General features: G+C 71.2%; 46 protein-coding genes, 7 tRNA genes and 1 riboswitch (1 of these 54 running past the window's edge). Of the genes, 29 read left to right on the forward strand and 24 right to left on the reverse strand.

The window, feature by feature from the left end:
- Positions 1 to 78: 78 nt before the first annotated feature.
- Positions 79 to 153: transfer RNA gene (locus SSP24_RS29470), tRNA-Gly, on the reverse strand.
- A gap of 124 nt (positions 154 to 277) precedes the next feature.
- Positions 278 to 595 (reverse strand): histone-like nucleoid-structuring protein Lsr2, encoded by a 318-nt coding sequence (locus SSP24_RS29475; protein ID WP_141312900.1) that lies wholly within the window; start codon positions 593 to 595, stop codon positions 278 to 280.
- A 309-nt stretch (positions 596 to 904) separates the two neighbouring features.
- On the opposite strand from SSP24_RS29475, the gene purS reads away from it, so the two are divergent.
- The 7 genes from purS (at position 905) to purM (ending at position 8611) form a co-directional block, all read left to right on the forward strand.
- A complete protein-coding gene (gene purS / locus SSP24_RS29480; RefSeq protein ID WP_141312902.1) occupies positions 905 to 1168 on the forward strand; it encodes a phosphoribosylformylglycinamidine synthase subunit PurS in 264 nt (87 codons plus the stop codon).
- Positions 1165 to 1845 carry a phosphoribosylformylglycinamidine synthase subunit PurQ gene (gene purQ, locus SSP24_RS29485; protein WP_141312904.1) on the forward strand — a complete coding sequence of 227 codons (681 nt, stop codon included), beginning with the start codon at positions 1165 to 1167 and terminating at the stop codon, positions 1843 to 1845. The genes purS and purQ overlap by 4 nt, the downstream gene beginning before the upstream one ends.
- Positions 1842 to 4100, forward strand: coding sequence for a phosphoribosylformylglycinamidine synthase subunit PurL (purL, locus tag SSP24_RS29490; RefSeq protein ID WP_141312906.1), 2259 nt, complete (start codon positions 1842 to 1844; stop codon positions 4098 to 4100). Before purQ ends, purL begins: the two co-directional genes overlap by 4 nt.
- Positions 4101 to 4262: 162 nt before the next feature.
- On the forward strand, positions 4263 to 5060 hold the full coding sequence (locus tag SSP24_RS29495; protein WP_141312907.1) for a maleylpyruvate isomerase family mycothiol-dependent enzyme: 798 nt from the start codon (positions 4263 to 4265) through the stop codon (positions 5058 to 5060).
- 39 nt (positions 5061 to 5099) lie between these two features.
- Positions 5100 to 5912 carry an META domain-containing protein gene (locus SSP24_RS29500; RefSeq protein WP_141312909.1) on the forward strand — a complete coding sequence of 271 codons (813 nt, stop codon included), beginning with the start codon at positions 5100 to 5102 and terminating at the stop codon, positions 5910 to 5912.
- 61 nt (positions 5913 to 5973) lie between these two features.
- A complete protein-coding gene (purF, locus tag SSP24_RS29505) occupies positions 5974 to 7500 on the forward strand; it encodes an amidophosphoribosyltransferase (RefSeq protein WP_141312911.1) in 1527 nt (508 codons plus the stop codon).
- Positions 7501 to 7543: 43 nt separating this feature from the next.
- Positions 7544 to 8611: a phosphoribosylformylglycinamidine cyclo-ligase gene (gene purM / locus SSP24_RS29510; protein WP_141312913.1), complete on the forward strand. Its 1068-nt coding sequence runs from the start codon at positions 7544 to 7546 to the stop codon at positions 8609 to 8611.
- Between the two features lie 69 nt (positions 8612 to 8680).
- Here the strand turns inward: purM and SSP24_RS29515 are convergent, their stop codons facing one another.
- Positions 8681 to 8935 carry a DUF3073 domain-containing protein gene (locus SSP24_RS29515; protein WP_141312914.1) on the reverse strand — a complete coding sequence of 85 codons (255 nt, stop codon included), beginning with the start codon at positions 8933 to 8935 and terminating at the stop codon, positions 8681 to 8683.
- A 303-nt stretch (positions 8936 to 9238) separates the two neighbouring features.
- On the reverse strand, positions 9239 to 10339 hold the full coding sequence (locus SSP24_RS29520) for a Leu/Phe/Val dehydrogenase (RefSeq protein ID WP_141312916.1): 1101 nt from the start codon (positions 10337 to 10339) through the stop codon (positions 9239 to 9241).
- A 220-nt stretch (positions 10340 to 10559) separates the two neighbouring features.
- Here SSP24_RS29520 and SSP24_RS29525 point away from each other — a divergent pair, with 220 nt between their 5' ends.
- Positions 10560 to 11411, forward strand: coding sequence for a DUF8083 family protein (locus SSP24_RS29525; protein ID WP_141312918.1), 852 nt, complete (start codon positions 10560 to 10562; stop codon positions 11409 to 11411).
- A gap of 520 nt (positions 11412 to 11931) precedes the next feature.
- Entirely contained in the window at positions 11932 to 12138 is a 207-nt protein-coding gene (gene bldC / locus SSP24_RS29530; RefSeq protein WP_003949541.1) for a developmental transcriptional regulator BldC, read from the forward strand.
- 401 nt (positions 12139 to 12539) lie between these two features.
- Here bldC and SSP24_RS29535 read toward each other — a convergent pair whose 3' ends face one another.
- From SSP24_RS29535 to SSP24_RS29560, 6 genes are all read right to left on the reverse strand, one after another.
- Positions 12540 to 12725 carry a DUF6274 family protein gene (locus tag SSP24_RS29535; protein WP_141312920.1) on the reverse strand — a complete coding sequence of 62 codons (186 nt, stop codon included), beginning with the start codon at positions 12723 to 12725 and terminating at the stop codon, positions 12540 to 12542.
- 300 nt (positions 12726 to 13025) lie between these two features.
- Positions 13026 to 13100 (reverse strand) — tRNA-Asp (locus SSP24_RS29540).
- A gap of 93 nt (positions 13101 to 13193) precedes the next feature.
- Positions 13194 to 17123 carry an ATP-dependent RNA helicase HrpA gene (gene hrpA / locus SSP24_RS29545; RefSeq protein WP_141312922.1) on the reverse strand — a complete coding sequence of 1310 codons (3930 nt, stop codon included), beginning with the start codon at positions 17121 to 17123 and terminating at the stop codon, positions 13194 to 13196.
- A 222-nt stretch (positions 17124 to 17345) separates the two neighbouring features.
- Positions 17346 to 17422, reverse strand: a tRNA-Phe gene (locus SSP24_RS29550).
- Between the two features lie 22 nt (positions 17423 to 17444).
- Positions 17445 to 17519 (reverse strand) — tRNA-Asp (locus tag SSP24_RS29555).
- Positions 17520 to 17691: 172 nt separating this feature from the next.
- Positions 17692 to 22221, reverse strand: coding sequence for a CHAT domain-containing protein (locus tag SSP24_RS29560; protein WP_141312924.1), 4530 nt, complete (start codon positions 22219 to 22221; stop codon positions 17692 to 17694).
- An 85-nt stretch (positions 22222 to 22306) separates the two neighbouring features.
- Here SSP24_RS29560 and SSP24_RS29565 point away from each other — a divergent pair, with 85 nt between their 5' ends.
- Both SSP24_RS29565 and SSP24_RS29570 read left to right on the forward strand, forming a co-directional pair.
- On the forward strand, positions 22307 to 22687 hold the full coding sequence (locus SSP24_RS29565; protein WP_141312926.1) for a hypothetical protein: 381 nt from the start codon (positions 22307 to 22309) through the stop codon (positions 22685 to 22687).
- A 4-nt stretch (positions 22688 to 22691) separates the two neighbouring features.
- Positions 22692 to 23594 carry a hypothetical protein gene (locus tag SSP24_RS29570; RefSeq protein WP_141312928.1) on the forward strand — a complete coding sequence of 301 codons (903 nt, stop codon included), beginning with the start codon at positions 22692 to 22694 and terminating at the stop codon, positions 23592 to 23594.
- A gap of 61 nt (positions 23595 to 23655) precedes the next feature.
- Here the strand turns inward: SSP24_RS29570 and SSP24_RS29575 are convergent.
- Both SSP24_RS29575 and SSP24_RS29580 read right to left on the reverse strand, forming a co-directional pair.
- Positions 23656 to 23731 (reverse strand) — tRNA-Glu (locus tag SSP24_RS29575).
- Positions 23732 to 23811: 80 nt separating this feature from the next.
- Positions 23812 to 25374 carry a metallophosphoesterase family protein gene (locus SSP24_RS29580; protein WP_141312930.1) on the reverse strand — a complete coding sequence of 521 codons (1563 nt, stop codon included), beginning with the start codon at positions 25372 to 25374 and terminating at the stop codon, positions 23812 to 23814.
- Positions 25375 to 25481: 107 nt separating this feature from the next.
- On the opposite strand from SSP24_RS29580, the gene SSP24_RS29585 reads away from it, so the two are divergent.
- The gene (locus SSP24_RS29585) at positions 25482 to 25832 is read left to right on the forward strand and encodes a metallopeptidase family protein (RefSeq protein ID WP_141312932.1); all 351 of its coding nucleotides are present in this window, start codon (positions 25482 to 25484) and stop codon (positions 25830 to 25832) included.
- Positions 25833 to 25882: 50 nt separating this feature from the next.
- On the opposite strand, the gene SSP24_RS45155 is transcribed toward SSP24_RS29585, so the two are convergent.
- Entirely contained in the window at positions 25883 to 26248 is a 366-nt protein-coding gene (locus SSP24_RS45155; RefSeq protein ID WP_167529742.1) for a hypothetical protein, read from the reverse strand.
- Between the two features lie 1013 nt (positions 26249 to 27261).
- On the opposite strand from SSP24_RS45155, the gene SSP24_RS29600 reads away from it, so the two are divergent.
- The 13 genes from SSP24_RS29600 to SSP24_RS29660 all read left to right on the forward strand — a co-directional run bounded on the left by SSP24_RS29600 (position 27262) and on the right by SSP24_RS29660 (position 43533).
- Positions 27262 to 29361, forward strand: coding sequence for a DEAD/DEAH box helicase (locus SSP24_RS29600; protein ID WP_141312938.1), 2100 nt, complete (start codon positions 27262 to 27264; stop codon positions 29359 to 29361).
- Between the two features lie 209 nt (positions 29362 to 29570).
- On the forward strand, positions 29571 to 32645 hold the full coding sequence (locus SSP24_RS29605) for an FG-GAP-like repeat-containing protein (RefSeq protein WP_141312940.1): 3075 nt from the start codon (positions 29571 to 29573) through the stop codon (positions 32643 to 32645).
- A gap of 68 nt (positions 32646 to 32713) precedes the next feature.
- Positions 32714 to 34252, forward strand: a complete 1539-nt coding sequence (locus tag SSP24_RS29610) for an amino acid permease (RefSeq protein ID WP_141312942.1) — start codon at positions 32714 to 32716, stop codon at positions 34250 to 34252.
- A gap of 119 nt (positions 34253 to 34371) precedes the next feature.
- Positions 34372 to 34444 (forward strand) — tRNA-Lys (locus SSP24_RS29615).
- 489 nt (positions 34445 to 34933) lie between these two features.
- On the forward strand, positions 34934 to 35464 hold the full coding sequence (locus SSP24_RS29620) for an RNA polymerase sigma factor (RefSeq protein ID WP_229866097.1): 531 nt from the start codon (positions 34934 to 34936) through the stop codon (positions 35462 to 35464).
- A 110-nt stretch (positions 35465 to 35574) separates the two neighbouring features.
- On the forward strand, positions 35575 to 36240 hold the full coding sequence (locus SSP24_RS29625; protein WP_174864738.1) for a hypothetical protein: 666 nt from the start codon (positions 35575 to 35577) through the stop codon (positions 36238 to 36240).
- A 442-nt stretch (positions 36241 to 36682) separates the two neighbouring features.
- Positions 36683 to 38230, forward strand: coding sequence for an ABC1 kinase family protein (locus SSP24_RS29630; protein WP_141312946.1), 1548 nt, complete (start codon positions 36683 to 36685; stop codon positions 38228 to 38230).
- Positions 38231 to 38389: 159 nt separating this feature from the next.
- Positions 38390 to 39265 (forward strand): SAM-dependent methyltransferase, encoded by an 876-nt coding sequence (locus tag SSP24_RS29635; protein WP_141312948.1) that lies wholly within the window; start codon positions 38390 to 38392, stop codon positions 39263 to 39265.
- Between the two features lie 5 nt (positions 39266 to 39270).
- Complete coding sequence (locus tag SSP24_RS29640; RefSeq protein WP_141312950.1) at positions 39271 to 39738, forward strand: hypothetical protein; 468 nt, start codon at positions 39271 to 39273, stop codon at positions 39736 to 39738.
- Positions 39735 to 40769, forward strand: a complete 1035-nt coding sequence (locus SSP24_RS29645) for a DUF2156 domain-containing protein (protein WP_141312952.1) — start codon at positions 39735 to 39737, stop codon at positions 40767 to 40769. The genes SSP24_RS29640 and SSP24_RS29645 overlap by 4 nt, the downstream gene beginning before the upstream one ends.
- A 44-nt stretch (positions 40770 to 40813) precedes the next feature.
- On the forward strand, positions 40814 to 41809 hold the full coding sequence (locus SSP24_RS29650; protein WP_141312954.1) for a ferritin family protein: 996 nt from the start codon (positions 40814 to 40816) through the stop codon (positions 41807 to 41809).
- Between the two features lie 52 nt (positions 41810 to 41861).
- Positions 41862 to 42914 (forward strand): fatty acid desaturase family protein, encoded by a 1053-nt coding sequence (locus SSP24_RS29655; RefSeq protein ID WP_141312956.1) that lies wholly within the window; start codon positions 41862 to 41864, stop codon positions 42912 to 42914.
- A 49-nt stretch (positions 42915 to 42963) separates the two neighbouring features.
- Entirely contained in the window at positions 42964 to 43533 is a 570-nt protein-coding gene (locus SSP24_RS29660) for a hypothetical protein (RefSeq protein ID WP_141312958.1), read from the forward strand.
- A gap of 103 nt (positions 43534 to 43636) precedes the next feature.
- Here SSP24_RS29660 and SSP24_RS29665 read toward each other — a convergent pair whose 3' ends face one another.
- The 7 genes from SSP24_RS29665 to SSP24_RS29700 all read right to left on the reverse strand — a co-directional run bounded on the left by SSP24_RS29665 (position 43637) and on the right by SSP24_RS29700 (position 51544).
- The gene (locus SSP24_RS29665; RefSeq protein WP_141312960.1) at positions 43637 to 44506 is read right to left on the reverse strand and encodes an esterase/lipase family protein; all 870 of its coding nucleotides are present in this window, start codon (positions 44504 to 44506) and stop codon (positions 43637 to 43639) included.
- A gap of 95 nt (positions 44507 to 44601) precedes the next feature.
- Positions 44602 to 45882 (reverse strand): flavin reductase family protein, encoded by a 1281-nt coding sequence (locus SSP24_RS45340; RefSeq protein WP_373306790.1) that lies wholly within the window; start codon positions 45880 to 45882, stop codon positions 44602 to 44604.
- Complete coding sequence (locus SSP24_RS29675; protein ID WP_141312962.1) at positions 45875 to 46342, reverse strand: type II toxin-antitoxin system RatA family toxin; 468 nt, start codon at positions 46340 to 46342, stop codon at positions 45875 to 45877. Before SSP24_RS29675 ends, SSP24_RS45340 begins: the two co-directional genes overlap by 8 nt.
- Before the next feature lie 59 nt (positions 46343 to 46401).
- On the reverse strand, positions 46402 to 47670 hold the full coding sequence (locus tag SSP24_RS29680; RefSeq protein ID WP_141312964.1) for an aspartate aminotransferase family protein: 1269 nt from the start codon (positions 47668 to 47670) through the stop codon (positions 46402 to 46404).
- Positions 47667 to 48782 carry an SDR family oxidoreductase gene (locus SSP24_RS29685; RefSeq protein ID WP_141312966.1) on the reverse strand — a complete coding sequence of 372 codons (1116 nt, stop codon included), beginning with the start codon at positions 48780 to 48782 and terminating at the stop codon, positions 47667 to 47669. The genes SSP24_RS29680 and SSP24_RS29685 overlap by 4 nt, the downstream gene beginning before the upstream one ends.
- A gap of 79 nt (positions 48783 to 48861) precedes the next feature.
- Positions 48862 to 50160, reverse strand: a complete 1299-nt coding sequence (locus SSP24_RS29695; RefSeq protein WP_229866099.1) for an acyl-CoA dehydrogenase family protein — start codon at positions 50158 to 50160, stop codon at positions 48862 to 48864.
- A gap of 253 nt (positions 50161 to 50413) precedes the next feature.
- Positions 50414 to 51544: a dihydrofolate reductase family protein gene (locus SSP24_RS29700; RefSeq protein WP_141312967.1), complete on the reverse strand. Its 1131-nt coding sequence runs from the start codon at positions 51542 to 51544 to the stop codon at positions 50414 to 50416.
- Between the two features lie 84 nt (positions 51545 to 51628).
- Between SSP24_RS29700 and SSP24_RS29705 the strand changes: the two genes are divergently transcribed.
- Together SSP24_RS29705 and SSP24_RS29710 are read left to right on the forward strand one after the other, a co-directional pair.
- The gene (locus SSP24_RS29705; protein ID WP_141312968.1) at positions 51629 to 52141 is read left to right on the forward strand and encodes a MarR family winged helix-turn-helix transcriptional regulator; all 513 of its coding nucleotides are present in this window, start codon (positions 51629 to 51631) and stop codon (positions 52139 to 52141) included.
- A gap of 116 nt (positions 52142 to 52257) precedes the next feature.
- Entirely contained in the window at positions 52258 to 52884 is a 627-nt protein-coding gene (locus SSP24_RS29710; protein ID WP_141312970.1) for a GTP cyclohydrolase II, read from the forward strand.
- A gap of 24 nt (positions 52885 to 52908) precedes the next feature.
- Here the strand turns inward: SSP24_RS29710 and SSP24_RS29715 are convergent, their stop codons facing one another.
- Both SSP24_RS29715 and SSP24_RS29725 read right to left on the reverse strand, forming a co-directional pair.
- On the reverse strand, positions 52909 to 53427 hold the full coding sequence (locus SSP24_RS29715) for a cupin domain-containing protein (protein ID WP_141312972.1): 519 nt from the start codon (positions 53425 to 53427) through the stop codon (positions 52909 to 52911).
- A 322-nt stretch (positions 53428 to 53749) separates the two neighbouring features.
- Positions 53750 to 54010, reverse strand: coding sequence for a phosphopantetheine-binding protein (locus SSP24_RS29725; protein WP_141312974.1), 261 nt, complete (start codon positions 54008 to 54010; stop codon positions 53750 to 53752).
- A 199-nt stretch (positions 54011 to 54209) separates the two neighbouring features.
- Here SSP24_RS29725 and SSP24_RS29730 point away from each other — a divergent pair.
- Positions 54210 to 54283 (forward strand) — tRNA-Met (locus SSP24_RS29730).
- A 310-nt stretch (positions 54284 to 54593) separates the two neighbouring features.
- A riboswitch (cyclic di-AMP (ydaO/yuaA leader) is annotated at positions 54594 to 54772 on the forward strand.
- 12 nt (positions 54773 to 54784) lie between these two features.
- On the forward strand, positions 54785 to 55840 hold the full coding sequence (locus SSP24_RS29735; RefSeq protein WP_141312976.1) for a M23 family metallopeptidase: 1056 nt from the start codon (positions 54785 to 54787) through the stop codon (positions 55838 to 55840).
- Positions 55841 to 55930: 90 nt separating this feature from the next.
- Here SSP24_RS29735 and SSP24_RS29740 read toward each other — a convergent pair whose 3' ends face one another.
- Positions 55931 to 57241 carry a PrsW family intramembrane metalloprotease gene (locus SSP24_RS29740; protein WP_141312978.1) on the reverse strand — a complete coding sequence of 437 codons (1311 nt, stop codon included), beginning with the start codon at positions 57239 to 57241 and terminating at the stop codon, positions 55931 to 55933.
- Positions 57242 to 57306: 65 nt separating this feature from the next.
- Positions 57307 to 57671, reverse strand: partial view of a tRNA (guanosine(46)-N7)-methyltransferase TrmB gene (trmB, locus tag SSP24_RS29745; RefSeq protein ID WP_141312980.1) — the end only. The gene runs 466 nt beyond the window's last position; 365 of the gene's 831 nt are visible here — the last part of the coding sequence; its start codon lies off the right edge, out of view; its stop codon occupies positions 57307 to 57309.

Here is a 57671-nt window from a genome sequence, read left to right on the forward strand (position 1 = left end):
ATTGCTCCCGATCAGCTTTCACTGACCGGTGCGAGCACCAGCCTACCTGATCCACAAGAGTGGTTGGTACGACGATGCTGGAGCGGGTGACAGGAATCGCACACTGCGCCTTCCCCCTGGAAGGGGGATGTTCTACTACTGAACTACACCCGCATGACTCCGTGAGCTGGGCTTTTCCGGCCCCGCCCCTCGGCGTGCTCCAGACTCTAGCTGATCACCGGGGGTGCTGTGCAAGTCGGTTGCTCCGAGGGACGCATGAGCGACCGTCGACCGAGGCTCACTGGGCCGCGGCGAACGCCTCGTAGACCTTCTTGGGGATGCGGCCCCGCGCGGGCACATCCATCTTGTTGGCCTGCGCCCAGGCCCGTACGGCCGCCGGATCGGGGGCGACCTCCGTCTGCCGGTAGGCCTTGCCCGACTTCGACCGCTTGCGGCCGGCCTCCACGTACGGCGCGAGCGCCTTACGCAGTTTCTTGGCATTGGCTTCATTCAGGTCGATCTCGTACGACTTGCCGTCGAGTCCGAAGGCGATCGTTTCCGCCGCTTCCGAGCCGTCGATGTCGTCAAAGAGAGTGACCACGACCTTCTGCGCCACGAATATCGGTCCCTTCGTACGGCCGTCTATCCAGCTCAGCTGCGATGACGTGCCGAGTGTCGGCTATTGCCAATTCATTTGTACAGTGCCCGGCAAAGCATTGTGAAGCCCGACTAAATCTCTCCGCGTGTCCGGGGGCAATAGCTCCCGCGGGTGGATCTCGGATCTTTCCTGGAACTTTTCGTGAACACGCCCCGTCGATGCCTGACCGTGACCATCGATCCGTAGCTTCCTACAACTCTACCCGCGTAGAAATTTTGTGCGGGTAGTCTGAAGGAACCTGCTCAGCACCACACACCGGGAGTGCCAGTGGCACGCGTCGTAGTCGACGTCATGCTCAAGCCGGAGATCCTCGACCCCCAGGGCCAGGCGGTGCAGCGCGCACTGCCGCGCCTCGGTTTCGACGGCATCTCCGACGTACGTCAGGGAAAGCGATTCGAACTGGAAGTGGACGGACCGGTCGACGAGGCCGCGCTCACCCGCATCCATGAGCTCGCGGAATCCTTCCTCGCCAACACCGTGATCGAGGACTTCACCGTCAAGGTGGAGGAAGTCACGGAGGCCGCGAAGTGACCGCTCGTATTGGCGTCGTCACTTTCCCGGGCAGCCTCGACGACCGGGACACGCAGCGCGCGATCCGTATCGCCGGCGCCGAACCCGTCGCCCTGTGGCACAAGGACAAGGACCTCAAGCAGGTCGACGCCGTGGTGCTGTGCGGAGGCTTCTCCTACGGCGACTATCTGCGCGCCGGTGCCATCGCCCGCTTCTCGCCGGTGATGGAGCCGCTGATCGAGCAGGCGAAGGCCGGACTGCCGGTCCTCGGCATCTGCAACGGCTTCCAGATCCTCACCGAGGCCCATCTGCTGCCCGGCGCGATGCTCGGCAACGACCACCTGCACTTCATCTGCCGCGACCAAAAGCTCCGGGTGGAGAGCGCCAACACCGCCTTCACCAGCGACTTCGTCGCCGGTCAGGAGATCCACATCCCGCTGAAGAACATGGACGGGCGGTACGTCGCCGACGCGCGCACCCTGGACATGCTGGAGGCGGAGGGCCGGGTCGTCTTCCGCTACCTGGACTTCAACCCGAACGGCTCGCTGCGGGACATCGCCGGCATCACCAACGAGGCCGGCAACGTCGTAGGCCTGATGCCGCACCCGGAGCACGCCGTGGAGCCGCTGATCGGCACCGGCCGCACCGACGGCCTCCCCTTCTTCACCTCGATCCTCAAGAAGCTGGTCAACGCATGAGCAGGACGCCTCTGGACACGGTCGAGCACGCGGCCGCGACCCCCGACGTCGCGCTGCCCTGGGCCGAACTCGGCCTGAAGAAGGACGAGTACGAGCGGATCGTCGAGATCCTCGGCCGCCGGCCGACCGGCGCCGAGCTCGCCATGTACTCGGTCATGTGGTCCGAGCACTGCAGCTACAAGTCCTCCAAGGTCCACCTCCGCCAGTTCGGCGAGAAGGCACCCCAGTCCGACGCCCTGCTCGTCGGCATCGGCGAGAACGCCGGTGTCGTGGACGTCGGCCAGGGCTACGCGGTCACCTTCAAGGTCGAGTCGCACAACCACCCGTCGTACGTCGAGCCCTACCAGGGCGCGGCCACGGGTGTCGGCGGCATCGTCCGCGACATCATCGCGATGGGCGCCCGCCCGGTCGCGGTGGTCGACCCGCTACGCTTCGGCGCCCCCGACCACCCCGACACCAAGCGCGTCCTGCCCGGCGTCGTCGCCGGTATCGGCGGCTACGGCAACTGCCTGGGCCTGCCCAACATCGGCGGCGAGGTCGTCTTCGACGCCTGCTACCAGGGCAACCCGCTGGTCAACGCCGGTTGCGTGGGCGTGATGCGGCACGAGGACATCCACCTCGCGAAGGCGTCCGGCGCGGGCAACAAGGTCATCCTGTACGGCGCCCGGACCGGCGGCGACGGCATCGGCGGCGCGTCGATCCTCGCGTCGGAGACCTTCGACGACGCAAAGCCCTCGAAGCGCCCCGCCGTCCAAGTCGGCGACCCCTTCCAGGAGAAGCTCCTCATCGAGTGCACCCTGGAGGCGTTCGCCGAGAAGCTGGTCGTCGGCATCCAGGACCTGGGCGCGGCGGGCCTGTCCTGCGCGACGTCCGAGCTGGCCTCCAACGGCTCCGGCGGCATGACCGTCGTCCTCGACGACGTACCCCTGCGCGACTCCACTCTCTCCCCCGAGGAGATCCTGATGAGTGAGTCGCAGGAACGGATGTGCGCGGTCGTCGAGCCGGGCAAGGTCGACCGCTTCCTTCAGATCTGCGAGAAGTGGGACGTCATCGCCACGGTCATCGGTGAGGTGACCGACGGCGACCGCCTGGAGATCTTCTGGCACGGCGAGAAGATCGTCGACGTCGACCCGCGCACCGTCGCCCACGAGGGCCCGACGTACGAGCGCCCGTACGCCCGCCCGTCCTGGCAGGACGCCCTCCAGGCCGACGACGCGGGCAAGCTGCCGCGCCCGGAGACCGCCAAGGAGCTGAAGGAGCAGGTCCTGCAGCTGGTGGCGTCCCCGAACCAGGCGTCGAAGAAGTGGATCACCTCGCAGTACGACCACTTCGTGCAGGGCAACACCGTCCTCGCCCAGCCCGAGGACTCCGGCATGATCCGGATCGACGAGAAGACCGGCCTGGGCGTCGCCATCGCGACGGACGGCAACGGCCGGTACGCCAAGCTCGACCCGTACAAGGGCGCGCAGCTGGCCCTCGCGGAGGCCTACCGGAACGTGGCCACGACCGGCGCGAAGCCGCTCGCGGTCTCCGACTGCCTGAACTTCGGCTCGCCCGAGGACCCGGCGGTGATGTGGCAGTTCGCGGAGGCCGTGCGCGGTCTGGCGGACGCCTGCCAGCAGCTCGGCACGCCGGTGACCGGCGGCAACGTCTCGCTCTACAACCAGACGGGCGAGGCCGCGATCCACCCGACGCCGGTCGTCGCGGTCCTCGGCGTGATCGACGACGTGGCGCGCCGCACGCCGGTCGGCTTCCAGGAGGACGGGCAGCTGCTCTACCTCCTCGGCGACACCCGCGAGGAGTTCGGCGGCTCGGCCTGGTCCCAGGTCGTCCACGACCACCTCGGCGGCCTGCCGCCCGAGGTCGACCTGGAGCGCGAGCGCCTGCTGGCCGAGATCCTGATCTCCGCCTCCCGCGACGGCATGATCGACTCCGCGCACGACCTGTCGGACGGCGGCCTCATCCAGGCGGTCGTCGAGTCGGCCCTGCTCGGCGACAAGGGCGCCCGCCTGGTGGTCCCCGACGGCCTGGACGCGTTCACCTTCCTCTTCTCCGAGTCGGCCGGCCGCGCGATCGTCGCCGTCCCGCGCTCGGAGGAGGTCCGCTTCAACGACATGTGCGGTGCCCGCGGCCTCCCGGCCACCCGCATCGGCGTCGTCGACGGCGACTCGGTGGACGTACAGGGCGAGTTCGCACTCTCCCTGCAGGAACTGCGCGAGGCACACGAGGGCACGATTCCGGCTCTGCTCGCCTGAATCCCTTCGACACGACCGTGAAGGCCCCGCCCGCTGTCAGGGCGGGGCCTTCACGTCGACTCCCGCGTACCACCCGCGTTGTCCTCGGATACGACCGCTTGATGATCGCCGAGATGGAGAAGGCGGCGTCCAGCACCTTCCGTGCCGATTAGGCTCACCGCCATGCCCCCGGCCAAGAAGCGCGCCCGCAGCTATGACCCCGTCAAGACCCGCGCTGCCGTGCTGGCCCAGTTCGGCAATGTGCGACAGGCCGTCCGCGTCCTCACGCCCGAGCAGCTCGCCCTGCCCACCCGCCTGGGCGACTGGACCGTACGGGATCTCGTCGCGCACACCGGGATGGCCCTCGCGGCCGTGAGCAGGTTGCTCGGTGAGCCCGAGCCCGTGCGGCAGGACGCCCAGCTGCTCGACTGGCCCTCCGCCATCGCAGCCGACGCCCCCGCCATCGCCGACACCGCCCGCCACCTGGCCGACCAGCACCCCGACCTCGACGCGCACCTCGCCGACATCGAGCGGCGTTTCCTCGCCGACCTCGACGCCCACCCGGGCACCCGGCTGCTCCCCACCAGCGCCGGCGCGCTTCCCCTGGCCGACTACGTCGTCACCCGCACCGTCGAGCTGGTCGTCCACACCGACGACCTGAACGCCGCCGTGCCGGGGCTGGAGATCCCGTACGACCGGCAGGCCCTCGCCGCGGCGACCCGGCTGCTCGCCGACGCGCTCGCCGCCAAGGCCCCCGGCGGTTCGACCGAGGTGCGGATCCCGCCGTACGCCGTGGTGCAGTGCGTCGAGGGGCCGAGGCACACCCGGGGTACCCCGCCCAACGTCGTCGAGACCGACCCGCTGACCTGGCTGCGGCTCGCGACCGGCCGCCTTGCCTGGACGGACGCCGTCGCCCAGGCCAAGGTGAGCGCCAGCGGGGAGCGGGCCGATCTGGACAATCTCCTTCCACTCATGGCCTGAGGGGGGAACCAACCACCCCACCTGCCCCGTCGAATCGGCATGTACAGGCAGAAGCAGCGCATCACCCTCACCGCGGCCCTCGCGCTCGTCCCTCTCGCCGCCGCCTGCGGCAGCGAGCAGGCGGGCAGTACGACGGCCGACGTCAGCAAGCCCGTCACGGGCGTCCACTGGACCGTCGACAGCGTCACCGTCGACGGCACGCAGCACGCCGCCCCCACCGACGCGCACGTCACGATCGACGACAGCGGCAAGGCCCAGGGCAACTACGGCTGCAACCACTTCAGCGCGCAGGCCTCCTTCGACGGCGACCGCGTCCGGCTCGGCGACGCGACGGTGACCGAGATGGCCTGCGAGGAGAAGCCCATGGCGTTCGAGGAGAACCTCGCCCGCACCCTCGCCGACGGCCCGCTGAAGACCCAGGTCAGCGGCGACCGCCTGACCCTCACCACCGACGCGGGCGACACCGTCCGCCTGACGGAGGAGCAGCCGGCCCCGCTGTACGGGACGAAGTGGACGGTCACCACCCTCGGCAAGGGCGGCCCGGACGGCGTCGCCGAGCCCCTCCCCAAGGGCGCCGAGGGCAAGGCGCACCTCACCTTCGACAAGGCCACGGGCACCGTCGCAGGCCGCCTCACCTGCAACAAGTTCAACGCCGAGGCGACCGTCCGCGACGACCGCATCACCCTCGGCCCCGCGTCCACCACGCGCATGATGTGCGAAGCCTCACTCATGACAGCCGAAAGGCGTCTCCTGAGCCTCTTCGACGGCACCGTGAGCTACCGCCTGGAGCACCGCACCCTCACGCTGACCAGCGAAAACGGCGACACGGTGACCGCGACCGCCGAGCAGTGATCCCTTACCACCAGCCATCCCCAATTCGGACCAGTGGTCGACCTCGCCTACACTCGGTGGCGTGCCACGTGGTGACGGTCGACTCAATCACGATCTGCTTCCCGGCGAAAAAGGCCCCCAGGACGCGTGTGGCGTCTTCGGTGTCTGGGCTCCGGGCGAAGAGGTCGCAAAGCTCACGTACTTCGGGCTCTACGCCCTCCAGCATCGGGGCCAGGAATCCGCGGGAATCGCGGTCAGCAACGGCTCCCAGATCCTCGTCTTCAAGGACATGGGCCTGGTCTCGCAGGTCTTCGACGAGACCTCGCTCGGCTCCCTGCAGGGACACATCGCGGTCGGTCACGCCCGCTACTCCACCACCGGTGCCTCGGTGTGGGAGAACGCCCAGCCGACGTTCCGCGCCACCGCGCACGGTTCCATCGCGCTCGGCCACAACGGCAACCTGGTCAACACGGCCCAGCTCGCCGAGATGGTCGCCGACCTGCCCAAGCAGGACGGCCGTAGCACCCGGGTCGCCGCCACCAACGACACCGACCTGCTGACGGCCCTGCTGGCCGCCCAGGTCGACGCCGACGGCAAGCCGCTGACCGTCGAGGAAGCCGCCCCGGTCGTGCTGCCGCAGGTCAGGGGAGCTTTCAGCCTCGCCTTCATGGACGAGCACACCCTGTACGCCGCCCGCGACCCGCAGGGCATCCGCCCGCTGGTCCTGGGCCGCCTGGAGCGCGGCTGGGTCGTCGCCTCCGAGACCGCCGCCCTCGACATCGTCGGCGCCAGCTTCGTGCGCGAGGTGGAGCCGGGCGAGTTCCTCGCCATCGACGAGAACGGCCTGCGTACCTCCCGATTCGCGGACGCGAAGCCCAAGGGCTGTGTCTTCGAGTACGTGTACCTGGCCCGCCCCGACACCGACATCGCCGGCCGGAACGTCTACCTCTCCCGCGTCGAGATGGGCCGCCGCCTCGCCAAGGAGGCCCCCGTCGAGGCCGACCTGGTGATACCGACCCCGGAATCCGGCACCCCGGCCGCCATCGGCTACGCCGAGGCCTCCGGTATCCCGTTCGGTGCGGGTCTGGTGAAGAACGCCTACGTCGGCCGTACGTTCATCCAGCCCTCCCAGACCATCCGCCAGCTCGGCATCCGCCTGAAGCTGAACCCGCTGAAGGAAGTCATCAAGGGCAAGCGGCTGGTCGTCGTCGACGACTCGATCGTCCGCGGCAACACCCAGCGCGCCCTGGTACGCATGCTCCGCGAGGCGGGAGCGGCGGAGGTCCACATCCGGATTTCCTCTCCCCCGGTGAAGTGGCCCTGCTTCTTCGGCATCGACTTCGCCACCCGCGCCGAGCTCATCGCCAACGGCATGACCATCGACGAGATCGGCACCTCGCTCGGCGCCGACTCCCTGGCGTACATCTCCATCGACGGCATGATCGAGGCGACCACCATCGCCAAGCCGAACCTGTGCCGCGCCTGCTTCGACGGGGAGTACCCGATGGAGCTCCCGGACCCCGAGCTGCTGGGCAAGCAGCTCCTGGAGACCGAGCTGGCGGCCGGTCCCGCCGCCACGGCTGCCACGGACGCGATCCGCCGCCCGTAGGCGCCCGTCACACCTGCCGTACGACACGAAGGTTCTCATCGCCATGTCTGAGACAACTGGTGCCAGCTACGCAGCTGCGGGCGTCGACATCGAAGCGGGCGACCGCGCGGTCGAGCTGATGAAGGAGTGGGTGAAGAAGACGCAGCGCCCCGAGGTCCTCGGCGGCCTCGGCGGCTTCGCCGGCCTCTTCGACGCCTCCGCCCTCAAGCGCTACGAGCGTCCCCTGCTCGCCTCCGCCACGGACGGCGTCGGCACCAAGGTCGACATCGCCCGCCAGATGGGTGTGTACGACACCATCGGCCACGACCTGGTCGCGATGGTCATGGACGACATCGTGGTGTGCGGCGCCGAGCCGCTGTTCATGACCGACTACATCTGCGTCGGCAAGGTCCACCCCGAGCGGGTCGCCGCCATCGTCAAGGGCATCGCCGAGGGCTGTGTACTGGCCGGCTGCGCCCTGGTGGGCGGTGAGACCGCCGAGCACCCCGGGCTGCTGGGCGAGGACGACTTCGACGTCGCCGGCGCCGGTACGGGCGTGGTGGAGGCCGACCGGCTGCTCGGCGCGAATCGCATCCGAACGGGTGACGCGGTCATCGCCATGGCGTCCTCCGGTCTTCACTCGAACGGGTACTCGCTGGTCCGGCACGTCCTGCTGAACCAGGCGGGCCTGTCCCTCGACGCCCACATCGAGGACCTCGGCCGCACCCTCGGCGAGGAACTGCTGGAGCCGACGAAGATCTACTCGCTGGACTGCCTCGCGCTCACCCGCACCACCGAGGTGCACGCCTTCAGCCACATCACCGGTGGTGGACTCGCGGCCAACCTGGCCCGCGTCATCCCGGACGACCTGCACGCGATCGTCGACCGCTCCACCTGGACCCCGGCGCCGGTCTTCGACCTCGTCGGCAGGACGGGTGACGTCGAACGCCTGGAGCTGGAGAAGACCCTCAACATGGGCGTCGGCATGATCGCGATCGTCCCCGGGGAGTCCACCGAGGTGGCCCTGGCGACACTCGCTGACCGCGGGGTCGACGCATGGGTCGCCGGTGAGATCACCGACCGGGGCGAGCACACGACGGGCGCGGCCCTGGTGGGTGACTACAGCAGCTGACGCCCTGCGGGCAGCACAGAACCCGGTCGGTGACCGAGGTCACCGACCGGGTTGCTGTTCAGTGCAAGGTCAAGCGCCGCGACGGTGGCGCGAGGAGTCGTCGTCCTCGTCCTCGTCGTCGTCCTCATAGAGGTCGGCGTACCGTGCGTACAGGTCGTCGTCGTGCTCATCGTCCTCGAATCGGTCACCGTTCGTGTTCGGTGACGTGTTCGACGTCGATGCGCCCAGCTCCTCGGCCAGGCGTGAGAGGTCCGTCCCACCGCTGTTGTACTTCAGCTGGCGGGCGACCTTCGTCTGCTTGGCCTTGGCCCGGCCGCGCCCCATGGCTCGACCCCCTCAACGACGGGGCTCGACGGCCCCAGAGTCTTGACACGCGTTCATGATCCGGAACGGGCTCTCCGTGGAGAGACCGGTCCGTAGGGCTTCCACGGTACCTGAGCCCGCGCCCATACGGTACGTCGCCCGCAGCACGCGCGTGTGCCCAGAACCTTTGAGGCGCCCCGTCCTCGCTGGTCAGTGGCGATTTTAACCACTTATTGGCGGACGACCCGCCGGTCGAAGTGAGAGTTCTCTCCAACCGTCCACCGGCAGGTACCGCTCATACCCACGGATGAGCCACGCGGAACGTCACCATCCGCGCGCCGCGCGAGCCTCCGCCATCCGCTGCTCGGCGATCCGGTCGGCCGCGGCGGCCGGCGGAATCCCATCGTCCTTCGCACGTGCGAATATGGCCAGCGTGGTGTCGTAGATCTTGGCCGCCTTCGCCTTGCACCGGTCGAAGTCGAAACCGTGCAGTTCGTCGGCCACCTGGATGACGCCGCCGGCGTTCACCACGTAGTCGGGCGCGTAGAGGATCCCACGGTCGGCGAGGTCCTTCTCGACACCCGGATGGGCGAGCTGGTTGTTGGCCGCGCCGCACACCACCCGCGCGGTCAGCACCGGAACGGAGTAGTCGTTCAGCGCCCCGCCGAGCGCGCACGGCGCGTAGATGTCGAGGCCCTCGACGCGGATCAGCGCGTCGGTGTCGGCGACCGCCGTGACGCTCGGGTGCTGGTCGGTGACCCGGCGTACGGCTTCCTCGCGGACATCCGTGACGAACACCTCGGCGCCCTCCGCCATCAGGTGCTCCACCAGGTGGTGACCGACCTTGCCGACGCCGGCGATGCCGACCCGGCGGCCACGCAGCGACGGGTCGCCCCACAGGTGCTGGGCGGAGGCGCGCATGCCCTGGTAGACGCCGAAGGCGGTGAGCACGGAGGAGTCACCGGCGCCGCCGTTCTCGGGGGACCGCCCGGTGGTCCAGCGGCACTCGCGGGCCACGACGTCCATGTCGGCGACGTACGTACCGACGTCGCAGGCGGTGACGTACCGGCCGCCGAGCGAGGCCACGAACCGGCCGTAGGCCAGCAGCAGCTCCTCCGTCTTGATCCGCTCGGGGTCGCCGATGATCACGGCCTTGCCGCCGCCGTGGTCCAGCCCGGCCATGGCGTTCTTGTACGACATCCCGCGCGCGAGGTTGAGCGCGTCGGCGAGGGCCTCGGCCTCGTTGGCGTACGGGTAGAAGCGCGTGCCGCCGAGCGCGGGGCCGAGGGCGGTGGAGTGGATGGCGATCACGGCCTTCAGGCCGCTCGCGCGGTCCTGGCAGAGCACGACCTGCTCATGACCGCCCTGGTCCGAGTGGAACAGGGTGTGCAGTACATCAGCAGGTGCGCCGGTTACGTCGGTCACGGTGGTGACTCCTGAGGTAAGAAACGGCGATGGACGAGGCTCCGTGCGGGTGGCGGGGCCTGTGAGCATGAGATTAGAGCCTCCGGAGCCCCGCGGACGGGCAGTGCTCAGGATCACCTCCGCACGGAGTACGTCCGTGCGACGATTTGCATAGTTTTCCCGCGCGTTTGTGGGCGGGTTCCGCAGGTTTCCCCGGCAGGCGGCGGGGGAGGGAGCAGGCGTGCCCAAGGTGTCCTCGGTGATCGTTCCGTATGCGGCGTATCTGCGCGTGTACGAGCCGCTGGCCGCCTTCCCCGAGCGGGAGCGCGACCACTGGGCGCGCTACGCGCGCCGCCCGGACCGCCCTTCGTATCAGGACGAACTCCGCCGCTCCCTGGCCGACTTGCTGCCCACGCCGCCCGTGCCGGTGCCGGTGCACGAGAGCCGTGACGCCTTTGTGCTGGAGGCCCACGGGGTGGTCCACATCTGCCCCTGGCGGACCCGGCTGCGCGGCTGGCAGGCGCTCGGCGACCTCGCCGAGGAACTCCCGCCGCCGCTCCTGGACGCCGTGCTGCCCCCGCTGGTGCGCCACCAGGCGACCCAGGACTACGAGCGCTGGCTGGCCGGCAACCCCGACGCCCGCCCCTGGATCCGCACGGCGACCTGGCAGGTGCCGCTGAACTGGTTCGTCCTGGTCTCCGACGAGGAGCGGGAGTACGACAAGGGCTCCGGCGCCCCCGACGACGCCGCGCCGGTGCTGCGCTACCGCACGCCCATGGTGCAGGCCCGGCGCCGGGTGGCCCGCGCCCTGCGCACGCTCAGGAACGCGATGGACGAGGGGCCGCTGATCGACGGGCTGGTGGACGTCGGGCGGTGGCTGGAGGAGTTCCATCCGCGCTCGCAGGTGGAGCTGGACTACGGCGGGCTGGTGCACGCCCTGTCGGCCGGTGACCTGGAGGGCGACCACTCGGCGGCCGACGTGGCCGAGGGGATCGAGGCGCTGCGCATCGGCGACGGGGTCGCGGCGGGCGAGGCGTACGGGCGGCTGGTGGAGCGCTGGCGGTCGGTGCGGGACCTGCGTTCGGCGAACTGACGTACTGTTCTGTGACGTACCTTACGAACCTTACGGGGCGTCAACAACGGACCTAGAGCCCGATCTGGGCGTATGTGTCAAGTGTGTGACGCATGCGACATGCGTGATGGAGCGCACGTACACGTCTCTTGCGGTCCTTGCCCGTCCTCATGCCAAAATAGGACAAGGAGTCCGGGGAGGACTCCGTCCGTCCCTATGTGCTCAACTATGGGCGGATTCTCCGCATTGCACGCTTTGGGGGGTCTCGTGGCTCCTGATTGCCCTGTGACTGATCGTCACAGTGGCGTGACTGTCCGCTATGGCATGGTCCATCGGCATCCGTCGCTGATGAACACCTGGGAGGGCAATTCCATCGGTTTGGCCGACGCGGCTGGACAGATGGTGTAGTTGTAGTGCCGAGGACAAGCCGTTCGTCCTATAACCGACTCGACTCGCGTCCGCCATTTCGGGCAACGCGGGTCAAGGTGCAGAATTTAGAGGAAAGAACCGAGAAGGTTCGGTTCTCCCGAGGAGGCCGCTCATGACCGCTCGCACCCCTGATGCCGAGCCGCTGCTGACCCCGGCTGAGGTCGCCACGATGTTCCGCGTCGACCCGAAGACGGTCACGCGGTGGGCGAAGGCCGGCAAGCTCACTTCCATCCGCACGCTCGGCGGGCACCGCCGCTACCGCGAGGCCGAGGTCCGCGCTCTGCTCGCGGGCATCCCGCAGCAGCGCAGCGAGGCCTGAACAACTGAATAACCGGACAAACCGGCTGGTCCCCCAACTGGCCGAGGCGTCCGAAACCAAGCTCCACCGACGCGGGTTCTGCCCCAACAGGGCCCTCGCCCGAGCTCTACAGGCAACTGACAGGGTGCGTCGTCGATCGCGCTGGACTCCGCCGGGTCCAGCGCGATCTTTTTTGTGCGCAGGATGGCCGGGCTGTGGGCGGGCTTGTCGGAGTCTGGGGAGGGATGCCGGAGCTGCTGTGAGGGGCTCCCCGGGGTGGTGCAATTGCACATATTAAATTGACCGGTTGTAGGGGATGGGTAAGTACCGCCGTTTCAGAAACTCATGCGGTGACTCCCGTCACATGCCAGGGTGCTTGTTGCCTCTGGCGTATGTGCGGTAAGGGAGTTGGGGCCATGGGGTCACGGCTGGGGGTATGCGCCGGAGGGGGGACGCTCCTCCTTGACGCCCTCCTCGGGGGCGTCCAGGGCGAGCCGCAGCAGGCGATGGCAGACCGGGCAGTGCCGGGTGAGATGCCGGTAAGACGACGCGGCCGACAGATGCGCACGCAGCAACGCCCGCGTCTCATGCCTCGCCGATGCCGCCATACGCCACCTCCGGGGGCCCTCCGGGCGGGTTGCCCTGGTTTCTGAGTACCGACCGAATGTGACGCCGTCAAGGCGGCGTAGAGCGCACACGACAGAGCCCGGGGTGGATCGCATACGAAAGAGCCCGGGTTCCGAAGAACCCGGGCTCCTTACTGATGCGGTCCTGACGGGATTTGCTGTGTTCGATTGCGGCTGCGCCGCGGGCGCGGCCTCCGCCTTGACAGGCTGGCGCGCGGTGTGGGGTGTGGTCATGAGTGAGGCCCGCGTTCCCTGACGGGTGCGGGCCTCACTCGATCTGTGCGGTCCTGACGGGATTTGAACCCGCGGCCTCCACCTTGACAGGGTGGCGAGCACTCCAAACTGCTCCACAGGACCAGGTTTCGCGGCGCCATTCGTGCGTTGCGCTGCGAGAAGAGACTGTACAGGAGCGTGGGCGCCGGGTCGAACTCACTTAGTGTGCAGGAGCCGTTACGGGACAGCCGCGTCGATCGCCTTCACGATCCGCTTGTCCGACACCGGGTACGCCGTGCCCAGCGCGTGCGCGAAGTAGCTGACCCGGAGCTCCTCGATCATCCAGCGGATGTCCAGGACGGCGGCCGGGATCGGGCGGCCCTTGGGCATCTGCTCCAGCAGCCACGCGTACTCGTCCTGCATCTCGTGGACCTTCTCCATGCGCGTGGTGTCCCGCTGCACGCTCGTCGGCATCTGCTGCAGGCGCCGGTCCGCGGCCACCAGGTAGCGCATCAGATGCGGCACACGGCTCAGACCCGTCTCCGTGACGAAGCCCGGCTTCACAAGGGCGTCCAGCTGCTTGCGCACGTCCTGGAGGTTCGGCAGCAGCGCAGGGCTGCGTACGGCCTTCAGACGGCGCTCACAGGCCTGCCAGGCCGCGAGGACCTGCTGCACCTGGCCCACCGTACGCACCGTCGTGTCGACGATCTCGGCGCGCACCTTGTCGTAGAGCTTGCGGTACGACTCCTCGTCCCACGCCGGCCCCCCGAAGTCCGCGATCAGCTTGTCCGCCGCCGCCGTCGCACAGTCGTCGAACAGGGCCTGGATCGAGCCGTGCGGGTTGGCCGAGAGTGCGAGCTTCTGGGGGTTCGTGAGCTTCTCGGACGCGAACTTCGCCGGATTGACCGGGATGTTGCGCAGGATGAGGCGACGCGTGCCCTTCCACATGGCCTCCGCCTGCTCCGCCTCCGTGTCGAAGAGGCGCACGGAGACCGTGTCGCCGTCGTCGACGAGCGCCGGGTACGCCTTCACCGGCTGGCCGGCGCGGCGGGTCTCGAAGACGCGGGTGAGGGTGCCGATGGTCCAGTCGGTCAGGCCCTTGCGCTCGACGGACTCGCCACCCCTGCGCTCCGCGGTGGCGGCTGCGGCCTGCGAGAGGGCCTTGCGGGCCTTCGGCTTCAGCTGGAGTTTCAGCGCCTCCAGATCCTTGTCCTCGGCCAGCTTGCGGCGCCGCTCGTCGACGATCCGGAAGGTGATCCGCAGGTGGTCGGGGACCTTCGACCAGTCGAAGTCGTCGGCGGTGAAGGGCACGCCCACCATCCGCTTCAGCTCACGGGCCATGGTGGAGGTGAGGGGCTCCTGGAGGGGAACGGCCGTGTCCAGGAAGCGCTTCGCGAAGTTCGGCGCGGGTACGTAGTTGCGGCGAATCGGCTTCGGGAGGGAGCGGATGAGCTCCGTGACCAGTTCCTCCCGCAGACCCGGGATCTGCCAGTCGAAGCCCTCCTCCGTGACCTGGTTCAGGACCTGGAGCGGGATATGGACGGTCACGCCGTCGGCGTCCGCGCCCGGCTCGAACTGGTACGTCACCCTGAACTTGAGCGCACCCTGCCGCCACGAGTCCGGATAGTCCGCCTTCGTGACGGCCTCCGCCGACTCGCGGATCAGCATCTCCCGCTCGAAGTCGAGGAAGTCGGGCTGCTCTTGCCGCTTGCGCTTCCACCAGGAGTCGAAGTGGGCCCCGGAGACCACATGTTCGGGGACCCGCTGCTCGTAGAAGTCGAACAGGGTCTCGTCGTCGACCAGGATGTCCCGGCGCCGGGCCCGGTGCTCCAACTCCTCGACCTCGGTGAGGAGTTTGCGGTTGTCGGCGAAGAACTTGTGGTGCGTGCGCCAGTCACCCTCGACCAGCGCGTTGCGAATGAAAAGCTCCCGGGAGACTTCCGGGTCGATCCGGCCGTAGTTCACCTTCCGCTGGGCGACGATCGGCACGCCGTACAGCGTGACCTTCTCGTACGCCATCACCGCGGCCTGGTCCTTCTCCCAGTGCGGCTCGCTGTACGTCCGCTTGATCAGGTGCTCGGCGAGGGGTTCGACCCACTCGGGCTCGATCTTGGCGTTGACACGGGCCCACAGACGGGACGTCTCGACCAGCTCGGCGGACATCACGAAACGCGGCTGCTTCTTGAACAGCGCCGAGCCGGGGAAGATCGCGAACTTGGCGTTGCGCGCGCCCAGGTACTCGTTCTTGTTGCCGTCCTTCACATCCTTCATGCCGATGTGCGAGAGCAGACCGGCGAGGAGGGAGACATGGACGCGGTCCGTGGGGGCATCGTCCTCGTTGAGGTGGATGCCCATCTGCTTGGCGACCGTGCGCAGCTGGGAGTAGATGTCCTGCCATTCGCGGATGCGCAGGAAGTTCAGGTACTCCTGCTTGCACATCCGGCGGAAGGACGACGATCCGCGTTCGCGTTGCTGCTCGCGGATGTAGCGCCAGAGGTTCAGATAGGCGAGGAAGTCGCTGGTCTCGTCCTTGAAGCGGGCGTGCTGCTGGTCGGCCTGGGTCTGCTTGTCGGCGGGGCGTTCGCGCGGGTCCTGGATGGAGAGCGCGGCGGCTATCACCATCACCTCGCGGACACAGCCGTTCCGGTCGGCCTCCAGCACCATACGGGCCAGGCGCGGGTCGACCGGGAGCTGGGCGAGCTTGCGGCCGGTGTCCGTGAGGCGCCCCCGCGGATCCTTCTGAGCGGGGTCCAGCGCACCCAGCTCCTGGAGGAGTTGGACGCCGTCGCGGATGTTGCGGTGGTCCGGCGGATCGATGAAGGGGAACTTCTCGATGTCGCCCAGGCCGGCGGCGGTCATCTGCAGGATGACAGAGGCGAGGTTCGTACGGAGGATCTCCGCGTCCGTGAACTCCGGGCGGGCGAGGAAGTCGTCCTCGCTGTACAGGCGGATGCAGACACCGTCGCTGGTACGGCCGCAGCGGCCCTTGCGCTGATTGGCGCTGGCCTGCGAGATCGGCTCGATGGGCAGCCGCTGGACCTTGGTGCGGTGGCTGTACCTGGAAATCCGGGCGAAGCCGGGGTCGATGACGTACTTGATGCCCGGGACCGTGAGGGACGTCTCGGCGACGTTGGTCGCCAGAACGATCCTGCGTCCCGTGTGCGGCTGGAAGACGCGGTGCTGCTCGGCATGGGACAGGCGGGCGTACAGCGGGAGGATCTCCGTGAACCGGTACTGCTTCTTGGTGAGCGCGTCCGCGGTGTCCCGGATCTCCCGCTCACCGGAGAGGAAGACCAGGATGTCGCCCTTGCCCTCCTGCTGGAGCTCCTCCACGGCGTCGATGATCGCGGTGATCTGGTCGCGGTCGGCGTCGTCGGTGTCCTCCTCGAGGAGCGGCCGATAGCGGACCTCGACGGGGTAGGTGCGGCCGCTGACCTCGATGATCGGGGCGTCACCGAAGTGCCGGGAGAAGCGCTCGGGGTCGATGGTGGCCGAGGTGATGACGACCTTGAGGTCCGGGCGCTTGGGGAGGAGCTGGGCGAGGTAGCCGAGCAGGAAGTCGATGTTGAGGGAGCGCTCGTGGGCCTCGTCGATGATGATCGTGTCGTAGGCGCGCAGCTCGCGGTCGGTCTGGATCTCGGCGAGCAGGATGCCGTCGGTCATCAGCTTGATGAAGGTGGCGTCCGGATTCACCTGATCGGTGAAGCGGACCTTCCAGCCGACGGCCTCACCGAGGGGGGTGTCCAGCTCCTCCGCCACCCGCTCGGCGACAGTACGGGCGGCGATACGGCGCGGCTGGGTGTGCCCGATCATGCCGCGGACACCACGCCCGAGCTCCAGGCAGATCTTCGGGATCTGCGTCGTCTTACCCGACCCGGTCTCACCGGCGACGATCACGACCTGGTGATCGCGGATGGCGTCGGCGATCTCGTCCCTCTTCTGGCTGACAGGCAGCTGGGGCGGGTACGTGACCGCGGGTACATGGCCCCGGCGGTCGGCCATGCGGGCCTCGGCCTTCGCGATCTCCGCCTCGATCTCGGCGAGTACCGCGGCGCGAGCCTCCGGCTTACGGATCTTCCGCGCACCTTCGAGCCTGCGCCCGAGCCGGTGCGCGTCGCGCAGGGAGAGGTCGGTGAGGCGGGGGGCGAGGGCAGGCAGCGTAGACATACGGGTTCCAGGATCTCATCCTCGGGAAATCCGGCGCGAATGATTTCGTTGCGGCGGCGCGGGGGCTGAGACGGGGTGCCTGCGGCGGCCTGTGGTTGTCCGGTGGGGGTTGCTGTAGCGCCTACGGTGCGGGTTGTGGTCGGGGCCGTGGGCGGGTGCGGGTGTGTGGCGCTCTCTCGGGGATGCGAAAACCCCCGTCGATGATCTCGACGGGGGTTTCTGTGGTGGCTGGGGCCGGGGTCGAACCGGCGACCTTCCGCTTTTCAGGCGGACGCTCGTACCAACTGAGCTACCCAGCCACGGGGTTTGTGTGACCCCGAGCGGTCCTGACGGGATTTGAACCCGCGGCCTCCACCTTGACAGGGTGGCGAGCACTCCAAACTGCTCCACAGGACCAGGCTGTTGCGTACGACAGTGTCGCACACGGCGAGGTGGGTCTCCAAAACGAGTGGAAGAAAGCTGCCCGGGAATTGGTTTCCCCTTGGCTGACCTGCACTTTCTTGGTGCCCGATGTCGCTGGATCAGCATATCAGAGGGTGGATGGTGCCCCGTACCGGTTAATTCCGGCTCAGGGGCCCGTGTGGACGTAGGCCGCCCACCAGAGGGGATCCCTGTTCTCGTGGCGCAGGCGTTCGACTGCGGTGTGGAGGGCCTGGGCCGCTCGGTCGGGGGTGATGCGGTGGTCGGGGGAGGTCAGGCCTGCGTAGAAGGTGTCCGCCACTTTCAGGGCGCAGGCGTCGTCCACTGCCCACTGGGCGGCGACCACGTGGGTGAAGCCCGCCAGCTGGAGGGTGCCGGCGAGGTGGGCGGCCTCGTCGGGGACCGCTGCGGCGCCCCGTGCGGTTTCGCAGGCCGAGAGGTAGGCCAGCTGGGCGTCGGTCAGGCGGAGGCGGGAGATGTCCGTGATCGTGAGGGGGCCCGCCTGTTCGTGGTCGTGGAGGTAGAGGGCGCCGCCGGACGAGTCGGTGGGGTCCTGGGTGCCGTGGCCGGAGAAGTGCAGGTAGGGGTGGGTGGGGAGGGTGGTCAGGAGTTTCTCGCGGGTTGCTTCCTGGCCCGTGAGGACTGTGGTGTGGGGGATGCGGTGCGCTAGTTGTCGTACTTCGGCTGCTGCTTGCGGGAGGGGTGGTAGGCCGGGGGTGGCGGACTGGTCCACGGCCAGCATGCGGGGGGTGGGGGGAGGGGTGGGGTGGGATTGGGCGGCTGCCAGGGCTCGGAGGGTTGTCGTGTACGAGCAGATGTAGTGGTCGGGGAGGGAGGGGCCCTTTCCGTTTGTGTAGTGGCCTGCCGCGTGTAGGGGGAGGAGGGTGAGTAGGCCTGTGGGGCACCACCAGAGGCGGCGGGGGGTGGGGGTGTCGGTTGGTAGGGCGGTCAGGATCGGGGCCGCCACTGTGTCCCAGAGCCAGGCCAGGGTGCGGGTGAGGATGCGTTGGGCGCGCCAGGCGTCGGCCGGGGAGCGGCCGAGGGTGGACAAGGCGTCCAGGAGGGTCTCGGTGCGGTCGATCAGGCCGTCGTCCTCGGTGAGGTGGAGGTCGGGGAGGGGGACGGTGTGGACGTCGGTGCGGGTGACGATGAGGGCGTCGCAGCGGACGGTGCTGGTGTTGACGACGATCACGGGGCCGTGTGTGGCGGCGGACTGGAGGCGTTCGAGGGAGGGGAGGCGGAGGAAGTCCTCCAGGCCGGGCAGCTCGCGGACGCGGGTCACCAAGTCGTCCATTTCCTGGGCGAGTTCTCGGCGTTTTTCCGCCGCCGCTCGCTGGGTGCGGGCGTCCGGGGTTTCCGCGGCCGGTTGGTCCAGTAGGGCGCGGATCTCTCGTATGCGGTCGGCGAGGTGTGGGGCCTGTTCTCGCAGGTCGGTCATGTCGTCGCGCGCGTCCAGGGCCTGCGTGAGGAGGACGCCGCGGCCCTGTTCCAGCAGGCGTAGGGCTTCGTGGGGGCGGCAGGTGTTGAGGGCGACGGCGGCTGCTTCGCCGGCCACGCCCGCCGCGCGGCCGAGGGCGTCGACGCGGTCGCGGCGGTCGAGGCCGTGCCAGGCCAGCAGGGGGAGCTCGGCGATGGCGGCGCGGTAGGCGTCGAGGGCTTCTTGCCACTCGCCGGCGGTGGTGGCGGCCATGGCCCAGGCGCGGGCGGCGCGGAAGCGGACCGCGGCGGGGGCGGTGGCGATGGTGGTGGACTGGCGGAACAGGTCGAACGCGGTGGCCAGGTCGTCCGGGTCGCCCTCCAGGCGGGCGCGGGCGACCAGGGCCCGGCCGAGGGTGGACAGGCTCGACGCGCGTCCGGGGTGATCCTCGGGGGTGGCCCGTAGGGCTGTGCGGGCCGCGCTCGCCGCCTCGGCCACGGCGGCCGGTTCGTCGCGGTCGCGGGCCAGGAGCGCCGTGCAGAGGTTGGTGAGCAGGAGGGGGCGCTGCGGGTGCGCGGTGGGGCAGAGGCGGATGGCGTGCCGGATGCGGTCGATCGCCTCGTCGGCGTCGGCCGACCGGTCCCGGCCGTCGGAGCGGGCGCGTAGGGCGAGTGCCAGGTTGGACAGGTGGGTGGCGCGTTGTGGGTGGTCGTCGGGGACGCTGTCGGCCGCCGCGCGGGCCACGTCGACGGCCTCGTCGGCGTCGGCGGGCACGCCGGTGCGCCCGTACCGGGAGATGAGGGCGACGGCGAGGTTGCTGCGGTGCAGGGGCTCGTCGACGTGCCCGGGGGGCAGTGCGCGTACGGCGGTGCGGCACACCTCGATCGACTCGTCCAGGTCGTCGAGGGCGCCCGACCACTCGTAGCGGCGGCGCAGGGCGATGCTCAGGTTGGTCAGGTGGACGACGAGGGCGGTGGTGTCCGAGGGCGCTGTCGCCTCGACGGACTCCCGGCCGGCCCGCACCGCGTCGGCCAGGTCCTGCTGGGCGCCGTACGAGCCGTAGCGGGCCTGCAGGGTCGTCGCCAGGTTGGACAGGTAGATGGCGCGTTCCGGGTGGTCAGTGGGGAGGGCCGCGACCGCCTGGCGGCTCAGGTCGACGGCGCGGTCGAGGTCGGTGCGGCCGCCGAGCCGCTCGGCGCGGACCCGGAGGGCGGCTCCCAAGTTGGACAGTACCTTGGCGTGTTCCGCGGGGCCGCGGTGCCGGGCGCGCAGGGCTTCCTCCAGGCGCCGTACCGCCTCGTCGAGGGCGGTGAGGTCGTCGTTCTGCTGGTACACGGCTTGGAGGGTGCGGCCGAGGTTGAACAGCACTTGGCCCGCGCGCTCGTGACCGACGTCCGTGATCCGGTCGGCGGCGCGGCGGTTCCAGGCGAGTGCCTCGGCGAGGTCGTCGGGGGACTTGGTGCGGCTGTGGCGCAGCAGCAGCGAGCTGCCGAGGTGGGACTCGTCGACGACCCGGTCCGGATGGTCGGGGCTGTGCCGGATGGCCTCCTGGAAGATCTCGATAGCCCGGTCGAGGTCGGCCGGGTCCGCCGTGGTGTCGAAGCGGCGGGTGTGGGCGAGGCCCAGCTCGGACAGGCAGACGCTGATGGCGGTGGGGTGGTAGCCGTCGAGGAGGGTGCGGGCCCTGGTCAGGACGGTGAGCGCTTCCTCGGTGTCGGAGCGGGAGTTCGTGCGGGCCGACCGGGCGAGCAGGGCCTCGCCGAGGAGGGTGAGCGGCACGCCCTGTTCGTGGCTGCCGGCGGCGGCGTCGGCGCTGCGTCGGGCGGCGGTGATGGCGGCGTCGACGTCGGCGCGGTCGTCGGTCTGCCGGAACCGGGCGAGCTGCACCCGGGCCAGGTTGTAGAGGTGGTGGGTGCCGTTGTCGTCGTGGGAGGTGTGCCGCAGGAGCGTCACGGCCTCGTCGATGTCCGCCTGTCGCTGCCGCCGGTTGTATCTGAGCCGCAGGGCCAGGCTGAGGTTCGAGATGGTGTCGCCCCGGCCGGGGCTGGCGTCGGGTACGGCCGACACCGCCTGCCGTGCGGTGTCCACGGCGGCGTCGAGGTCGGCGTCGGCTCCGGTGTTCTGGGCCTTGGTCCGCAGGGTCTGGCTGAGGGCCAGCAGGAAGCCGTGGCGGCCCGGATGCGCGGGCGGGCAGTCCGCCACGGCCTGCCGTGCCGCTGTGAGGGCGGACTCCAGGTCCGCGGGCTGCCGGAAGCGGACGTACCGCTTCTCCAGGGCGCGTCCGAGGTTGGCCAGGTACATCGGCCGCTGTGGATCGTCCGGCAGTGCATGCCGTACGGCGGCCCGGCATTCCTCGGTCGCGGCGTCCAGGTCTGCGGTCGCCGCGTGGCGCTCGTAGCGCCCCAGCAGTGCGAGGCCCGCGTTGGAGTGGAACAGGGCGTGCGGTTCGGGTGCGACGCGCACCGCCTGCCGTCCGGTGTCGACGGCGGCCTCCAGGTCGGCCGGGTCCTGGCGGAGCGCGTAGCGCAGGATCAGGGTTCCGGACAGGTTGGTGTAGTACATCCCCCGGTTCGGGTCGTCGGGGGTGGCCCGGCGTACGGCCTTGAAGCCCATGTCGGCGGACTCCTCGACGTCCGCTGCGTTGCCGTGCAGCGTGTACCGGAAGCGCAGGCCCGCGCACAGGTTGGACAGCAGCATGGCGCGGCCGGGGTGGGATGCGGGCAGCACCTCCCCGAGCCGCTGCCACCGGGTGATCGCCTCCTCCAGCGCGGCCCCGTCCGACGCGCTCTGCCAGCGGCCGAGCAGCTCCAGGGCGCGCTCGGCGCTCTCCTCCACGTCCTCCGCCTCGAACGCCGGGAGCGTGGCGACCGTCGGCCGCAGCTCCTCCGGCACCTCGTCCGGCGTGAACCGGGCGACCACCGCGAACAGCATCAGCGTCAGCTGTACCTCAGGCCCGGCCTCCGCGCTGTCCGGGCCCATGACCAGGCATCGGGCGTAGTGCAGATGCGCGATCGCGGCCACGACCGACCGGTCGAGGACGTACAGCGGCCCGCCGCCATCCGCGTCCCTGGTCCGCAGCACGTACGTGCGCAGCTCGTCCGCCTCGGCAACCGCCTCCGGAGCCGTCACCGCCTCCCGGACGCCCTGGGCCCAGAAGGACTCCAGCCGCTGCCCGAGCCGTTCGACGAGCAGCTCCGCCCGCGCCCAGCCGATGTCCCCGCCGGTGTCGTCGCCGATGCCCTCGCCGGTGTCCTCCCGCATGGTCCGCCCCCGTCGGCCGCCGCTGTCGGTGTGCGTTCAGGGCATCATGATGGTCCATCAACTCTCTGGGGGAGGAGAGCCTTTCGTGGAGACGGCGGAGCTGCTCGGCGCGCTGTGCCGGGAACTTCCCGCGCTGCGCACGGTCGCCGCGGGGACCGGCGACAGTCAGGCGCTGGAGGAGACCCTGGCGGCGGCCCGGCGCGGTGAACCGGTCACCGACCGGCTGCGGGACCTGGGCCTGCTGGACCTGCTGGAGTCCTGGACGGCCCGCACGGTGCCCCCCGAGGCGCCTGGTGCGGGAGCCCCTGGCGGCCTGGTCGACCTGCCCGGCGTCGACCACTCCGGGCATGTCGCGCACGGCCGCTACCGCTGCCCGCTCGGCACCTGCCGCCGCGCCGAGCTGCCTCGCCCCGGCGACGATCTGCCGGTGTGCGCGCTGCACGACAGCCCGCTGCGGTTCGGCTGACGCGATGAACGCGGTACTGGTGGAGTTGGGGCGCAGGTACGTCGAGCGCTGGATGGCGCTGCTCGTGCTGCCGGGGCTGCTGTACGTGGCGGGCGCGGCGGCGGCGTACCGGCTGGGGCATGTGCACTGGGCGGACCTGGGCCGGCTCACCGGCCTGCTGGAGCCGGGCGGTCCGCTGATCGGCCGGGGCGTGTCGTCGGTGTGGCTGTTCGTGATCGTGGTGCTGCCGCTGCTGTCGGCCGCCGCCGGGCTGGCCGCCCGAGGGATGGCGGCGGTGCTGGAGCGGCTGTGGTTCGAGCCCTGGCCGCGCGGACTCGACCGGCTGGCGCGGCAGCGTACGGCTGCCCGTGCCGCGCGGTGGACGGCGGCTGACGAGGTGTACCGGGAGGAGCTGGACCGGGTCGGTGCACGGCCGTCGGCCGCCGACAGTGCCCGGCTGGACGTGCTCGCGGCCCGCCGCAACGCTGTCGCCCTGCGGCCGCCCGCCCATCCCGTCTGGGCCGGGGACCGGCTGGGCGCGGTCGACGCCCGGGTCTGGGGCTGGTACCGGCTGGACGTGGTCTTCGCCTGGCCCCGGCTGTGGCTGGTGCTGACCGACGCCGAGCAGAACGCCCTGCGCACCGCCCGCACGGAACTCGACGCGGCCGTCGCGCTGGCCGGCTGGGGTGTGCTGATCGTGCCGGTGGCCGTGTGGTGGTGGCCGGCGCTGCCGGTCGCGGCCGCCGTCTTCGTCACCGGCCTGCGCCGCACCCGCGCCGCCGTGGACACGCTGGCGCATCTCACCGAGGCCGCGTTCGACCTGCGGGGCGCGACGCTCGCCCGGGAGCTGGGCTTCGACGTACCGCCCGGGCGGCTGTCGCCGGCGGTGGGCATGCAGGTGACGGCGCATCTGCGCAAGCACGCGTGAGACAGCGGGGTTCATGCAAAAAACCCACTCCGGTGAGGAGTGGGTCTTTGTACGTCTTCGCTGGTGCCCCCAACGGGATTCGAACCCGTGCTACCGCCTTGAAAGGGCGGCGTCCTAGGCCGCTAGACGATGAGGGCTATCGGCCCGCCTGGGCGCTTCTCAGCGCGTCGGGGACGTGAGAAGCATATGGGATGGCGGGAGGGTTCGCCAAAACGGTTTACGGACTGGGCTCCCGGGACGGGGTGGGGGACGGCGACGGGGACCGGGTGGCTCCCGGCTGGTTCTCCTCCACCAGATGGCGGCTGACCTCCGCCGTCGTGAGGCCGAGACCGCCCAGGCGGATCGCGTCCCAGGCCTGGAGGCGGCGGGTGTCGCGGTCGAAGTAGAGGATCGACGCCTCGATCGGGTCGGGGTGTTCGCCCTCCACCGCGCGCAGTCCGCTGCCGCCGGTCGAGCCCTCGATGCGTAGCCGGGTGCCGTAGGGCAGCACCTCCATCTCCTGGTGGTGCAGATGGCCCGAGAGGACCAGGGGGACCTCGCCGTCCGTCTGCCGGGCGGCCTCGGGTTCGTGGGCGACGGCCACGTCCACCGGGGTGCCGACGGCGCGCTGGTCGCGCAGGGAGCTGGCGAGACGGGCGCCGGCCAGCTCCTGGGAGGCCTCGGCGCCGGGCGTGTTGGTGCGGTCGGGGGTGAACTGGGGGTCGCCGATGCCCGCGAAGCGCAGGCCCGCGACGGACACCGCGCGGCCGTCGTCGAGGACGTGCACGTTCTTCAGGCCTTCCAGGTAGCGCTGCGTGGTCCGGGAGTCGTGGTTGCCGCGCACCCAGACGTAGGGGGCGCCCAGGTCCTCGATCGGGTCGAGGAAGCCGTTCTCCGCCGACGTGCCGTGGTCCATGGTGTCGCCGGAGTCGACGATCACGTTCACCTTGTACTGCTCCACCAGTGAGGCGATGATCTTCCAGCTCGCCGGGTTGAGGTGGATGTCGGAGACGTGCAGGACGCGGATGGTGGTCGGGTCCGGGCGGTACGCGGGGAGCGTGGACGTGGCGTCGTACAGCTTCGTCACGTTTGTCACCAGCCGCGCCAACTCCTTCTGGTAGACGTCGAATTCGGTGACGATGCTGCGGGCGTCGCCGACCAGGGAGGGGGCGGAGGAGAGCAGGCCGGAGAACCTCGGCTCCAGGACCGACTTGGGGTTCCAGGTGGCGTACGCCGTCGCTCCCGAGGCCGCCAGGAGGGTGAGCGCGAGGCCGCCGGCCGCGAGGGCGCGGCGCGGGCGGCGGTAGACGGCGAGGCCGAGGGCGGTCGCGCCGGCGACGACGGCAACGCAGGAGCGCAACGCCAGGTCGAGGGCGCCGTGGCCGACGTCCCGGGCGACCTCCTCCTGGAGGCCGGAGAGGCGTTCGGGGTGGTCGACCAAGGCCTGGGAGCGGTCAGGGTCGAGCTGGTCGACGTTCACGTCCAGGCGGACCGGGGCGATGTGGCTGTCCAGGTGCAGGGCGCCCAGCGGGGAGACGTTGATCTTCGTGCCGCCGGTGACGGACGGGCGCAGGGTCATCGTCGTGTCCATCGGGCCGACCGGGACCCGGACATTTCCCACCACCAGCAGCCCCAGCCAGGCGCCCAGCAGGACGACGGCCAGGAGACCCAGGGCTCGGGTCCAGCGGTTGGCGGGTGGGGGAGCGAGTTCGAGTTCGGGGGTGTCGGTGGTGGGGCGGGGGCGGCGGATGCTTCGAAGACGGCTCATCGTGTTCCGGACGGCGGCTGGGACGCGGGCCATTGGTCCCGTATGCCCATATGCGCGGGTGGATATGCGGGCACCGAGTGGGTCGAACGGGGTGGTGGCAGGGGTCTCGTACAGGGGTGTCGTACCGGACAATGGGGCCTGTGCTGGAGATGACGCGCGAGGAGTTCGAGGAACTGGTCGCCGAGGCGCTGGACCGGATCCCGCCGGAGCTGACGCGGCTGATGGACAACGTCGCGGTGTTCGTCGAGGACGAACCGCCCGCCGACGATCCCGAGCTGCTCGGGCTGTACGAGGGGACGCCGCTGACCGATCGAGGGGAGTGGTACGCCGGGGTGCTGCCGGACCGGATCACCATCTACCGGGGGCCGACGCTGCGGATGTGCGAGACGCGTGAGGACGTCGTCGTGGAGACCGAGATCACGGTCGTGCACGAGATCGCCCATCACTTCGGAATCGACGACGCGCGGCTGCACGCGCTGGGATACGGGTAACGGGGCGCGTGTCCTCTTGTGGGCGGCGGGAGTTGGGCAAGTTGACTCCATCACCCCGCCTCGGAGGTGGCTCCCGTGCGCCCCTTGTACGTACCCGTTCGCCTGGCCGCCACCGTGGTGGCCGTCGCCGCTGCCGCCGGCTGTATGAGCGTGGGTGACGGCGACGGCGATCGGGCCAGGCCGTCGCACTCGGCGGGACCGCGGGGTGGCGAGGCGCCCGACGGAGGGAGCGCGCTGTCGGGCGGTGGTGTCGCGGGCGGCGGGGCAGCGGGCGGCGCGGAGCCGGCGCGCGGCAAGGACGGGAAGGGCGGTCGCTCGGCGTCGCCGGGTGAGACGCCCGAGCCGTCGGGGTCGGCGAAGGCGCCGGGGGCGAGTACGTCGGCCTCGGCACCGGCGAGGCCCGGCCCCACCGCCAAGCCGGGCGACCCACCGCCGCCCCCACCCGAGCCGACGCCCACCCGCACGACCCCGGACCCGGAACCGCCCCCACCGTCACCGGATCCGCCAACCTCTCCCGACCCGACGGCGGCGGAGCCGTCTTCGTCGGCACATGAGGAGACGGGACCGCAGTTGGCACATCGGGAGCCGGCGCCGGAGGCGGGGGCGCCGGTTTAGGGGTGGGGTTGGCTGGGGGTGCCGGGCTGGCTAGGGGGTGGCGGTGTCGGGCTGGGGCGGGGGCCGTCGGCTGGGTGCGGGTTGTCGGGCTGGGGCGGGGGCCGTCGGCTGGGTGCGGGCTGTCCGGCTGGGGGCAGGGGCCGATAGCTGGGTGCGGGCTGTTGGGCTGTGGGTGGGGGTGCCTGGCTGTGGGTACGACTGTCGGGCTGTCGGCGCGGGCGTCTGGCACGCCGTCGCGCTGATCGGCAGCGGCGACGCGGGCGTGTACGCCATGGCGTCCCCGGCCCTCGCCGAAGCCTCCGATGACATCGACGTGGTCGGCGCCCCAGGCGTTACCGCCTGCGGGTACGGCTGTCAGGCTGGGGGCGGGGGCATCCGGCCGGGGTGCCGGTCGGCCGTCAGGGTGTGGGCGGTGTGGCTCGTCTCACCGCGCCGTCCGGCTTGGGCTGCCGACTGCCGTTCGGGTCGCCCGGATGCCGGTCGGGGCGCCTCATAAAGCCGCCGGTAGGGCTGCCGACTGCCTGTTGGGGTGCCTCGTCAAGCCGCCGGTAGGGCCGCCGACTGCCGGTCGGGGCGTCCTCGTCAAGCCGCCGGTAGGGGCCGCCGACCTGCCGTAACGGGCTCGGTTTGCGTTTCGGGGTGGTGGGTGCGTATCTTGGTAGATCGTTTGATCCCATTTGCCCGGCGCCACCGCAGAGCGCGCCGTGTGGCGCGTACTCTCCCTTGCCGTGGCGGACCGCATTGAGGCGGTCGTGTGCGAATCACGGAGTTGACGGGCGCGTGCCGACGAGACTCCGGAAGGTTTCGCAGACGTATGTCTATCGCCAGTACTGATCACGCCGTCCTGCCCGCAGAAGGCGACGACCAGTCCCCCGACCTCACCTTCGCCGACCTCGGCCTGCCCGAGGGCGTCGTGCGCAAGCTCGCGCAGAACGGTGTGACCACCCCCTTCCCCATCCAGGCCGCGACCATTCCGGACGCCCTGGCCGGCAAGGACATCCTGGGCCGCGGCCGTACCGGCTCCGGCAAGACGCTGTCCTTCGGTCTGCCGGCGCTGGCCCAGCTCGCCGGCGGCCGCACCGAGAAGAAGCGGCCCCGGGCCGTCATCCTCACGCCGACGCGTGAGCTCGCCATGCAGGTGGCGGACGCGCTCCAGCCGTACGGGGACGTCCTCGGGCTGAAGATGAAGGTGGTCTGCGGCGGTACGTCGATGGGCAACCAGATCTACGCCCTGGAGCGCGGCGTCGACGTGCTGGTCGCCACCCCCGGCCGCCTCCGCGACATCATCAACCGCGGCGCCTGCTCGCTCGACGACGTGCAGATCGCCGTACTCGACGAGGCCGACCAGATGTCCGACCTCGGCTTTCTGCCCGAGGTGACCGAGCTGCTCGACCAGGTCCCGGCGGGCGGTCAGCGGATGCTGTTCTCCGCGACGATGGAGAACGAGATCCAGACCCTCGTCGACCGCTACCTGAACGCCCCGGTCTCCCACGAGGTCGACGCGGCCCAGGGCGCGGTGACGACCATGTCGCACCACATCCTGATCGTGAAGCCCAAGGACAAGGCGCCGGTCACGGCGGCCATCGCGTCCCGCAAGGGGCGGACCATCATCTTCGTGCGGACCCAGCTGGGCGCCGACCGCGTCGCCGAGCAGCTGCGCGACGCCGGTGCCAAGGCCGAGGCGCTGCACGGCGGTATGACGCAGGGCGCCCGGACCCGGACGCTGGCGGACTTCAAGGACGGGTACGTCAACGTCCTCGTCGCCACCGATGTCGCGGCACGCGGCATCCACGTCGACGGCATCGACCTGGTGCTGAACGTCGACCCCGCCGGTGACCACAAGGACTACCTGCACCGGGCTGGCCGTACCGCGCGCGCCGGGCGTACCGGCACGGTCGTGTCGCTCGCCCTGCCGCACCAGCGCCGCCAAATCTTCCGCCTGATGGAGGACGCGGGCGTCGACGCCTCGCGCCACATCATCCAGGGCGCCGGCGCGTTCGACCCCGAGGTCGCCGAGATCACCGGCGCCCGGTCGATGACCGAGGTGCAGGCCGAGTCCGCGGGCAACGCCGCGCAGCAGGCCGAGCGCGAGGTCGCCCAGCTCACCAAGCAGCTGGAGCGGGCGCAGCGGCGCGCCGCCGAGCTGCGCGAGGAGGCCGACCGGCTGGTCGCCCGGGTCGCCCGCGAGCGGGGCGAGGACCCGCAGGCGGCGGTGGCCGAGGCGCAGGCCGTGGTGGCCGAGGCGGCTGAGGCGACCGAGGTGCCGGACGTTATCGAGGTGTCGGTGCCGGAGCAGGCGGGGGCGCGGGACACGGAGCGGTTCGAGCGGACCGAGCGGTCGGAGCGTACGGGGGCTTCGGCGTCGTACGAGCGTCGGGACCGCCGGGACGGCCGGGACCGCCGGGACGGTGACCGTGGTGGTCGCTCCTTCGACCGTGACCGTGGTGGGCGTTCCTTCGACCGCCGGGACGGTGACCGTGGCGGCCGTTCCTTCGAGCGTCGGGACGACCGTGGTGGCTTCCGCCGCGACGACCGCGACGACCGCGGTGGCCGTTCCTTCGACCGCCGTGACGGCGACCGTGGCGGCTTCCGCCGGGACGAGCGCCGGGACAACGACCGTGGTGGGCGTTCCTTCGACCGCCGTGACGGTGACCGTGGCGGCCGTTCCTTCGAGCGTCGCGACGACCGCGGCGGCTTCCGGCGCGACGACCGTCCGGCCCGTTCCTTCGACCGGCGTGACGAGCGCGGCGGCCACCGTGGCAGCGACCGTCCGTTCAACCGCGACCGCCAGGGCGACCGCCCCGGCTTCCGCACCGGCGGTCACGAGCGCCCGTACGGCCGCCGTGACGACCACCGCGGCGGCGGTTCCTTCGGGCGCCGCGAGGACAAGCCGCGCTGGAAGCGCAACGGCTGACCTCCGCAGCACGTGAGCCACCGCAGCATGTGAGCCATGAGCGCCGTGGCCCCACCCTTCGCCGGGTGGGGCCACGGCGCTTTTCACATCTCGAAAGGCTGTGCGACGGCTGTATGATCAGCCGACTTCTGAGGGGGATGTGACACCCGGGGCGGGGGGAACCGACGCGGGGCACAGCTCGCCTCTCATCCGCAGGGGAGGGTGTTTCCTTGGCTCGTCATGCCTTCGTACGACTCGTCACCGCGTCCGCCGCGCTCGCGGCCGGTCTGAGCCCGCTGCTGCCGACCACGGCGGTGGCGGACACGCCGCAGGAGACGGTCGTACCGGCCGCGTTGCGCGACAGCGAAACCGTGGCCGTGCTGCAGCACCCGGACACCCAGACGGGTACCGACGGTGCCGGGACCGAGGGCGTGTACCACCGGCTGGAGGGCCACACCGGGCTGCTGTGGACCCGGTACTCCGACGGCAGGAGCTTCGAGGCACCGCCCGCTGCACGCACCGTGGCCCTCAGCGGCACCGGCAGCGACATCCTGGCGTACCGCCACCCCGAGGGCCGTATCGACCTGTGGAACCCGGTGGACGGCAGCACCCGCACCGTTCAACTGCCCGTCGGCCAGGGTCTGCTCGGGGTGTACGGGACCACCGTCGTCACCGCCCAGTCCGTGACCGACCCGGACGGCACGACCAGGCGCGTCCTGCACCTGCTGACCGTGGGCGCGGACGGCACCGTCGTCGACACCGAGGTCGGCGGGCTGCCCGCCGGTATGCGGCTGGGCCATGCGCGGGGCGCGGACGCGTCGAGCGTGTTCTTCAACGCGGACCTGGACGGCACCGCCCGCATGGTGGCCGTCGACCGCACGACCGGCCAGGTCCAGGGCTGGACCCAGGCGCTGCCCGGCACGACGTACGCCCTGGTCAAGATCTCGCCCGAGTACGTCGCCATGTACCGGGTGGGCCCGGATGCCAAGGTGCTGGTGGTGCCCCGCTCGGACCTGTCGGCCACCCCCGTAGAGGCGGCCGTGAACGGAAGCGTCGACGACCTGGCCGTGGTCGGCGACTGGCTGGTGCACCAGCCCAGCGGCTCCGACGACGTGAAGGCCCGGCCCATCGCGGGCGGCCCGGAGGTGACGCTGCTGACCGCCACGCGCCTGGCGGTGTCCGCGGTGTCGGACGGCTCCGCCGTCACGGTCGGCCGTACCGGCGCCGACGACTGGGGCATCCAGCGCATCCACGCCGGCCCGGACGGCAAGCCGGTGGTCACGCGGGTCAAGCCGCTGCCGAGGCCGCCGGCCCCGGTCCAGGGCATCTCCCTGGAGCAGGGCCGCCTGGTCGTCACCGACACCAGTGCGGCCGGGCAGCGTGACGACTACGTACGGACCGTCGCCACCCACGGCACGCCCACGTTCGGCGCGCGCACGTCGTTCACGCCCGGCACGGGCTCGCGGATGACGGCGTGCCCGGCGACCGACGTCGCCTGCTCCCAGCTGTTCGGCACGGCCGACGGCCGGATCGCCTGGCTGGAGCGCGGTTCGGCGCAGGAGGACGTGATCCGCGTCGACGGCCCGACGGGGGTGTGGCAGCGCACGGTCCCCGGGGGCGGCCGGATCACCGACGTCTCGGGCCGGTACGTGCTGCACACGACCGCGGACAAGCAGTACGTGTACCGGATCGACGACTACGCCACCCCGACCGTCACCCGCACCCCCGGCGCCGCCGCGCTCGCCGGTGGGGTGCTGTGGACGGCGGGTACGGCCGCCGGGGCGGTCTCGGCGTACGACCTGGCTGCGAAGAAGACCACCGAGACCCTCACCACCGACGCCGGCTGCACGCCGGACGAACTCCAGGCGCTGGGCCGTTACCTGTACTGGAGCTGCGACGACCGCGCCGGGGTCTACGACCGTACGGCGAAGAAGTCCGTGCCCGTCCCCACGGGCGAGGCCAAGCTCGGCGACGGGTACGTCGTCACGCACGACAAGGCCGCCGGGAAGCTGACGCTCACCACGGTCGTCGGCGGCACGCCCGCGAGCCGGGTCATCGGCGACCTGCCCGACACCGGGGTCTCGCAGCGGGACGTGCGCTGGACGGTGGACGAGTCCGGCGCCAACGCCGCCTACGTCGACGGGCAGGAGCGCGTGCACCTCGTACCGTCCGGCGTGGCACAGCAGCCGCTGCGGCTGCTCGGGCCCGCGCAGAACGCGGCGTACGTCCAGGCCCGTGAGATCGACGCGGTGCCGGACACGCTGACCACCGTGCTGCTGTCCAAGCCGTCGGCGAGCTGGGAACTGACCGTGCGGGACAAGGCGACGGGCAAGGTCGTCGCCGTCCGCAGGGGCGGCGCCGCGCGAGGAGCACTGAGCGTCGGCTGGGACGGCAGGGGCACCGGGGGCACCCTCCTGCCCAACGGCACCTACGACTGGACCCTCCAGGCCACTGCGGCGGACGGCGTCGGCGCCCCGCTGCAGACGCGCGGCACGGTGCGGCTGCACAAGGGCGCGCCGGTGCGCCACGACCATGTGGGCCCGTCGGGAAGACCGGACGGCATCGGTGACCTGCTCACCCTCGACTCCTCCGGCGGCCTGACCTTCCAGCAGGGCACGGGCAAGGGCGCTTTCTCCGGAAAGGTCACCGGCAGTGGCTGGTCCACCGGCGTGAAGGCGGTGCCGGTCGGTGATCTGAGCGGGGACCGCTGCAACGACGTGCTCGTGAAGTTCAGCAGCGGGACGACACGGCTGTACAAGCCGGCCTGCGGCGCCGCGCTGAAGCCGTCGACGCCGTACACCACGATCGGCACGGGCACCGGCTGGAACCAGTACGACATTCTCACCTCGCCCGGCGACGTCACGAAGGACGGCCGGCCCGACCTGCTCGCCCGCACGGCCGCCACCGGCACGGTGTACCTCTACAAGGGCACCACCACGGGCAAGTTCGCCGCGCGCGTGAAGCTGTACGACAACTGGAAGACGTACAAGAAGGTCGTCGGCGCCGGTGACCTGAACGGGGACGGCATCGGGGACCTGGTCGCACAGGACAAGGCGAACGTGCTGTACCGGTACTACGGCACCGGCAAGGGCACCTTCACGTCGCGGGTGAAGCTGGCGTCGAACTGGGGCGGGTCGTACAACGTGGTCGTCGGGGTGGGCGACATCACCGGGGACGGGACGGCCGATCTGGTCGCGCGGGACACGGCCGGTGTGTTGTACCGGGTGCCCGGGACGGGGAAGGGCTCGTTCGGGGCACGGGTGCGGATCGGGACGGGCTGGCAGGGCTACAGGGGCCTGTCCTAATCAGCAAGGGCCTGTTCTGGTCAATCCGTGACGTGTGTCACGCCCCCGGCGAGGGAATTGCTGGGGGCATGACAGATGACGCGTTGCGTGGCGGGCCGACGGACGAGGAACGTCTGGCCCAGCTCGGCTACACCCAGGTCCTCGCCCGCCGTATGTCGGCGTTCTCCAACTACGCGGTCTCCTTCACGATCATCTCGGTCCTCTCCGGCTGCCTGACCCTCTACCTGTTCGGCATGAACACCGGTGGCCCGGCGGTGATCACCTGGGGCTGGGTGGCGGTCGGCCTGATGACCCTGTTCGTCGGCCTGGCCATGGCCGAGATCTGCTCGGCGTACCCGACGTCGGCGGGTCTGTACTTCTGGGCGCATCGACTGGCGCCGTCGCGGACGGCGGCCGCCTGGGCGTGGTTCACGGGCTGGTTCAACGTACTGGGCCAGGTGGCGGTGACGGCGGGCATCGACTTCGGCGCCGCGTCCTTCCTCGGCGCGTACCTGAACCTGCAGTTCGGCTGGGAGGTCACCCCGGCCCGGACGATCCTCCTCTTCGCGGGGATCCTCCTGCTCCACGGCCTGCTTAACACCTTCGGCGTCCGGGTGGTCGGCCTGCTGAACAGCATCAGCGTGTGGTGGCACGTGCTGGGCGTGGCGGTGATCGTCGGAGCACTGACCTTCGTACCCGACCAGCACCAGTCCGCATCCTTCGTCTTCGGCGAGTTCGTGAACAACACGGGTTGGGGGAGCGGGGTGTACGTCGTCCTCTTGGGCCTGTTGATGGCCCAGTACACCTTCACCGGCTACGACGCCTCGGCCCACATGACGGAGGAGACGCGGGACGCGTCGACGGCGGGCCCGAAGGGGATCGTCCGCTCGATCTGGACGTCCTGGATAGCAGGCTTCGTCCTGCTGCTCGGCTTCACCTTCGCCATCCAGTCGTACGAGGGCGCGCGCACGTCCCCGACGGGCGCACCGCCCGCGCAGATCCTGCTCGACGCGCTGGGCGCCACGGCGGGCAAACTGCTGTTGCTGGTCGTGATCGGCGCGCAGCTGTTCTGCGGGATGGCGTCGGTGACGGCCAACAGCCGCATGATCTATGCCTTCTCGCGCGACGGCGCGCTGCCGTTCTCGCGCGTCTGGCACACGGTGAGCCCGCGCACCCGGACGCCGGTGGCGGCGGTCTGGTTGGCCGCACTGGGCGCCCTGGCCCTGGGCCTGCCCTACCTGATCAATGTCACGGCGTACGCGGCGGTGACGTCGATCGCGGTGATCGGCCTGTACATCGCGTACGTCATCCCGACGCTGCTGCGCCTGCGCAAGGGCGAGGCCTTCGAACGGGGCCCGTGGCATCTGGGCCGCTGGTCGCGTCCGGTGGGTGTGGTGGCGGTCGGCTGGGTCGCCGTCATCACGATCCTCTTCATGCTCCCGCAGGTCTCCCCGGTCACCTGGGAAACCTTCAACTACGCCCCCATCGCCGTCCTGGTCGTCCTCGGCTTCGCGGCGAGCTGGTGGGTGGCGTCGGCTCGGCACTGGTTCCTGAACCCGGGGCATGAGCGGACGGTGGGGAGGGAGGCGGCGCGGGAGTCGGCAGCTCGCGAACCGGTAGATCCCTAGCACTTCGGGCCCCTTCCGGCCCCTTCCGGCACCTTTCGCCCCGCGTCCGGCCCCGTCTCTCGGATACCCGATCGGCGACGCGGCCTCCTCGGGCTATGCTCGGGGAGGCAACATCGCCTGGGCCCTTAGCTCAATTGGCAGAGCAGTGGACTTTTAATCCATTGGTTGTGGGTTCGAGTCCCACAGGGCCTACCGGTCGACCCCAGCTCAGAGCGCATCTGAACTGGGGTCGTTGGCGTTTTCGGGGCCTCAGTGATCGTTGGCTCCACCGAAGCTCCACCGACGTGCAGGCGATCAAGACATGAAGCGGCCCCGGCCGACGCCGAGCCGGCGGCGTTGTCCGAGTGCGAGACGGGTGAGCGGCTGCCGGCGACGAACGCCTCCTGCACAGCCGCGGTGAGGCTCTGACCAGTGGTGGCACGTTTCTGTGTGGCGGCGGCACGTTTCCGCAGTGATAAGCGGTTGGCCAACCTGTTGGGAAAACGGGCCGTCGGTGCTTCGGTTCTCGATTTTTAGCATGAAGTTGGGTCCTGTGTGGGGGCGTTCGATGGGGTTCATGCGGATGAGTGGACGTCCAATGCGCCTGTTTGTCCCCGGGGTCGGCCGGACAGTTTTCGGGTGATGGGCGGAGGGGATTTCGTGAATTGCTCCAGAGAATTTCACCGGTCACCTGGTTTTTCGGTGTCCGAGGATGAGGGCAAGGGCAAGGACGACGGCCGGGAATTGTCCTGGGTCGAGATCGCCGGCCACCGGGAACGGCTCCTGCGGCTGGTCCGGCGCCGGCTGCCGAATGCGCAGGACGCCGAGGACTGTGTCCAGGAGGCCATGGTGCGGGCCGCCGCGCACGGCAACCTGGACCGCGACCGGATCGGGCCGTTTCTCACCGCGGTCGCGCTGCGGCTGTGCGCCGACCACTACCGCGAGCAGGAACGGCGCCATCGGCTGCTGCGCCGGGCCGTACAGGTGGGGGTGCCCGAGCTGCCCGACGAGGGCGTGTGCGACAAGGACTTCGGGCGCTGGCTGCTCGGGCAGGTGGACCTGCTGCGCGGGCGGGAGCGGCAGGTGGTGCTCGCCCGGGCGCAGGGCATCTCCACCCTGGAATTCGCGCGTATGCATCGAATTTCGGTCAAGGCGGCCGAGGGTGCGTTTACTCGGGGCCGGGCGCGGTTGCGGCTGGTGTGTGCGCGTGCGCTGGACGGGGCGGTGGCCTAGCGGATTTGGGGATTCCTGCTCGGAGTTCCGTGAGTTCCATGAGTTCCGAAAGTTCCGCGAGGGCTGTCTCGAATTGGTTGGCAGACTGGCGAAAACGAAAGGCAATGGGCGTGGGGAAGAATAATACGCAGGACACCATCAAGGACCTTATCGGCGACATCGCCGACAGCACCAAGAAGGCCTTCGACGAAATTCTCGACCGGAAGAGCGACAACCGGGACGGGCTGGAATGGCTCGGCCCGGCGCAGTCCATGCAGGCGCTGACCGGGCTGCCCGGTGACGTGCTGCGCACCGTCAGCGCGCTGTCCGCCCTGGGCGGGGTCGCCAACCCGGTGGCCGCCCTCGCCAACGCCGCGAACGCCGCCGCGCTCGGCGGCGCCGGCAATCCGCTGGCCGCACTGACCGGCGCCGCGGGCAACCCGCTCGCGGCGGTCACCGGAGCGGCCGGGGCCGTGAATCCGCTCGCCGCGCTCACCGGGGCAGCCGGGGCCGGTAACCCGCTCGCCGCGCTCACCGGCGCCGCGGGTGCCGCGAACCCGGTGGCCGCCCTCGCCGGCGGGGGTCCGCTCGGGGCGCTCGGGCAGGTGGCCGGGGGTGCCGCCTCGGCCGTGTCGGGGGCGGCGGACATGGCCGAGGGCCTGGCCCAACTGCCCCGCCAGCTCTCCCAGCTCACCGAGCTGGTCGCCAACCTGGCGCAGGTGCTGGAGAACGTCCAGCAGGTCACCGGCGCCGTCACCGGCGGTGGCCGAGCACCTGCGGCGCGCAAGGCGACGTAGCCGCGCCGTACGTCCCATCCCATAGGCCCCGTACACCCCCGTACACCCTGTACATCCCGCGGCCGCCGTGACGGGTGGCGGCCGCGGGACAACCAGCCGGTGCCGTTCGCCCGGTGGTCGGCTCGATCGGGTCGGCTGGTGCCGTCTGCCCGGTGGTCGGCTCGATCGGGTCGGCTGGTGCCGTCTGCCCGGTGGTCGGCTCGTCCCGACCGGCCGGTGCCCGTCCGCCCGGTGGCCGACCCGGCACGACCAGCCGGTGCCGTCCGCCGGTGGCGCACTCGCCCCGCGAATCGGGACCGACCCGATCGGGCGCCGACCCGTCGGTCCGGGTGGGTGGGCAGCCGCGCAGCTGTCCGGGCGGGCGGTGTCGTCCATGGGGGATGGCCCCCGGGGGTCCCGTTAGACCGACCACACGACGTCACGATTCAGGAGGTCGCCGTACATGAGTGCGCCGCTCGGGAACCGGCTGCGGCTGGTGGTCAAGGTGCTGGGTGGCCTCGTCGCGGACGAGGTCGGGCATGTGGCGCGGGTTCGTCGGCGGGCCGGGCGGGATCCTGCGTCCCCGACGAACCCTTCCCCCGGGGACGGGGTCCGGCGGGCGCGGGCCGTGCGGAAGGCGTTGGAGAGTCTTGGCCCGTTCTATGTGAAGCTCGGGCAGATCCTGTCCACCCGGCCCGACATGGTGCCGCCGGTGATGATCGCCGAGCTGCAGAATCTGCACGACCGGGTCGATGTCCAGCCGTTCTCCGTGTTCGAGCCGGTGCTGGCGCAGGAGCTCGGCCCGGACTGGAAGCTGTGCTTCGACGACGTCGACACCACCAGCCCGCTCGGCGCCGCCTCCCTCGCCCAGGTCTACCGGGTCCAGCTGCCCGGCGGACGCCCCGCCGTGGTGAAGGTGCAGCGGCCCGGCATCCGTGACACCGTCCGCGCCGACATGGCGCTGATGCGCAAGGCGTCCCGGATCGTCGCCCGCACCGCACCCCGCTTCAACGAGGTCATCGACGTCGAGGCCATGCTCGACTCGATCTTCGACGCGATGGAGCCCGAGCTGGACTTCACCGGCGAGGCCCGCAACATGGACGAGGCCCGCGAGAACATCCGCCGCTATCCCACCCTCGACGTGCCCCGCGTGGTGCACGCCACCCCCAAGGTACTGGTGCAGTCGCTGGCCCCCGGCGCCTCCGTACGCCACCTCGACCGCCGCGCGTTCAGTGACCGTGAGCGCACGGAGATCGGCAAGGACCTGCTGCGGTTCATGTACCGGGGCTACTTCGTCGACCGGATGTTCCACGCCGACCCGCACGCCGGCAACGTCTTCGCGCTGCCCGGCGGCCCCGCCACCCTCATCGACTGGGGCATGGTCGGCCGGCTCGACCGCCGCACCAGCCTGCGCCTGCTGCCCCTGCTGATGTCCATCGCGCAGAACGACGGCCATGGACTGGCCTGGGCGTGGGCCGAGATGGGCCGGGTCACGGCCTGGTCCAATCTGCCCGCGTTCGCCTCCGACATGGCCGCACTCGTGCCCAAGGTCGCCACGGCCTCCCTGGAGGACATCAACTTCGGGGTGTCGCTGACCACCGTCCTGGAGAAGGCCACCCGCCGCGGCATCGGCTCCGCGCCGTCGATCTCCCTGCTCGGCAAGTCCTTCGCGAACCTGGAGGGTTCGGTGCGCTGCCTGGCCCCGGACATCGCCCTCGCGGAGGTCTTCAAGGCGGAGGCCCGCGGCATCATCGTCGCCCTGCTGCGCGAGTACTTCTCCGTCGACCAGGCCGCCCGCAACACGATGGACCTGCTGGCGGCCGTGACGACGGGACCCGAGCAGTGGCGCGGGCTGCTCGCCGACGCCGCGAACCGCCGTTTCGCCCTCCAGGTCCAGGAGCCGTACACCCCGGCCGCGATGGGCGGTCAGCGCGCCTGGAAGCCGTCGCCCGTGCTGATGGCGCTGGGGGCGGCGGCCCTGCTGTTCGACCGACGCCGGCCGCCACGCTGATCAGCGGCTGCGCAACAGCCACGACCTCGCCGGTCCGGATCGGGATCCGTCACAGCCGACCTCGCCACATCCGGGTCGGGATCCGCAACAACCAACCTCGCCGGGTCCGAATCCCCGTTCCGCCCGTTTTCACCTCCACGTTTCCGAAGGGCCTCACCCATGCCCCAACCCCTCCCGTACGACGACGACACCCCCACCGGCCTGCCCGGCGTCTCCGCCACCGCGCTCTGGACCGTCCGGATGCGGGCCCAGGAGTCCGAGCGGCCCGACGCGCTGTTCCACGATCCGCTGGCCGCCGAGTTCCTGACCCGGGCGCGGGACGCCGGGGCCCCGCCGGGCACCGGGCTGCTTCAGCAGGTGCTGCCGGACTGGCTCGCCGTACGCACCCGCTTCTTCGACGACCACCTCCTCGACGCGACCCGCGCCTCCGGCATCCGCCAGGTCGTGCTGCTCGGCGCCGGACTGGACACCCGCGCGTACCGGCTGAAGTGGCCCGACGGCGTGCAGGTCTTCGAGGTCGACCTGCCGGCCGTGCACGCGTTCAAGGAGGAGGTGCTTCAGGGCCGTACTCCCACCGCCGCGCGGCGCGCGCCCGTCGCCGCCGATCTGCTCGCCGACTGGGGCGGCGCCCTGCGCGCCGCCGGGTTCGACCCCGGGCAGCCCACCGCCTGGCTGTGCGAGGGGCTGCTGTTCTATCTGCCGTCCGAGGCCGTGGACCGGCTCGTCGCCGTCGCGGGTGAGCTGTCCGCGCCCGGCAGCACCCTCGGCGCGGAGTGCCTGAACGCCGACGCCGCCGACTCGCCCTTCGTACGGCCCTGGCTGGAGGCCCTGTCCGGGTCCGGCACGCCCTGGGTGTGGCACCTGGCCGACGCCGAGAAGTGGTGGGGCGAGCGGGACTGGCAGGCGCGGGTCGCCGACCTGCTCGGACTGCCGTACGCCGTGGCCCGCTTCGCGCCCCATCTCGCCGCCCACCCCGGCCTGGAGACCCGGAGCATGATCCTGGTGACCGCGACCCGGCCGGCCGGCGGGCGGTGAGCGGCGTGGACGGACAGAACCTCTGCCAGACGCCGACCACCTACCGGCTGCTGCGCCTTGAGTACCTGTTCGGGCTGCTCGTGGCCGCCGGGTTCTTCCTGGCACATCTGCACGAGGTGCGCTGGTGGGTCGCCGCCCTGCTCTTTCTGTACGTCGACGTCATCGGCTACCTGCCCGGCGCCCTCGCCTACCACCGCAGCCCCGACCGGCGCATCTCCCGCGTCTACTACGTGCTGTACAACACCATGCACAGCCTGGCCGTGCAGGGCGCCGTGCTCGGCGCGTGGGTGCTGGTGAGCGGCTGGGAGTGGGCGCTGCTGGTGCTGCCGATCCATCTGTTCGGCGACCGCGCCCTGTTCGGCAACTTCGTCAAACCCTTCACGGTGTCCTTCGAGCCCCGCCCGCATCCTGCCGTCCAGTCCGCGTTGCGGGACTTCGCGACGGTGCCCTGGTACCGGGCGGCGGCCCGGTGAGCGGCGTCCGCGAGGCCGCCCCGTCCCTCACCGACGAGCAGGCGTACGAGCTGCTGCGCCGCCACGCCGGGCACAGCAGCGCCTTCCTCGCCCTGAACGCGGGCAACCACCGCTTCCGCGCGGACGGCGTCGACGGCTTCGTGCCCTACCGGGAGGGCGGCCGCCGGCATCTGTTCGAGCTGGGCGGGCCCGTGTGCGCGGCCGCCGACCGGGAGCGGCTGCTGGGCGCGCTGCTGGCGCGGGCCGCGGACGAGGGGCGCCGGGTGGCCGGGGTCCAGCTGCCGCGTGCCGCCGCCGAACTGCACGCCGGGCACGGGTTCACCGTCAACCAGTTCGGCGCCTCCTTCAGCATCCACCTGGACGGCTACGGCCTCGGCGGGCAGCGCATGGTCAAGGTCCGCAACATGGTCAACCGGGCCCGCCGCGAGGGCGTGACCGTCAGCGAGGTGGCGCCCGCGGAGCGGGGCAGCCCGCTGGTCACCGCGGCCCTGGACGGCGTGGACCAGGCGTGGCTGCGCGACAAGGGCCGCCATGTGAAGGAGCTGGACTTCCTCATCGGCGAGCGGGGCGGCCCCGGTGCCCCGCACCGGCGGCTGTTCACCGCCCGGCACGCCGGACGGACCGTCGCCTACGTGTCGTACTCGCCCGTCTTCGGGGAGCGTTCGGGCTGGCTGTACGACCTGACCCGGCGTCGGCCCGACGCCCCGCCCGGCACGGTGGAGCTGGTCTTCGCCACCGCCCTGCGCCGGTTCCAGGACGAGGGGTGCGGCTGGCTCCACCTGGGGTTCACGCCGTTCGTCCAACTGCGGCCGGACGACTGCGACTTCGCCGGCGCGGGCAGCAGCGGGGCGCTGCGGCGGTGTCTGGAGCTGGTCGCCGCCAAGGGGCGGGCGATCTATCCGGCGGCCTCGCAGGAGTCCTTCAAGCTCAAGTGGCGGCCCCAGCTGATCGAACCCGAGTACCTCGCCTTCCAGGGCGGGGTGACGCCCCGCGCCGTGTGGCGGCTGATGCGGCTGACCAGGGCCGTGTGAGCGCTGCCGGGACTCCCGTACCGATCGTGATCAGAAAGGCAGAGATGACCACATCCGTCGACCGTACGTCCGTTCCCGCCGCGATCCCCGAGGTCCCCGCGATCCCCGCGGAGGCCGACCGGCACCGGGCCCCGAGCCTGCTCGACGGCGCGCTGCACGCCGAGCTGACGCCGGAGGGCTGCGACCTCGGCTACTGGTTCCGCGCCGTGCCCGAGGGCACCCTCGGCGGGCACCCGATGGGCCGCAGCCCGGACGTGGTCGTACCCGATCACATGCTGCGCGAGGGCCCGCTGCGGCAGGCGGTCATGCAGGAGCTGGCCTTCCGATCCATGGCCGAGGAGAAGGCGGCCCGCGCGATCTCCCACCTGGTCGCGTACGCCCCCGACCTGGCCGGGATGGACTTCTACACCACCCAGCTGATGGACGAGGCCCGCCATGCCTACGCCTTCCGCGGCCATCTCCTCGAACTCGGCGTCCTTGAGGCCGACGTGGAGGGCACCATGGAGGACCTGGCGGGCGCCGACCGGGACGCCGTACTCACTCCGCTGGAGGAGTTCGGGCTGGAGGTGCTGCGCGACGGGCGGGACTACATCGGCGGGGTCATCACGCTCACCGTCCTGGTCGAGGGAGTCCTCGCCCCCACGGCGGAGCTGAGCGAGCGCAAGTGGCGGCCCTTCGATCCGGCCGCCGCCGAGATCGAACGCGCCGCCGGCATCGACGAGATCCGCCACCTGTCGGTCGGCACCACCATCGTCCGCCGTCATCTGCGCCGGTACCCGCGCGAACGCGACCGTATCGCCGCACTCATCGAGCGCGGCACCCGGCTGTGGGCCCAACTGCCCGTCCAGGAACTGACCTTCCGGCGTGAACAGCTCTACCAGCAGGGCCTCGAACAGCACCGGGACCTCGCGGGCGACTACGAGGTGTGGCCCGGCCGTCGGCTCGTCGACACCACGGCGGAGGAACGGATGCGCACCGCCGCGGAATGGGCGCACACCACGCAGCAGGCCCGGCTCGCCGACATGGGGCTGGCGCCGTGAGCCCCTCCCACGCCTGCGTTCCCCATGGCTCCGAGTGTGAAAGGGCACCGCGATGACCGACCTGTCGGCTGTCGGCTCCGCCCCGCGTGAACCTGGCGCGGCGGAGGAGGATTTCCGCGAACTGACCCGGCGCGTCACCGACGCCGGGCTGATGCGGCCCCGCAAGGGTCAGTACGCCGCCGCGATCGTGGTGGTGTGGTTGATGAACGCAGTCGGCTGGGCGGGGCTGGTGCTGTCCGGCGGTGCGTGGTGGCAGGTGCTGCTCGCGGCCGTCTGGCTCGCGATCTGGCACGAGCAGCTCGCCTTCCTGCTGCACGACGCCGGGCACCGCCAGATCAGCCGCTCGCAGCAGACCATCCGCGCGCTCGGCCTGATCCACGGCAACCTGATGCTCGGCGTCTGCTTCGGCTGGTGGGTCCAGCACCACAACCGGCACCACAACCACCCCAACCACCTCGAACTGGACCCCGACATCCTGCGCCGCGTGGCCGTCTTCGCCCCCGAACAGGCCCAGCAGCGCAAGGGACTCGCCCGCTTCATCGCCGCGCACCAGCGCCATCTCTTCTTCCCGCTGCTGGGCCTGGAGGCGGTCGTGCTGCGGATCGCCGGGATCATCGCGCTGCGTCGGCGGGCGGTGCGCCGACCGTGGCTGGAGGGCGGTCTGATGGCCGGGCACGCGGTGCTGTTCTTCGGCGCGCTGCTGTGGCTGCTGCCCTGGACGAGCGTGCTGCTGTTCCTCGCCGTGCACCAGGGCCTGCTCGGCTATCTGCTCGGGCTCGCCTTCGCCGTCAACCACAAGGGGCTGCCCACCCGGGTCGGCGGCGAGTGGAGCTGGCTGGAGCGCCAGGTCCTCACCTCGCGCACGCTGCCCACCGGGCTGGTCGGCGACTTCTTCTACGGCGGCCTCAACTACCAGATCGAGCACCACCTGTTCCCGGGTATGCCGCGCTCCGCGCTGCGCCATGCCTATCCGATCGTCAAGGCGTTCTGCGCCGAGCGCGGCGTCCCGTACACCGAGACCGGAGTCCTGGAGTCCTACCGCGACCTCGCCCGCCACCTCGGTACGGCGAGCGAGGTACTGCGCCAGGGCACCGTCACCGCCTGAGCCCGGGCAGTCGATCCGGCAGAAGGGAATCCCCCCCATGAAGACACCCATGAAGACACCCATGAAGACACCGCTGAAGCGCCGTGCCCTGCTCTCCGCCACCACCGTGCTCGCCGCCCTCGCCCTGCTCGCCCCCGCGCAGAGCGCCCACGCCGCCCCGGTGCCCGACCTGGTGTGTCGCCTCGACGCCGAGGTGAACTTCACCCCGCCGCTCAGCGTTCTGGTCCGCCAGGCGGCGGTCGACGGCCACATCGGCTACCACGACTGCCGCTCCCCGAACGGCGCGGCACCGCACCTGACCGGCATCGTCTTCCACGTCACGGGCGTCGGCCGGTTCGGCGCCGTGCCGGTGCCGACGTTCTCCGTGGAGGGCACCGGCACCGGCACCTGGAACACCGGCGAGACCGGCGGCCTGTACTTCAACGGCGAGCTGAAGAAGGGCAGCCCGGTGCCGGACCGTGAGGTGACCTCCGGCCCGCTCGCCGGGGACGGCATCAACGGCCTGCAGATCCCCCTGCCGCGCTTCGACAAGATCGACCCCAACGGCGTCGCCGGCTTCGACGTGACCGGCCAGGTGTGCTTCTGGAACGGCGAGAAGGGCAGGTGCACGGCGTACTGACCGACGCCACGGACCGGTGGTCCCCGGCTACGGGACGGCGGTGGGGCGAGACCTCGAACGGGTCTCGCCCCACCGCCGTTTCGTGCCGTGCCGTGTCCGGGGCTCAGTGCTCGAGCGCCCGGAGGACCTCCCGCAGTACGACGGGGTCGTACGGCATCGCCAGATGCGTGGTCCGGTTGGCCGGGTCGAGGTCCTGGAGGCACAGGTTGGTCACCTCGTGACCGGGCTCCGCGGGGGTGAGCTGCTGGGAGGCGGGCGGCTGCACCACCTCGTCCCGGGTGGACCACAGGACGGTGTGACGCACGCCGGCGACCGTGTCGCCGCCGGCGGTCAGTTCGCGGATGAACTCGGAGTCGCGCAGCAGCTGCGTGAACGCCGGGCTGATCCGGAAGAGCACCTCGGCCTCCACGGTGTCCCGCACCCCGGGCAGCCCCCGGACCAGCGCGGTCAGGCCCGCGACGGTGACGCCGTGGTTGCTGGGCGCGATCCCGACGACGTGGTGCAGCTTCGCCGCGGCGCCGAGGTACTTCGCGCAGTAGTGCGGCAGCATGCCGCCCTGCGAGTGCCCGACGACGTTCACGCGCGCGGCTCCGGTGTCGGCCAGCACCCGGTCGATGAAATCGGCCAGTTCGCGGGCGGAGGCCCTGATGTCGGCGAGTCCGTAGTGCCCGGGCAGGGTGCGCAGTGCGCCGTAGTTGAGGCGGAAGACGCGGTGGCCGGCCGCCCGCAGCGCCGGTACCGCCTGCCGCCAGACGGAGTCCCGGTCGCCGAGTGTGCCGTGCGCGAGGACGACCGGGTACGGGTGTTCGGGGTCCGGCGGCTTGCCCCAGTCGTCCTCGGCGGGGGCCGGATCGATGGCGGCGGCGAAACGGTGGCCCGCGGCCGCACTGTGACCGGCCAGCCGTTCGGGGATGCGGGTGATCTCCGTCCGCGCGTCGTCGTCGTTCACTCCGGGCAGTGGGGGCAGGGACATACGGCCTCCTCGGGGTTCGTGGGACACGGGGATGCGGCAGAACGCCCGGCCGAGTGCTGGGGGCCGGGCGTCCTGCGGGAGGGGTATCGGTCGCGTCAGTCGTGGTCGAGGGTGTGGAAGGAACGGTCGTGCCACACCAGTGGCCTGCCGCCGCCGAGGCCGACGGCGCGGAGGCGGCCGACGACGGTGTGGTGGTCGCCGTACCGGCGGACGTCCTCGACCAGGCACACCGTCCAGCCGAGCGCCTCGTCCAGCACCGGCAGGCCGAGCACCTGCCGCAGCGGTACGCCGGTACAGCGCGCGGCGGGCGGCAGGGCAGGGTCGGCGAACCGCTCGGCCACCGCGCGCTGGTGCTCCGCCAGCAGACTGACGGCGAAGGCGCCGCGCCACCGCAGCGCGGCCAGGGTGCGCGAGCTGCCGCGCAGGCAGGCCAGCAGCAGGGGCGGCCGGGCGGAGAGGGAGGTCAGGGCCGAGACGGTCATCCCGGTCGGCCCGCCGTGCGCGTCAAGCGCGGTGACCACGGCGACACCGCCCGCCAGCTTGGCGTACAGCCCGAGACAGCGCGAGGTGTCGGGGCCGGGTTCGTCGCGCAGGGCGTCCCAGGCGAGCGCGAGCGGATCGCTCGGTGACGGGGGTGTGGTGGCTGGCTGGGGCTTGGGTGGGGGTGTGGTGAGTGGCTCGGCGATGCGCGTGGGCGCGGTGACCGGCTGGGTCTTGGGCGGGGGTGTGATTACCGGCTCGGCGATGCGCCTGGGCCCGGTGACCGGCTTGGTGTTGGGCAGGGGTGTGGTGGCTGGCTCGGCCTTGGGTGGGGGTGCGGTCGCTGGCTCGGTCTTGGTCGGGAGTGTGGTCACCGGCTCGGTCATGGACGAGGAAGCGGTGACCGGCTGGGTCTTGGTCGCGGGAGTGGTGGCTGGCTGGGTCTTGGGCGGAGGTGTGGTGACCGGCTCGGCGATGCGCGCGGGCGTTGTGACCGGCTCGGCCTTGGACGGGAGCGTGGTCACCGGCTCGGTCATGGACGCGGGCGCGGTGACCGGCTCGGTCACGGGCGCGAGCCCGGTCACCGGCCGCCCCACCGACGGAGCCGCCGCCACCGGCCGCCCCACGGACGGGGGCGTCGCCACTGGCTCGGCCATGTCTACGGGCCGCCCCACGGACGGGGCCGCCGCCACAGGCTCAGCCATGTCCACCGGCCGCCCCACGGACGGAGCCGCCGCCACAGGCTCGGCCATGTCCACCGGCCCCACCACGGACGAGGCCGCCACCACCCGCTCAGCCATGTCTACCGGCAGCCCCACGGCCAGGGCCGCCGCCACAGGCTCGGCCATGTCCACCGGCCCCACCACGGACGGGGTCGCCGCCACCCGCTCAGCCATGGACGGGCGCGGCGGTCGGCAGGGCGGTGACTCGGCCGAGCAAGCCGCGGGTGATCAGCTCGATGTTGCCGCGCAGCGTCGACTCGGCCACCGGGTCGAGCAGTTCGGCCAGCGTGGGGATGCCGAGGTCGAACACGGCGTCGAAGGTGACGGCCGTACCGCGTTCGCCCGGCGCGCACCGCCACGTGCCCTCGAACACCTCGAAGTCGCCCCGGAGTTGGGTGAAGCCGAGGGTGAGGGTCTCGGGGTGGAAGGCGTCCCGTTCCGACCAGCGCATCAGGCCGTTGCGGAATCGGACAGTCCAGTCGGACACCACCGTGCCGTCGGCGCCGGGCGGGTGCACCACCACCTCGCGGACGGTCTCGGTGACGTCCGGGTAGCGCCGGAAGTCCCGGATCCGCTCGTAGGCGGTCTCGGGCTCGACGTCGTGGGCGGTCATCGTGACGGTCACATGACGCATAGGGGGTTACCTTTCCGCCGTCGCCGGGACGGCTCATACGCTCGTATAAGGGGGAGTGGTCAGGCGAGCCGGTCGGCCACCGCCCGCAGCGACTCGGACAGAGCCGTGCGGAACAGCCCCAGTTCCGCGTCGGTGACGACGGCCGGCGGGGTCAGGCGCAGCACTCGGCCCGCGTTGAGGGAGTGGTTCACCAGGACGCCGCGACCGACCAGCTCCAGGATCAGCTCACCCACCGCCTGCTCGGCGCCCAGCTCCAGCCCGATCAGCAGGCCGCGTCCGCGCACGTCCCGTACCAGGCCGCCGGTGTACGGCGTGCAGGCGGCGCGAACGCCGTGCAGCAGCCGCAGTCCCAGCGCCCGGGCCCGCGTGACGACGTCCTCCCGGTCCAGGGTCTGCACGGCGGCCAACGCGGCGGCGCAGGCCAGCGGCGAGGCGGCGAAGGTCGAGGTGTGCAGGTAGGGATCGCGGGAGAAGGGGGCGTACGCCCGCTCGGTGGCCACCATCGCGGCGACGGGCACCACCCCGCCGCTCAGGCCCTTGCCGACGAGCAGGACGTCGGGGCTGACCCGCTCGGTGTCCACGCCCCACCAGGAGCCGAGCCGGCCGAGCCCGGTCTGGATCTCGTCGACGATCAGGAAGGCGCCGTGGGTGCGGCACAGCCGGCCCGCGTCGGCGAGATAGCCGGGCGGCGGGATCCGCACCCCGCCCTCGCCCTGCACCGGTTCGACGATCAGGCAGGCGCGCGGCCCGAACCGGGCGAGGGCCTGAGCCAACGCCTCGGTGTCGCCGTACGGCACGGACACGGAGTCGGGCAGCAGCGGCCGGAACGGGTCCTGGTAGAGGGGGTTGGCGGTGGCACTGAGCGCGCCGAGCGTCTTGCCGTGGTAGCCGCCGGTGGTGCTGATCAGCGCGGTGTGCCCGTGGACGCGGGCCAGTTTGAGCGCGGCCTCGGTGGCCTCCGCCCCGGAGTTGACGAAGTGCACCCGGTCCAGGCCCACCGGGGTGTGCGCGGCCAGCGCCTCGGCGGCGCGGGCCGCGACCGGCTCCAGGAAGACCCGGGTGGCCAGCGGATGCGCGTCGATCTGCCGGTGCACCGCTGCGGTGACGGCCGGATGACGGTGGCCGAGGATGAACACGCCGTAGCCACCGAAGTCGAGGTAGCGGCGGCCGTCGGAGGTGTGCACCCAGACGCCCTCGGACGACGTCTCCACCATGCCGCCCAGCACCTCACCGAGCACGGCACGGCCCGCGGCCAGATGCTCGCGATAGACCCGGGCGACGTACGACGGGTCCGCCACGGCCGCTTCTGTGGCCGGGGAGACGGTCATGACGCCAACCTCCGCGCGGCGGCGGCCCCGTACGACACGTGCGGCGCCCGGCGTGGCCCGCCCGGGCCCGCCGACCAGGCGGCGAGGTTGCGTACGAGCGCCCGGCGCAGGTCGTCCCGGGACACCGCCGTACCGCAGTGCGCGTCGCCCAGCGAGGAGTCGAACGGCAGGGCCCGCTGGAACACCAGCAGTAACTCGGCGTACGTGTGGAAGCGGCGGCGCAGCGACTCCGGGAACGACGGGCCCTCGATCAGCGGCAGCAGCAGCCGGTGCACCGACTCCAGCGGGATCAGCCGGGGCGGATGCGGCCGGGGCCCGTACCGCTCGGCGAACTCCAGGCAGACGTCGACGACTTCGCCCTGCGACAGCGCCTGGTCGCCGGCCGTCAGCCAGTACTCGCCGCCGGTCACCCCGGCACGCAGCAGCTCGCCCACGGCACGCGCCACGACGTCCTGCGGCACCATGTCGATCCGGGCGTCCGGCGCCCCCGGCAGTACGGGCACCTGGCCCTTGACGATCGCGCCCAGTGCCCGGGTCAGTCCCTGGGCGCCGGCGATCCGGCCGGTGCGGGAGTCGCCCATGACCACCGACGGGCGCAGGATCGTCGTCGGCACCGCGGCCTCGCGCACCGCCTGCTCGGCCGCCGATTTGGAGGCCAGGTAGGCGGCGGCGCCGGGGAAGCGCCGCCGCTCCTCCGGGGCCAGCGGGTTGGCCACGAAGGCGGTGCTGATGTGGTGGACGGGCGCGTCGGCGCGGGCGGCGAGGTCGAGCACGGCGGTGGTGCCGTTCAGGTTGGCCCGCCAGATCGCCTCGGGCGCCGCCTTCCAGTTGGTGGCGGCGGCCGAGTGCACGACGACGTCCACGTCCGCCGTCAGCCGCGCCAGGTCGGACGGGAGCAGGCCGAGGCCCGGCTGCGTCAGGTCGGCGCGGACCTCCTCGACGCGCGGGTCGGCAACGCGGGAACGGTGGCGCAGGCAGACGATGCGGTAGCGGGGCGCCAGCTCCTCGATCAGGGCCCGGCCCAGGACGCCGGAGGCGCCGGTGAGGAGGAGGGTGGGGCGGTTGGGTGCGTCGGGTGCGTGCAATGCGTCGACTGCGTCGGATGCGGGCATGCGAAGGATCCCCTCGGTCGGATGAGTGGGGGGTGAAGGGGCGAAGGGAACAGGGCCGTATCAGGCTGTCGGTGGCGGGTCAGGCGACAGTCAGTGGGTCGCCCGCCAGGTACGCGGCCAGCGGGCCGGTCATCCGGGAGCGGGACGGCGGGTGCAGGGCCAGGCCGTGAGTGCAGGTGGCGAGGTGGCCGATCTCGTCGGAACTCATGAAGTTCAGCCCGCCGAGCAGCTCGACCGCCCGCGGCACGATCCGGGCGAGGGCGTCCTGGACGCCGTAGCGGACGAAGAGGGACTCGGCGAGGGCGGAGTCGTCGAGGGGGGTGTGCTCAGGCATGGAGCTGCCGGACGCAGAACGGTCGGACGAGACCCCGTCTGCCGAGGCCCCGTCGGACGGGAAACCGTCGGACGAAGACCTGTCGGCCGAGGCCCTATCGGACGGGAAACCGTCGGCCGAGGCCCCGTCCGCCGAGGCCCCACCCGACACGCCCTGGTCCACCCTGCGGGCCAGCCCCTCCACCGACGCCGCAGCCGACTCGACGGCGACCAGCAGCGCGACCCGCTCGCTCTCGGGCACCCGATCGTTCAGCAGCACCCGCTCCACGAGCGCGCTCGCGGCGCCCAGATAGCTCCCGGTCATCAGCAGCTCGAACCACACCAGACCGAGCCTCTGCACCGCGTCGAGCCGTTCGCCGGGCGGGCACGCGGTCCGCACCAGCAGGTCCGGCGGCACGAGGACGCCGTCCAGGGTCACCTGCTCGCTCTCGGCGCCGGCCAGGAAGCGGCTGGACCAGAAGCCGCTCACCGTCAGGCCCTCGCTGTCGGCGGGGATCAGCGCCACGGCCAGCTCGTCCCCCGCGCCGTCCGCGCGCGGTACCAGGACGCTGGCCGTGAGCAGGTCCATGGAACGGGCCAGGCTGCAGGGCCGTTTCACCCCGCTGACGCGCAGGCCCTCCGGGGTCGGTGTCGCGGTCATCGTCGGCGACAGGATGCCGTGCCCACTGCGCCCCTCCGCGAATCCGGACGCCATCAGCAGGTCGTCGCTGGCGACGGCCTGTACGAGCATCCACTCCAGGCCCTCCCCGGCGCCGCTCAGCCCCACCAGGGTGGCCATCGAGAAGTGGTGCATGGTCGTCGCCACGGCGAGCGAGGGAGAGCGGCTGCCGAGCGCCCGCTGTACCCGTACGGCCTCCAGCGCCGAGGCCCCCCGGCCCTGGAGCGACGCCGGCGCCAGCAGCCCGGGACCTCCGCTCTTGCGGAACAGCCCGATTCCGGGGCTGTCGGGCCCTTCGAGGGTCATCAGCGGCACGGCGCGCAGACTGTCGTCGAGCCCCGGCAGCAGCCTGGTGAGGGCCGCGCGCTCACGGTCCAGGAATCTCATGTCGTCCCTGCTCCTTGCTCCTCGGACGCTGCCTGCGGCGACGGCTGCGTCGCGGGGTCGCTGAGGTGGCAGCGTCGCTTGTTTTACGCACGGAGGACAGGGACCCCTCGCGGGGAACTCGGGGGCGCCCGGCGGGAGTTCGGGCTCATTCGGGGGCGCGCGCGAAGGTCCGACCGCACATACGGTGCGACGTTGCGGCGATGGCCGAATCGTCCGGGAGCGGCGCCCCCACTTCCGGCAGCGGCGCCCCCACTCACCCCACCAAGTGCCGATTCGGCCCCTTGGCCGCCCCCTCGTACTCCGGCATCACCACCACATCCACCCCGGCCCCCGCCAACACCCCACTCCCGTCGGCCCCCGCCACGAACGTGTCCGGTTCGCGCCAGGCCGTCACCACCCGTCCCACCCCGGCGTCGAGGATCAGCCGCGCGCAGGGCCGGGGCCGGGAGGCACGCCGGGTGCACGGTTCCAGGCTGGTGTAGACCGTGGCGCCGGGGAGGCGTGGGTCCTCGGGGTCGATCTTCGCGAGGGCGGCCTCTTCCGCGTGGACGACCGGGTCGCCGCCCTCCCGCGAGTGGCCCCGCGCCAGCTCCGTACCGTCCTGCGCCACGACCACCGCGCCCACGCTGAACGCCGTCTCCGACGGCGGGCACAGCGCCGCCAGCTCGCACGCCAGTGCCAGCCAGCGGCGGTCGGCCGCCGAGGCCAGACCTCCGACGCCGGGGGCGGTGGGCTCGTAGCGCATGAGGACGACGTCTTCGATGGGCCGTGTCTCGACCAGGCGCAGGCGCCCGGACTGGTAGTGGCCCGGGCCGAAGAGGCGGGGCGCGGACGGGTCGCCGACGAAGAGGGGGGCGAGGACGAGTTGGAGTTCGTCGGCCAAGCCCTCCAGGAGGAGTTGGGTGTGGATCGTGCCGCCGCCCTCCACCATCAGGCGGTCGACGCCGCGTACGTCGTGCAGGTGCGCGAGCAGCGCCCGCCAATCCAGGCTGTCACCGAGCGCGACGACGTCCGCCGCGACGGGCGTCTCCTTGAGGCGCAGGGCGCCCTCCGTCGTCGTATAGACGACCTTTTCGCCGCCCGTGTGCCAGAAGTTGGCGGTCGGGTCCAGTTCGCCGGAGCCGCTCACCGTGACCTTCAAGGGGTACTCCGGCTTCCCCGCCGCCACCCGGGCCGCCCGTCGCTCGGGGGAGTTGACCAGCAGCCGGGGGTTGTCGGCGCGGATCGTGCCCGCGCCGATGAGGATCGCGTCGACGGACGCGCGTACCTCGTCGACCCGGTCGAAGTCGGCCGGGCTGGAGAGGAGGAGGCGTTCGGGGCCGGTGTCGTCCAGGTAGCCGTCGAGGGAGACGGCGGCGGACAGGAGGACGTAGGGGTAGGGCATGGGCGCACTCCACCTCGGGGGCCGGCGGACCGGGGACGGACCGGCGGGCTTGGTTCAAGTTTTAAGCAAACCTACACTGGCGGTATGACGACTCGCTGGCTCACCCCGGAGGAGCAGCGCGCCTGGCGCGCGTACATGGGTGCCACCCTCCTCCTGGAGGACGCGCTCGACCGGCAGCTCCAGCAGGAGGCCGGCATGCCGCACCTGTACTACTCCATCCTCGCCAACCTCTCCGAGACCCCGGAACGCCGCCTGCGGATGACCGATCTCGCGGAGAAGCTGAAGATCACCCGCAGCCGACTGACGTACGCCGTCACCCGGCTGGAGAAGGACGGGCTGCTACGACGCGAGGAGTGCCGTTGGGACAAGCGGGGCAGCGTCGCCGCGCTGACGGACGAGGGAATGGCCGTGGTGGAGCGGCTGGCGCCGGGGCATGTGGAGACGGTTCGCGCGACGTTGTTCGATCATCTGAGTCCACAGCAGGTGGGGCAGTTGGAGGAGATCTTCACCCGCGTCGCCCAGGCCCTGCAAGAGGAGGCCGGGCGGGGCGCGGCGGGGGATGTGCCGTGGCGGCGCCGGTCGTCGTCGTGCTCGTGAGGCCTCAATGGCCCAGTGAGGTGGATCACAAACAAGTTGCTTCAACTTTAAAGCAGGGAGTAGGGTCTCCGATCGAAGGGCTGCTTCAAAACTGAAGCACCTAACCGGAGACCCGTATGCCCGACTTCCCCGCCGTCACACCGCGCGCCCGCGTCCGGGTACCGCTGCGCTTCCACGACGGCTACAGCGTCGACGCCGACCTGGTCACCTTCCACGGCCTGACCGACGGCCAGGAACACGTGGCCGTCGTCCTCGGCGACCCCGGCCCCCGCCCCCTCGTACGCCTGCACTCCGAATGCCTCACCGGCGACGTCTTCGGCTCCGCCCGCTGCGACTGCGGCCCCCAGCTGCGCGAGGCGGTCGAGCGCATCGCGGCCCGCGGCGGCGTGCTGCTGTACCTCCGCCAGGAGGGGCGCGGCATCGGTCTCTACAACAAGCTCGACGCGTACGCCCTTCAGGACCAGGGCCTCGACACATACGAGGCGAATGCCGCGCTCGGCCTCCCGGAGGACGCCCGCGACTACACGGCGGCCGCCCAGATGCTCCGCGCCCTGTCCATCACGGACCTGGACCTGCTGTCCAACAACCCCGACAAGGCCGACCAGCTCCGCGGCCTCGGCATCACCGTCCACGACCGCGTACCCACCGGCGTCTTCAGGACCGCCCACAATGTCCGCTACCTGCGCGCCAAGGTCCTCCAGACCCAGCACACCCTGCCGCTGGCGGAGCTGAACGCGGGGTGAGCGGGGGGTCCTCGGGCCCCGGGACTACTCAGCCCCAGCATCGAAGTCCTCCACGAAGTAGCTGTCGTGCCGGACACGGAACTGCTTGAGTTCCTCGCCACCGCGCTGCGCCATCTCGGCGACCCGCTCGAAGTACTCCTCGCGGGGGGCGCCCGGGGAGAAGAGCATCAGCATGGACATGGGCTCGTCGGTCACGTTTCTGAAGGCGTGCAGGCCACCGACTGGTACGTACAGGAAGTCGCCCGCGCGGCCCGTGACCCACTTCTCGCCGTTGTAGAGCTCCAGTTCGCCCGACAGGATGTAGAAGGACTCCGACATCGCCCTGTGGAAGTGGGTCTTGGCCCCGGCGGACCGTGCACCCAACTCCACCTTGTACAGACCGAATTCGCCGCCGGTCGACTCATGGGTGGCGAGGTAGTGCGTCGAGCCGCCGGGTGAGGAGATGTCCGGCGGGGTGCCGGCCGGGCGGAAAAGCGCGTTCACTTCACCCTTGTCGCCGTGGTAGCGGGGCTCCGGGTACGCGAGGTGTTCCGGGTACGACATGATGCGCTCCTTTTCGGCAGGCCTCCACCGACATGGTGGCGCCCAGCTCTGAACGGCCACATCGGCCCATTGGATGATCTTGACGGGGCCCTGGAACGAGGGCCGGGGACCTAGGGCCTCTCGTTTGGATCATGCCGGCGTCGCGGGCCCTGGCACGCGCATCTGCCGCGTTGTCGTCACTCGCCGACGCTCCGCGTCGACTCCCTCCTCCGCCTTGCAACTGCACGCACCAGACCCCGCTCGGCTCGGGCCGAAGGGCGCAGTCTCTCTCAGCCGACCTGATCCAAACGAAAGGCCCTAGCAGCGGGGGCCTAGGGCCGCATCAGGACGCATCGCAGAAGGCCCGTGCGGCTTCACCGAGGGTGGAGGCGGGGGAGAGGTCCAGCGCCGCGTCGGGCAGTACGACGCCGAACTCGTCCTCGGCGGCCACGACGAGTTCCCTCAGGGCCAGCGAGTCCATGCCGAGACTCTCGAAGGTGGCCTCGGGCGTCACCCGGCTCCGGCTCACCGGCATGTCGAGGTGGTGGACGAGCAGCGCGACCAGCGGCTCGGGCAACTCGGTCCGTCCTGTGGCCTGGATCATACGGAGGGCTCCTGTTCGGTCTCCGAGTCGTTCTTAATGCCCTACTTGATGCCGTTCTTGATAAGGAACGCGCGACCCGGGCGACCGGCTACGGCTCGATCGGGTGGTCCCCGAGCGGCTGGAAAACGCTGGTCAGCGGGGCGGGCGGAAACCGTGGCGCGTCCGGCCCCGCGCATGGCGTACACTGGTGACACAACGACGCGGGGTGGAGCAGCTCGGTAGCTCGCTGGGCTCATAACCCAGAGGTCGCAGGTTCAAATCCTGTCCCCGCTACTGAAGGCCCGGGGCCGGAATCCAGATCATGGATTCCGGCCCCGAGTCGTTTCCCCGTCGGCGACCATCCCCGTCGGCGACCGTCACCAGGGGTGAGCGAGCAAACGCCCTCCGCATAACAACTGACACACAGTCAGATGTGGCTACGGTCCTGAGCGCCGGTCAACTCGCCCGATTTTCGCCGTTCATGGCCTGTACGTCCTGGCAGAAAACGTTAATGATCAAGTGGAACGGCTTGGAAATCAGGCCCCGGTTCTATTAACGTCCGATAACGCAGCGCGGTCGTCCCAGCCGTCACAAGAGGCGGCTCCGTGCGCACGCGCCGAATCCCGCGCGCGGCCCTCACCGGCCACACAAGGGAACCGGGGAACCACCACCTTGGGGTGAATCGGGCGTATGCCGCCGTAGCAGTACGGCTGGTTTACGCGCGTAGGAGACCTTCCTGCTCCGAACCCGTCAGCTAACCCGGTAGGCGAGAAGGAAGGAAAGGAGTACGCCCACGTGGCGTCAAACCGGCCTGCCCCACAAGCCCCGTTCGTGCCGGACCAGCGCACCGCCGACAGCACTGACACGTTCGTGTACGGCGCACCGCGCACCGACGAGGGCCCGTGGGAGGAGTGGAACCCCACCGCGGAGTCCATCCGTCCCGTACGCGGCCGGCATCGCGTCAGCAAGCAGCGCGGCGGCGGACTCGCCCGCAGCTCCACCGTGCTCGGCGTCGGCGTCATAGCCGCGGTCGGCGCGGGCGGCATGGCCAGCGCGAACACCGGCAAGCCGCCGGTGTCGATCTCCCTGCCCGACCTGCCCTCCGTCGGCGCGCTGATCTCCGACGACGACTCCGACTCCGACTCCGCCGACACCAAGACCGCGAGCGCCCCGCTCAGCACCCTCGGCACGACCGCGGCGGACACCGCGGAGGGCACCACCGACGCCGGTGAGGCACTGCGCGCCCGCATCATCGCGCAGGCCGAGCAGCAGCAGGAGCAGGTCGAGAGCAAGGCCGCCGCCGAGGCCGCGGCCGCCGCCGAGAAGGCCGCCGCCGAGGCCGCCGCCAAGGCGGAGAAGGAGGCCGAGGAGAAGGCCGCCGCCGCGAAGGCGAAGGCCGAGGAGGAGGCCCGGAAGAAGGCCGAGGCCGAGCGGCTCGCCGCGCTGGCCAAGCAGTACGCGCTGCCGACCTCCTCGTACACCATCACCTCCACCTTCGGCCAGGCCGGCGCCCTGTGGTCGTCCGGCTACCACACCGGCCTCGACTTCGCCGCGCCGAGCGGCACGCCCATCAAGGCCGTCCACAGCGGCACCATCACCGAGGCGGGCTGGAGCGGGTCGTACGGCTACAAGACCGTGCTCACCCTCGACGACGGCACCGAGATCTGGTACGCCCACCAGTCCTCGATCGGCGTCAGCGTCGGCCAGAAGGTCACCACCGGCGATGTGATCGGCCGCGTGGGCGCGACGGGCAATGTGACCGGCGCGCACCTGCACCTGGAGGTGCACACCGGCGGCTCCGGCGGCATCGACCCGCTGGCCTGGCTGCGCAGCAAGGGCCTCAACCCCTGAGACGCGCTTCTCCCGAACCCCGGCGGTCCTGACGGCAACCCCCCCGACGTCAGGGCTGCCGGTTTCGGCTGTCCGCCGCCTCTTCGTGCCCTACGACCGATACGGGTTGTACGCCGGGTAGGGCGCCGTCGGCCCGTGCACCGGTGCCCAGCCGTACACCGGCGGCATCATCACCGGCAGCGGCGGCGCGGTCACCCGTGCCGCGTACTCCAGCGCCGGGCGGGCGATCTCGCGGCGGTTCCACAGCTCCTGGAGCAACTCGCGTTCCCGTACGACGAAGTCCGCCCGGGCGCGGCCCCGGCGGCCCCGATGCCGTAGGAAGGCCAGCGACGTGGCGTACGCCTCGTACTGCGCGACCGCCCGGGCGGCCGGCTTGCCGAGGTGGTGGCCGGCGTACTCGCGGGCCAGCCGGCGGGCCCGCATCGAGCCCAGGGCGAACGGTTCGGCGGGCGAGAGCCAGCCGGCGACGACGTAGGCCGGGAGCTCCTCGCGGACGGTGCGCAGCTCCCGCTGCCGCGTCCAGATCACCAGCCAGGTCAGCAGCCCGAACGCGGGCACCATGAAACCGCCGTACACCGCGAAGAAGCCGTAGTCGCCGAAGGTCGCCGAGCCGTTCCAGAAGGCGTGCATGCCCATCGCGAGCAGCAGTCCGGCCGGGGGCAGCAGGAAGCGGCGTAGCCGCTGGCGCTCCCCGGCGAGCGCGGCGAATCCGAAGCCGATGCCGGTGAGCACCGTGAACAGGGGGTGCGCGAACGGCGACATGATGACCCGCACGAAGAAGGTCGCGGCGGTCACCGACGCGATTCCGCTGTGGCCGGCCAGCTGGTCGGTGCCGAAGGCGGTACCGAGGTAGAGGATGTTCTCGGTGAAGGCGAAGCCGGTGGCGGTGACGCCGGCTATGACGACGCCGTCGAGGATGCCGGTGAAGTCGCGGCGCCGGAAGAGGAAGAGCAGCAGGATCGCGGCCGCCTTGGCGGACTCCTCCACGATCGGGGCTATGACCGTGGCGCCCCAGGTGTCGGCGCTGGTCGGGTCGGCGGTCGCGGTGGCTATCCATCTGGTCGCGAAGCTGTTGGCGATGATCGCGATCAGCGCGGCCGCGCAGGCGCCCCAGGAGAAGGCGAACAGCAGATTCCGCCAGGGGCCGGGCTCGACCCGGTCCAGCCAGCGGAAGGCGGCTACGAGCAGCGGCACGGGCAGGATCGCCAGGCCCAGGCCGACCAGAAAGCCCTCGGTGCCGGTCTGTTCCCGGACCAGGGCGAGGATCACCAGGCCGGACAGCGTCAGCAGCGTGATCAGCGCGCCGTACCGCACCCACCGCTTGTGCCACCAGTGCGCGTGCCGCAGGGGGCCACCGGTGGGGATGCCGGGGTTCGTCGGGTACGGGGAACTGGTCGCCACGGCAAGACCCTAACGAGGGAAGGTTCGAACGAGGGAAGGAATTACGGCTGACCTTCGCGCCGGTCTTACTGTCGGCCTTCGCGCTGGTCGTCGTGCGGTACGCGGCGGAAGAGCAGGTCGTTCACCACATGACCCTTGTCCAGCCCCTGGCCCTCGAAACGGGTGAGCGGGCGGAATTCGGGGCGCGGCGCGAAACCTCCGTCGGGCCGGGTGTTCTCGAAGGCGGGGTGCGCGGTGAGCACCTCCAGCATCTGCTCGGCGTACGGCTCCCAGTCGGTCGCGCAGTGCAGGATCGCGCCCGGCTTCAGGCGGCTCGCGGCGATGGTGAGGAAGTCCGGCTGGATCAGCCGGCGCTTGTGGTGCCGCTTCTTGGGCCAGGGGTCGGGGAAGAAGACGCGCAGCCCGTCGAGGGAGTCGGGGGTGAGCATCT

The organism is Streptomyces spinoverrucosus (assembly GCF_006539505.1).
In the GTDB taxonomy this organism is placed as follows: Bacteria; Actinomycetota; Actinomycetes; order Streptomycetales; family Streptomycetaceae; genus Streptomyces; species Streptomyces spinoverrucosus.

What these genes read in the sequence shown, in the direction of transcription:
- purL (WP_141312906.1), top strand. Translation starts at nt 1,842, where the DNA reads ATGAGCAGGACGCCTCTGGACACGGTCGAGCACGCGGCCGCGACCCCC.
- SSP24_RS29495 (WP_141312907.1), top strand. Translation starts at nt 4,263, where the DNA reads ATGCCCCCGGCCAAGAAGCGCGCCCGCAGCTATGACCCCGTCAAGACC.
- SSP24_RS29500 (WP_141312909.1), top strand. Translation starts at nt 5,100, where the DNA reads ATGTACAGGCAGAAGCAGCGCATCACCCTCACCGCGGCCCTCGCGCTC.
- purM (WP_141312913.1), top strand. Translation starts at nt 7,544, where the DNA reads ATGTCTGAGACAACTGGTGCCAGCTACGCAGCTGCGGGCGTCGACATC.
- SSP24_RS29515 (WP_141312914.1), bottom strand. Translation starts at nt 8,935, where the DNA reads ATGGGGCGCGGCCGGGCCAAGGCCAAGCAGACGAAGGTCGCCCGCCAG.
- bldC (WP_003949541.1), top strand. Translation starts at nt 11,932, where the DNA reads ATGACCGCTCGCACCCCTGATGCCGAGCCGCTGCTGACCCCGGCTGAG.
- SSP24_RS29535 (WP_141312920.1), bottom strand. Translation starts at nt 12,725, where the DNA reads ATGGCGGCATCGGCGAGGCATGAGACGCGGGCGTTGCTGCGTGCGCAT.
- hrpA (WP_141312922.1), bottom strand. Translation starts at nt 17,123, where the DNA reads ATGTCTACGCTGCCTGCCCTCGCCCCCCGCCTCACCGACCTCTCCCTG.
- SSP24_RS29560 (WP_141312924.1), bottom strand. Translation starts at nt 22,221, where the DNA reads ATGCGGGAGGACACCGGCGAGGGCATCGGCGACGACACCGGCGGGGAC.
- SSP24_RS29570 (WP_141312928.1), top strand. Translation starts at nt 22,692, where the DNA reads ATGAACGCGGTACTGGTGGAGTTGGGGCGCAGGTACGTCGAGCGCTGG.
- SSP24_RS29580 (WP_141312930.1), bottom strand. Translation starts at nt 25,374, where the DNA reads ATGGCCCGCGTCCCAGCCGCCGTCCGGAACACGATGAGCCGTCTTCGA.
- SSP24_RS29600 (WP_141312938.1), top strand. Translation starts at nt 27,262, where the DNA reads ATGTCTATCGCCAGTACTGATCACGCCGTCCTGCCCGCAGAAGGCGAC.
- SSP24_RS29610 (WP_141312942.1), top strand. Translation starts at nt 32,714, where the DNA reads ATGACAGATGACGCGTTGCGTGGCGGGCCGACGGACGAGGAACGTCTG.
- SSP24_RS29630 (WP_141312946.1), top strand. Translation starts at nt 36,683, where the DNA reads ATGAGTGCGCCGCTCGGGAACCGGCTGCGGCTGGTGGTCAAGGTGCTG.
- SSP24_RS29635 (WP_141312948.1), top strand. Translation starts at nt 38,390, where the DNA reads ATGCCCCAACCCCTCCCGTACGACGACGACACCCCCACCGGCCTGCCC.
- SSP24_RS29650 (WP_141312954.1), top strand. Translation starts at nt 40,814, where the DNA reads ATGACCACATCCGTCGACCGTACGTCCGTTCCCGCCGCGATCCCCGAG.
- SSP24_RS29655 (WP_141312956.1), top strand. Translation starts at nt 41,862, where the DNA reads ATGACCGACCTGTCGGCTGTCGGCTCCGCCCCGCGTGAACCTGGCGCG.
- SSP24_RS29660 (WP_141312958.1), top strand. Translation starts at nt 42,964, where the DNA reads ATGAAGACACCCATGAAGACACCGCTGAAGCGCCGTGCCCTGCTCTCC.
- SSP24_RS29665 (WP_141312960.1), bottom strand. Translation starts at nt 44,506, where the DNA reads ATGTCCCTGCCCCCACTGCCCGGAGTGAACGACGACGACGCGCGGACG.
- SSP24_RS45340 (WP_373306790.1), bottom strand. Translation starts at nt 45,882, where the DNA reads ATGGCTGAGCGGGTGGCGGCGACCCCGTCCGTGGTGGGGCCGGTGGAC.
- SSP24_RS29675 (WP_141312962.1), bottom strand. Translation starts at nt 46,342, where the DNA reads ATGCGTCATGTGACCGTCACGATGACCGCCCACGACGTCGAGCCCGAG.
- SSP24_RS29680 (WP_141312964.1), bottom strand. Translation starts at nt 47,670, where the DNA reads ATGACCGTCTCCCCGGCCACAGAAGCGGCCGTGGCGGACCCGTCGTAC.
- SSP24_RS29685 (WP_141312966.1), bottom strand. Translation starts at nt 48,782, where the DNA reads ATGCCCGCATCCGACGCAGTCGACGCATTGCACGCACCCGACGCACCC.
- SSP24_RS29695 (WP_229866099.1), bottom strand. Translation starts at nt 50,160, where the DNA reads ATGAGATTCCTGGACCGTGAGCGCGCGGCCCTCACCAGGCTGCTGCCG.
- SSP24_RS29700 (WP_141312967.1), bottom strand. Translation starts at nt 51,544, where the DNA reads ATGCCCTACCCCTACGTCCTCCTGTCCGCCGCCGTCTCCCTCGACGGC.
- SSP24_RS29705 (WP_141312968.1), top strand. Translation starts at nt 51,629, where the DNA reads ATGACGACTCGCTGGCTCACCCCGGAGGAGCAGCGCGCCTGGCGCGCG.
- SSP24_RS29710 (WP_141312970.1), top strand. Translation starts at nt 52,258, where the DNA reads ATGCCCGACTTCCCCGCCGTCACACCGCGCGCCCGCGTCCGGGTACCG.
- SSP24_RS29715 (WP_141312972.1), bottom strand. Translation starts at nt 53,427, where the DNA reads ATGTCGTACCCGGAACACCTCGCGTACCCGGAGCCCCGCTACCACGGC.
- SSP24_RS29725 (WP_141312974.1), bottom strand. Translation starts at nt 54,010, where the DNA reads ATGATCCAGGCCACAGGACGGACCGAGTTGCCCGAGCCGCTGGTCGCG.